The organism is Burkholderia sp. Bp8998 (assembly GCF_003854235.1).
In the GTDB taxonomy this organism is placed as follows: Bacteria; Pseudomonadota; Gammaproteobacteria; order Burkholderiales; family Burkholderiaceae; genus Burkholderia.
On sequence record NZ_QTQF01000011.1, the window covers coordinates 57,387 to 112,710 of the forward strand.

Annotated in this window: 57 protein-coding genes and 1 pseudogene (2 of these 58 only partly in view); 24 read left to right on the forward strand and 34 right to left on the reverse strand. The window is 67.1% G+C overall.

The features are described from left to right. Positions 1–187 carry the beginning of an ATP-NAD kinase family protein gene (locus tag DIE06_RS13660; protein ID WP_124661868.1) on the reverse strand. 872 nt of this gene lie to the left of the window's left edge, so 187 of the gene's 1,059 nt are visible here — the first part of the coding sequence; its start codon is at positions 185–187; its stop codon lies beyond the left edge, outside the window. A gap of 523 nt (positions 188–710) precedes the next feature. On the opposite strand from DIE06_RS13660, the gene DIE06_RS13665 reads away from it, so the two are divergent. Continuing rightward, positions 711–2,642: a sigma-54-dependent Fis family transcriptional regulator gene (locus DIE06_RS13665; protein WP_124661869.1), complete on the forward strand. Its 1,932-nt coding sequence runs from the start codon at positions 711–713 to the stop codon at positions 2,640–2,642. A 20-nt stretch (positions 2,643–2,662) separates the two neighbouring features. On the opposite strand, the gene DIE06_RS13670 is transcribed toward DIE06_RS13665, so the two are convergent. Further along, positions 2,663–3,106 carry a carboxymuconolactone decarboxylase family protein gene (locus tag DIE06_RS13670; RefSeq protein WP_124661870.1) on the reverse strand — a complete coding sequence of 148 codons (444 nt, stop codon included), beginning with the start codon at positions 3,104–3,106 and terminating at the stop codon, positions 2,663–2,665. After that, on the reverse strand, positions 3,090–3,551 hold the full coding sequence (locus tag DIE06_RS13675; protein WP_124661871.1) for a MerR family transcriptional regulator: 462 nt from the start codon (positions 3,549–3,551) through the stop codon (positions 3,090–3,092). Before DIE06_RS13675 ends, DIE06_RS13670 begins: the two co-directional genes overlap by 17 nt. A gap of 275 nt (positions 3,552–3,826) precedes the next feature. Here DIE06_RS13675 and DIE06_RS13680 point away from each other — a divergent pair, with 275 nt between their 5' ends. Together DIE06_RS13680 and DIE06_RS13685 are read left to right on the forward strand one after the other, a co-directional pair. Next, the gene (locus DIE06_RS13680; protein WP_124661872.1) at positions 3,827–4,438 is read left to right on the forward strand and encodes a helix-hairpin-helix domain-containing protein; all 612 of its coding nucleotides are present in this window, start codon (positions 3,827–3,829) and stop codon (positions 4,436–4,438) included. An 86-nt stretch (positions 4,439–4,524) separates the two neighbouring features. Then, positions 4,525–4,956, forward strand: coding sequence for a YidB family protein (locus tag DIE06_RS13685; RefSeq protein ID WP_124614485.1), 432 nt, complete (start codon positions 4,525–4,527; stop codon positions 4,954–4,956). A gap of 109 nt (positions 4,957–5,065) precedes the next feature. Here DIE06_RS13685 and clpB read toward each other — a convergent pair whose 3' ends face one another. Together clpB and DIE06_RS13695 are read right to left on the reverse strand one after the other, a co-directional pair. After that, positions 5,066–7,663 (reverse strand): ATP-dependent chaperone ClpB, encoded by a 2,598-nt coding sequence (gene clpB, locus DIE06_RS13690; RefSeq protein WP_124661873.1) that lies wholly within the window; start codon positions 7,661–7,663, stop codon positions 5,066–5,068. A 156-nt stretch (positions 7,664–7,819) separates the two neighbouring features. Beyond that, complete coding sequence (locus DIE06_RS13695; RefSeq protein WP_124661874.1) at positions 7,820–8,338, reverse strand: Rrf2 family transcriptional regulator; 519 nt, start codon at positions 8,336–8,338, stop codon at positions 7,820–7,822. 265 nt (positions 8,339–8,603) lie between these two features. On the opposite strand from DIE06_RS13695, the gene DIE06_RS13700 reads away from it, so the two are divergent. Further along, entirely contained in the window at positions 8,604–9,164 is a 561-nt protein-coding gene (locus tag DIE06_RS13700; protein WP_124661875.1) for a group III truncated hemoglobin, read from the forward strand. A gap of 69 nt (positions 9,165–9,233) precedes the next feature. On the opposite strand, the gene DIE06_RS13705 is transcribed toward DIE06_RS13700, so the two are convergent. The 6 genes from DIE06_RS13705 to DIE06_RS13730 form a co-directional block, all read right to left on the reverse strand. Further along, entirely contained in the window at positions 9,234–9,710 is a 477-nt protein-coding gene (locus DIE06_RS13705; RefSeq protein ID WP_124661876.1) for a molybdenum cofactor biosynthesis protein MoaE, read from the reverse strand. 59 nt (positions 9,711–9,769) lie between these two features. Then, entirely contained in the window at positions 9,770–10,027 is a 258-nt protein-coding gene (moaD, locus tag DIE06_RS13710) for a molybdopterin converting factor subunit 1 (RefSeq protein ID WP_124661877.1), read from the reverse strand. Positions 10,028–10,046: 19 nt separating this feature from the next. Then, on the reverse strand, positions 10,047–11,294 hold the full coding sequence (gene glp, locus DIE06_RS13715) for a gephyrin-like molybdotransferase Glp (protein WP_124661878.1): 1,248 nt from the start codon (positions 11,292–11,294) through the stop codon (positions 10,047–10,049). A 277-nt stretch (positions 11,295–11,571) separates the two neighbouring features. Continuing rightward, the gene (gene thrC / locus DIE06_RS13720) at positions 11,572–13,023 is read right to left on the reverse strand and encodes a threonine synthase (protein WP_124614492.1); all 1,452 of its coding nucleotides are present in this window, start codon (positions 13,021–13,023) and stop codon (positions 11,572–11,574) included. 14 nt (positions 13,024–13,037) lie between these two features. Beyond that, positions 13,038–14,366 carry a homoserine dehydrogenase gene (locus DIE06_RS13725; RefSeq protein WP_124661879.1) on the reverse strand — a complete coding sequence of 443 codons (1,329 nt, stop codon included), beginning with the start codon at positions 14,364–14,366 and terminating at the stop codon, positions 13,038–13,040. 56 nt (positions 14,367–14,422) lie between these two features. Next, on the reverse strand, positions 14,423–15,661 hold the full coding sequence (locus DIE06_RS13730) for a pyridoxal phosphate-dependent aminotransferase (RefSeq protein WP_124661880.1): 1,239 nt from the start codon (positions 15,659–15,661) through the stop codon (positions 14,423–14,425). Positions 15,662–15,977: 316 nt separating this feature from the next. On the opposite strand from DIE06_RS13730, the gene DIE06_RS13735 reads away from it, so the two are divergent. From DIE06_RS13735 to DIE06_RS13775, 9 genes are all read left to right on the forward strand, one after another. Continuing rightward, positions 15,978–16,352: an Mth938-like domain-containing protein gene (locus DIE06_RS13735; RefSeq protein ID WP_124661881.1), complete on the forward strand. Its 375-nt coding sequence runs from the start codon at positions 15,978–15,980 to the stop codon at positions 16,350–16,352. 135 nt (positions 16,353–16,487) lie between these two features. Beyond that, entirely contained in the window at positions 16,488–18,164 is a 1,677-nt protein-coding gene (locus tag DIE06_RS13740; RefSeq protein ID WP_124661882.1) for a glycosyltransferase family 39 protein, read from the forward strand. 13 nt (positions 18,165–18,177) lie between these two features. Next, positions 18,178–18,549 carry an SMR family transporter gene (locus DIE06_RS13745; protein ID WP_034188675.1) on the forward strand — a complete coding sequence of 124 codons (372 nt, stop codon included), beginning with the start codon at positions 18,178–18,180 and terminating at the stop codon, positions 18,547–18,549. A gap of 131 nt (positions 18,550–18,680) precedes the next feature. Continuing rightward, positions 18,681–19,832 (forward strand): DegT/DnrJ/EryC1/StrS aminotransferase family protein, encoded by a 1,152-nt coding sequence (locus DIE06_RS13750; RefSeq protein WP_124661883.1) that lies wholly within the window; start codon positions 18,681–18,683, stop codon positions 19,830–19,832. A gap of 6 nt (positions 19,833–19,838) precedes the next feature. After that, positions 19,839–20,861 carry a glycosyltransferase gene (locus tag DIE06_RS13755; RefSeq protein WP_124661884.1) on the forward strand — a complete coding sequence of 341 codons (1,023 nt, stop codon included), beginning with the start codon at positions 19,839–19,841 and terminating at the stop codon, positions 20,859–20,861. Beyond that, positions 20,858–21,805: a formyltransferase gene (locus DIE06_RS13760; protein ID WP_124661885.1), complete on the forward strand. Its 948-nt coding sequence runs from the start codon at positions 20,858–20,860 to the stop codon at positions 21,803–21,805. The genes DIE06_RS13755 and DIE06_RS13760 overlap by 4 nt, the downstream gene beginning before the upstream one ends. After that, the gene (locus DIE06_RS13765; protein WP_059680085.1) at positions 21,802–22,857 is read left to right on the forward strand and encodes a bifunctional UDP-4-keto-pentose/UDP-xylose synthase; all 1,056 of its coding nucleotides are present in this window, start codon (positions 21,802–21,804) and stop codon (positions 22,855–22,857) included. The genes DIE06_RS13760 and DIE06_RS13765 overlap by 4 nt, the downstream gene beginning before the upstream one ends. Positions 22,858–22,869: 12 nt before the next feature. Then, entirely contained in the window at positions 22,870–23,766 is an 897-nt protein-coding gene (locus DIE06_RS13770; RefSeq protein ID WP_124661886.1) for a polysaccharide deacetylase family protein, read from the forward strand. Positions 23,767–23,868: 102 nt separating this feature from the next. After that, positions 23,869–24,330, forward strand: coding sequence for a peroxiredoxin (locus DIE06_RS13775; RefSeq protein ID WP_006756046.1), 462 nt, complete (start codon positions 23,869–23,871; stop codon positions 24,328–24,330). Between the two features lie 190 nt (positions 24,331–24,520). Here DIE06_RS13775 and DIE06_RS39445 read toward each other — a convergent pair. Further along, a pseudogene (locus DIE06_RS39445) lies at positions 24,521–24,714 on the reverse strand (hypothetical protein). Here DIE06_RS39445 and DIE06_RS13785 point away from each other — a divergent pair. Continuing rightward, positions 24,664–26,472 (forward strand): PhoH family protein, encoded by a 1,809-nt coding sequence (locus DIE06_RS13785; RefSeq protein ID WP_124661887.1) that lies wholly within the window; start codon positions 24,664–24,666, stop codon positions 26,470–26,472. The pseudogene DIE06_RS39445 and the gene DIE06_RS13785 overlap by 51 nt on opposite strands. A gap of 234 nt (positions 26,473–26,706) precedes the next feature. Next, a complete protein-coding gene (locus DIE06_RS13790) occupies positions 26,707–27,762 on the forward strand; it encodes a C40 family peptidase (RefSeq protein WP_124661888.1) in 1,056 nt (351 codons plus the stop codon). A gap of 118 nt (positions 27,763–27,880) precedes the next feature. Here the strand turns inward: DIE06_RS13790 and DIE06_RS13795 are convergent, their stop codons facing one another. From DIE06_RS13795 to DIE06_RS13845, 10 genes are all read right to left on the reverse strand, one after another. After that, a complete protein-coding gene (locus DIE06_RS13795) occupies positions 27,881–28,891 on the reverse strand; it encodes an inorganic phosphate transporter (RefSeq protein WP_124661889.1) in 1,011 nt (336 codons plus the stop codon). A 10-nt stretch (positions 28,892–28,901) separates the two neighbouring features. Then, complete coding sequence (locus DIE06_RS13800) at positions 28,902–29,528, reverse strand: DUF47 domain-containing protein (RefSeq protein ID WP_096503051.1); 627 nt, start codon at positions 29,526–29,528, stop codon at positions 28,902–28,904. A gap of 146 nt (positions 29,529–29,674) precedes the next feature. Next, entirely contained in the window at positions 29,675–31,057 is a 1,383-nt protein-coding gene (locus tag DIE06_RS13810; protein ID WP_044847233.1) for a replicative DNA helicase, read from the reverse strand. 142 nt (positions 31,058–31,199) lie between these two features. Next, complete coding sequence (gene rplI, locus DIE06_RS13815; protein ID WP_124661891.1) at positions 31,200–31,652, reverse strand: 50S ribosomal protein L9; 453 nt, start codon at positions 31,650–31,652, stop codon at positions 31,200–31,202. A gap of 27 nt (positions 31,653–31,679) precedes the next feature. Next, a complete protein-coding gene (gene rpsR, locus DIE06_RS13820) occupies positions 31,680–31,955 on the reverse strand; it encodes a 30S ribosomal protein S18 (RefSeq protein ID WP_004193360.1) in 276 nt (91 codons plus the stop codon). Positions 31,956–31,959: 4 nt separating this feature from the next. Further along, a complete protein-coding gene (gene priB, locus DIE06_RS13825) occupies positions 31,960–32,259 on the reverse strand; it encodes a primosomal replication protein N (protein ID WP_031399239.1) in 300 nt (99 codons plus the stop codon). A 40-nt stretch (positions 32,260–32,299) separates the two neighbouring features. Then, positions 32,300–32,674: a 30S ribosomal protein S6 gene (gene rpsF / locus DIE06_RS13830; RefSeq protein ID WP_006755436.1), complete on the reverse strand. Its 375-nt coding sequence runs from the start codon at positions 32,672–32,674 to the stop codon at positions 32,300–32,302. Positions 32,675–32,921: 247 nt separating this feature from the next. After that, complete coding sequence (locus DIE06_RS13835; protein ID WP_124661892.1) at positions 32,922–33,821, reverse strand: anti-sigma factor; 900 nt, start codon at positions 33,819–33,821, stop codon at positions 32,922–32,924. After that, on the reverse strand, positions 33,811–34,452 hold the full coding sequence (locus DIE06_RS13840) for an RNA polymerase sigma factor (protein ID WP_124661893.1): 642 nt from the start codon (positions 34,450–34,452) through the stop codon (positions 33,811–33,813). The genes DIE06_RS13835 and DIE06_RS13840 overlap by 11 nt, the downstream gene beginning before the upstream one ends. A gap of 162 nt (positions 34,453–34,614) precedes the next feature. Beyond that, positions 34,615–35,526, reverse strand: a complete 912-nt coding sequence (locus DIE06_RS13845; protein WP_124614508.1) for a LysR family transcriptional regulator — start codon at positions 35,524–35,526, stop codon at positions 34,615–34,617. Between the two features lie 171 nt (positions 35,527–35,697). Between DIE06_RS13845 and gcl the strand changes: the two genes are divergently transcribed. The 4 genes from gcl (at position 35,698) to lysM (ending at position 40,192) form a co-directional block, all read left to right on the forward strand. Then, positions 35,698–37,473, forward strand: a complete 1,776-nt coding sequence (gcl, locus tag DIE06_RS13850) for a glyoxylate carboligase (protein ID WP_124661894.1) — start codon at positions 35,698–35,700, stop codon at positions 37,471–37,473. A gap of 44 nt (positions 37,474–37,517) precedes the next feature. Next, positions 37,518–38,327, forward strand: coding sequence for a hydroxypyruvate isomerase (hyi, locus tag DIE06_RS13855; protein WP_124614510.1), 810 nt, complete (start codon positions 37,518–37,520; stop codon positions 38,325–38,327). A gap of 42 nt (positions 38,328–38,369) precedes the next feature. Then, complete coding sequence (locus tag DIE06_RS13860; RefSeq protein ID WP_014896847.1) at positions 38,370–39,263, forward strand: 2-hydroxy-3-oxopropionate reductase; 894 nt, start codon at positions 38,370–38,372, stop codon at positions 39,261–39,263. A 458-nt stretch (positions 39,264–39,721) separates the two neighbouring features. Next, positions 39,722–40,192 carry a peptidoglycan-binding protein LysM gene (gene lysM / locus DIE06_RS13870; protein ID WP_124661895.1) on the forward strand — a complete coding sequence of 157 codons (471 nt, stop codon included), beginning with the start codon at positions 39,722–39,724 and terminating at the stop codon, positions 40,190–40,192. An 88-nt stretch (positions 40,193–40,280) separates the two neighbouring features. On the opposite strand, the gene DIE06_RS13875 is transcribed toward lysM, so the two are convergent. Next, on the reverse strand, positions 40,281–41,303 hold the full coding sequence (locus DIE06_RS13875; protein WP_124661896.1) for an asparaginase: 1,023 nt from the start codon (positions 41,301–41,303) through the stop codon (positions 40,281–40,283). 263 nt (positions 41,304–41,566) lie between these two features. On the opposite strand from DIE06_RS13875, the gene DIE06_RS13880 reads away from it, so the two are divergent. The 3 genes from DIE06_RS13880 (at position 41,567) to DIE06_RS13890 (ending at position 43,460) form a co-directional block, all read left to right on the forward strand. Beyond that, complete coding sequence (locus tag DIE06_RS13880) at positions 41,567–41,857, forward strand: PsiF family protein (RefSeq protein WP_044843641.1); 291 nt, start codon at positions 41,567–41,569, stop codon at positions 41,855–41,857. A 324-nt stretch (positions 41,858–42,181) separates the two neighbouring features. Continuing rightward, positions 42,182–42,640 carry a hypothetical protein gene (locus tag DIE06_RS13885; protein WP_185733402.1) on the forward strand — a complete coding sequence of 153 codons (459 nt, stop codon included), beginning with the start codon at positions 42,182–42,184 and terminating at the stop codon, positions 42,638–42,640. A gap of 232 nt (positions 42,641–42,872) precedes the next feature. Beyond that, positions 42,873–43,460 (forward strand): YSC84-related protein, encoded by a 588-nt coding sequence (locus DIE06_RS13890; RefSeq protein ID WP_059449922.1) that lies wholly within the window; start codon positions 42,873–42,875, stop codon positions 43,458–43,460. Between the two features lie 99 nt (positions 43,461–43,559). Here DIE06_RS13890 and DIE06_RS13895 read toward each other — a convergent pair whose 3' ends face one another. The 9 genes from DIE06_RS13895 to mltG all read right to left on the reverse strand — a co-directional run bounded on the left by DIE06_RS13895 (position 43,560) and on the right by mltG (position 52,163). Beyond that, positions 43,560–44,624: a glycosyltransferase family 4 protein gene (locus DIE06_RS13895; protein ID WP_124661897.1), complete on the reverse strand. Its 1,065-nt coding sequence runs from the start codon at positions 44,622–44,624 to the stop codon at positions 43,560–43,562. A gap of 275 nt (positions 44,625–44,899) precedes the next feature. Beyond that, positions 44,900–46,075, reverse strand: coding sequence for an AAA family ATPase (locus tag DIE06_RS13900; protein ID WP_124661898.1), 1,176 nt, complete (start codon positions 46,073–46,075; stop codon positions 44,900–44,902). 46 nt (positions 46,076–46,121) lie between these two features. Beyond that, positions 46,122–47,294 (reverse strand): mechanosensitive ion channel family protein, encoded by a 1,173-nt coding sequence (locus DIE06_RS13905; protein WP_124661899.1) that lies wholly within the window; start codon positions 47,292–47,294, stop codon positions 46,122–46,124. Positions 47,295–47,387: 93 nt separating this feature from the next. After that, entirely contained in the window at positions 47,388–47,744 is a 357-nt protein-coding gene (locus DIE06_RS13915; protein WP_006485939.1) for a Rap1a/Tai family immunity protein, read from the reverse strand. A 119-nt stretch (positions 47,745–47,863) separates the two neighbouring features. Beyond that, complete coding sequence (locus DIE06_RS13920) at positions 47,864–48,574, reverse strand: ankyrin repeat domain-containing protein (RefSeq protein WP_124661901.1); 711 nt, start codon at positions 48,572–48,574, stop codon at positions 47,864–47,866. Positions 48,575–48,617: 43 nt separating this feature from the next. Then, positions 48,618–49,397, reverse strand: coding sequence for a TatD family hydrolase (locus tag DIE06_RS13925; RefSeq protein WP_124661902.1), 780 nt, complete (start codon positions 49,395–49,397; stop codon positions 48,618–48,620). A gap of 79 nt (positions 49,398–49,476) precedes the next feature. Beyond that, positions 49,477–50,505, reverse strand: a complete 1,029-nt coding sequence (locus DIE06_RS13930; protein WP_124661903.1) for a DNA polymerase III subunit delta' — start codon at positions 50,503–50,505, stop codon at positions 49,477–49,479. 18 nt (positions 50,506–50,523) lie between these two features. Continuing rightward, entirely contained in the window at positions 50,524–51,144 is a 621-nt protein-coding gene (tmk, locus tag DIE06_RS13935) for a dTMP kinase (protein ID WP_124661904.1), read from the reverse strand. Next, complete coding sequence (gene mltG / locus DIE06_RS13940) at positions 51,144–52,163, reverse strand: endolytic transglycosylase MltG (RefSeq protein WP_124661905.1); 1,020 nt, start codon at positions 52,161–52,163, stop codon at positions 51,144–51,146. Before mltG ends, tmk begins: the two co-directional genes overlap by 1 nt. 77 nt (positions 52,164–52,240) lie before the next feature. Here mltG and DIE06_RS13945 point away from each other — a divergent pair, with 77 nt between their 5' ends. Together DIE06_RS13945 and DIE06_RS13950 are read left to right on the forward strand one after the other, a co-directional pair. Beyond that, the gene (locus DIE06_RS13945) at positions 52,241–53,275 is read left to right on the forward strand and encodes a folate-binding protein YgfZ (protein WP_124661906.1); all 1,035 of its coding nucleotides are present in this window, start codon (positions 52,241–52,243) and stop codon (positions 53,273–53,275) included. 76 nt (positions 53,276–53,351) lie between these two features. Continuing rightward, complete coding sequence (locus tag DIE06_RS13950) at positions 53,352–54,197, forward strand: NRDE family protein (RefSeq protein ID WP_124661907.1); 846 nt, start codon at positions 53,352–53,354, stop codon at positions 54,195–54,197. Between the two features lie 19 nt (positions 54,198–54,216). Here the strand turns inward: DIE06_RS13950 and DIE06_RS13955 are convergent, their stop codons facing one another. Further along, complete coding sequence (locus DIE06_RS13955; protein WP_124661908.1) at positions 54,217–54,657, reverse strand: GNAT family N-acetyltransferase; 441 nt, start codon at positions 54,655–54,657, stop codon at positions 54,217–54,219. Positions 54,658–54,691: 34 nt separating this feature from the next. Then, on the reverse strand, positions 54,692–55,324 hold the 3' portion of the coding sequence (locus tag DIE06_RS13960) for an alpha/beta hydrolase (protein WP_124661909.1). Its footprint extends 327 nt past the window's final position; only the last 633 of its 960 coding nucleotides appear in the window; its start codon lies beyond the right edge, outside the window; it ends in the stop codon at positions 54,692–54,694.

The window sequence follows — 55,324 nt, forward strand, 5'->3', positions numbered from 1 at the left end:
CGATACCCGTCTTGTCGCGCAAGGTCAGCACGCGCTCGACGCCCATCGCGCCGAGACCGGCGAGCAGGCGCACGACCATGTTGGCCTTTTCCGCCGTCGGGAACACGGATGCATGCGTCGTCAGGCGGCGAATGTCGCGCCCCGATGCGGGGTTCGCGATCACGCCGACGGTCACGGGCGTCGTCACGGGCTTGTCTCCATCCAGTGGACCGGCGCTCGCGCGCCGGCCCTGCATGTGTCGTCCGCCGTCATCAAGGGCAGCGGATCGTCGTCGCCGACGCGATCGCGCCGGACTTGCCCGTGACATCTGCAAGCGGCGTGCCATCGTGTGGGCAACGACCGCGAAACCCGCGTACGGACTGGCTCGGCGGGTACCCCTGTCATCGACATCTGCTGCCATGACGGCCCGACGCTGCGCAAAACCGCCGGTGCGTCTCACGCCGCCGATCTCCCGGTGCACCGGCGTCGGCGCCTTCATCCGGGTGGCGATTTCGCCGGCAAGCCGCGCGGATCGCGGCGCGGCGCGCACCACCATGCTCCGGACCACCGTCGCGCGTGGCATGCCCCGCGTCTCATCCGCGCGAGACCGACTGAGATCCCGCTGAGACGAACGTCTCACGCCGCGCGCGTGCTGCGATGCAATGTGATCCGAGCAAGCGAATGTGCTACAAGAACATCGAATTCCCCGCCGTACGGAACCGGAGCCGACCATGCCCTACGCCGTCCCCCAGGCCCAGCACGCCGACCGTGTGCTCGGTGCGCTCGCCGGGCGCCTGCCCGCGCCGGCCGATTCCGCGCGTCTCGTGTCGTCGTGGCAGCGCTCGCTCGAGCGCTACGCGCTCGACCCGGCGTCGTCGATCGGCCCGCGCGTGCTGACCGCGGCCGAGCTGCGCGAGGTGCGCGACAAGGAAGAGGCGTTCCTGCGCGCATCGGGCCAGTGCCTGACACGCCTGCACGACATGATTCGCGTCGCCGACTATTGCGTGATGCTGACCGACGCGCACGGCGTGACGATCGACTACCGGATCGACCGCGAGCGCCGCAACGACTTCCGCCATGCGGGGCTGCACATCGGCTCGTGCTGGTCGGAAAGCGAGGAAGGCACCTGCGGCGTCGCGAGCGTGCTGACCGATCTCGCGCCGATCACCGTGCACAAGACCGACCATTTCCGCGCGGCATTTACCACGCTCACCTGCAGCGCAGCCCCGATCTTCGCGCCGGGCGGCGAACTGATCGGCGTGCTCGATGCGTCGGCCGTCCAGTCGCCGGACGGCCGCGACAGCCAGCGTCTCGTGTACCAGCTCGTGCGACAGAGCGCGGCGCTGATCGAGGACGGCTATTTCGTGCACAGCACCGCGCAGCACTGGATATTGTTCGGGCATCCGAATCGTCACTACGTCGAGGCGCAGCCCGAATGGCTGATCGCGTTCGACGAATGCGGCAATATCGTCGCCGCAAACCGGCAGGCGCGCGACGCGCTGCCGGCGCTGCGCGAACCGCGCCATATCGACGAGATCTTCGATGCGACCGAGATGCCGCTGCGCGACGCTGCGCGGCTCGACGCGATCATCGCGCTGCGGCTGCGCGCGACCGGCGCCCCGCTTTATGCGCGGCTGCGCGCGCCGCTACGACGCGCCGGCCGCGAAACCGGCACGGCACGGGCCGCCCCGGCATCGCGCCGCCCCGGCACCGCGCAGCGCCACGTCGGCGCGCTGACGCCGTTCCTGCAGAGCAGCGACGCACGCGTCGCGCAGCAGGCCGAACTCGCGCTGCGTGTCGTGAGCAAGCGGCTGCCGATCCTCGTGCTCGGCGAAACCGGCGCGGGCAAGGAAGTGTTCGCGCGCGCGATCCACGACGCGGGTGCGCGGCGCGCACGGCCGTTCGTCGCAGTCAACTGCGGCGCGCTGCCCGAGGCGCTGATCGAAAGCGAGCTGTTCGGCTACGCGGCCGGTGCGTTCACCGGTGCACGCAAGCACGGCGCGCGCGGCAAGATCGCGCTCGCCGACGGCGGCACACTGTTCCTCGACGAAATCGGCGACATGCCGCTCACGCTGCAGACGCGGCTGCTGCGCGTGCTCGCCGACGGCGAAGTCGTGCCGCTCGGCAGCGATACGCCCGTGCGCGTCGATCTCGACGTGATTTGCGCGACGCACCGCGATCTCATGCGGATGGTGGCCGACGGCACGTTCCGCGAGGATCTGTACTACCGGCTGAGCGGTGCGACGTTCGAGCTACCTCCGCTGCGCGAGCGCGCGGACGTGCGCGACGTGATCGCCGCGGTGTTCGCCGAAGAGGCGCAGGCGACCGGCCACGTGCTCACGCTCGACGCGACGCTCGCCGAACAGCTTGCCGCCTATCCGTGGCCCGGCAACGTGCGCCAGCTGCGCAACGTGCTGCGTTATGCGTGCGCGGTGTGCGACGCCGCGCGCGTGACGATGCGCGACCTGCCGGCCGAGCTCGCCGCGCAGCTCGGCGCCGGCACCGCCGGCGCGCTGCCGGACGACGAACGCGGCCGCATCGTCGCGGCGCTCACCGCGCATCGCTGGCGGCCCGACGCGACCGCGCAGGCGCTCGGCATCTCGCGCGCGACGCTGTACCGGCGGATCGCGAAACATCGGATCGTCGCGCCGCACCGCGCGTGATGCGCGAGCGCGCCTACCGCTCATGCCCCATGCACGGCCGCTTCGCGCGCGTTCGCGGCGTCACCGGTCTCGCCGGCCGCTTCGTCGCGCCGCGCGAACACCTCGTGTGCGGCGAACAGTGCGTTGAGCGCGGCCGGAAAACCTGCATAGACGGCCATCTGCATGAACACCTCGACGATCTCGTCGCGCGTGCAGCCGACGTTCAGCGCGGCCTCGATATGCACTTTCAACTGCGGCTGCGCGTTGCCGAGCGCGGCCAGCGCCGCGATCGTCGCGATCTCGCGCGCTTTCAGGTCGAGCTGCGGCCGGCTGTAGATATCACCGAAACCGAACTCGACGATCAGCCGCCCGAAGTCCGGCGCGATCGGCGCGAGGGCCGCAATCACGCGCTCACCCGCTTCGCCGTCGATTTCCTTCAGTTTGTTCCAGCCGCGCGTATAGCGGTCTTCAACGCGTCGTTCCATTGGGTCCGTCCTGTTTCGATAGAGAGTGAGAAGGTCTTGCCCGTCGTGCCATATCCCGCTCTTGTGCCTCATAGTTCACGATCTTGTCGCTGATCACGTCGAGGCTCGCTTGCAGTTCCGCGATATGCGCGCGCACCGCGTCGCGATGCGTGACCAGCAGGCTGCGCCGCGCACCGAAGGTCGACTCGCCTTGCGCGCGCAGTGTCGCGAATGCCTGCATCTGCGCGACCGGCATGCCGGTCGCCTTCAGGCGCATCACGAAGGCCAGCCAGTCAAGGTCGGCCGGCGCATAGAGCCGGTGCCCGGCCGCCGTGCGCGAAATCGCGCGCAGCAGGCCGGCCTGCTCGTAGTACCGCAGCGTATGCGTCGACAAGCCGGTCATTTCGGCGACCTGGCCGATCGTCAGCGGGCCGGCGGAGGAAGGTTGGGATACGGTTTTCGACATGGCAGGAACAAGGTTAGGAGTTAGAGTTCACTCTAAGTCAAGCCCTGTCGAACAGCCAGCACGACGAATCTCGGCGACACCGTAAACAATGGTCAAAAGCGCCGCCCGGCGCGGCTTTCTGTCTTTACAGCGACGCAAGCCTTCAGCAAGATTCGGTCAGCCTGTCTTAAAACGGGCACGCGTTTGTCCTATGCTTAACGGCGAGGCCCGGCCGGGCCTCGCCCCGCCGTCCGTTGCAACAGCCATTCATCCATCAGAACCAGGGAGCCTTTGCCATGCTGAGAAAGCTGCTGATGCTGTTCGTCGCGCTATCGCTGTCGCTCGCCGCCGGCCTCGCCGCGGCCGTCGAAGTCAACACGGCCGACCAGGCCGCGCTCGAATCGGTGAAGGGCCTCGGGCCCGTGAAGTCGAAGGCGATCATCGACGAACGCACCAAGAACGGCCCGTTCAAGGACGCGGACGATCTCGCGACCCGCGTGAAGGGTCTCGGCACGAAGTCGGTCGGGCATCTCGAGGAAAACGGCCTGACGATCGGCGGCTCGTCGACACCGCCGAAGGGCGTGAAGCTGTCGAAACCGGCCGCGACGACCTCGGCGCCCCCGTCGACCACGACGTCGGCAGGCACCGCGTCGACGTCGACGACCGCGACGGCCGGCACGACGGCGACGGCACCGGCCGCGAGCGCACCGGACGCGACGACCAAGCCGGCCAAGAGCAAGCGCGCATCGAAGAAGGACAAGGCGGCCGCAGCCGCGGCGGCATCCGCCGACGCGGGCGCGAGTGCGAGCGCGCCGGCCGCAGCGTCGTCCACGAAGGCGACGAAGGGTTCGAAGAAGAAGAGCAAGAAGGACAAGGCAGCCTCCGCCGCCGCGGCGTCGGGCGCCTGATGTGCGCCGCGCGCGATGGCGTGCGCGCGGCATTCGATCAACGGGCGCCGTCGTCACGGCGCCCTTTTCAGTGAAGGTGAAGAATCATGGGTCTCCTCGACATCGTCGGCGGTCTGATCGGCGGCCAGGCCGGCGGCAACTCGCAAAGCGCACTCATCACGACCGCGCTCGAATTCATCAACAACCAGCCGGGCGGCCTGAACGGGCTGATCGAGAAGTTCAAGGCCGGCGGCGCCGGCGACATCATCGGCTCGTGGGTCGGCAACGGCGAAAACCAGCCGATCTCGGCCGACACGCTGCAGAACGTGCTCGGCTCCGACGTCGTCGGCGCACTCGCGAGCAAGGTCGGCATCGATCCGTCCCAGGCATCGTCGATCCTCGCGCAGGTGCTGCCGCACGTCGTCAACGGCGCGACGCCGAACGGCGAAGTGCCGGCCGGCGGCCAGGTCGACACGTCGAACGTGCTCGGCACGCTCACGCAGCTCGCCGGCATGTTCGGCGGCAACAAGCAGGCCTGAGCCCGCACGGCAGCGGTTTCGGCCGCCCCATATGCAAACACCCCGCCTGAGCGGGGTGTTTGTTTTTGTGCGCCCGGCGCGAACCGGGCGTGCGGCCGATCGCCGGCGATCAGTGCACGACGCGGTCGAACACGAACCTGCCGTCGTTGACGTCGACCGGGATCACGTCCTTCGGACCGAAGCGGCCCGCGAGGATCAGCTTCGCGACCGGGTTCTCGATCTCCTGCTGGATCGCGCGCTTGAGCGGCCGCGCGCCGAACAGCGGATCGTAACCGACCTTGCCGATCTGCTCGAGCGCCGCCGGCGACACGTCGAGCGCCATGTCGAGCTTCGCGAGCCGGTCGTGCAGGCGCGCGAGCTGGATCCTCGCGATCGATTCGATATTGCTGCGATCGAGCGCGTGGAACACGACGACGTCGTCGATCCGGTTCAGGAATTCCGGACGGAAGTGCTGCTTCACCTCGAGCCACACGGCGTCCTTGATCTCTTCCTGCGGCGAACCCGTCATTGCCTGGATCACCTGCGAGCCGAGGTTCGACGTCATCACGATAACCGTGTTCTTGAAGTCGACCGTGCGCCCCTGCCCGTCGGTCATGCGACCGTCGTCGAGCACCTGCAGCAACACGTTGAACACGTCCGGATGCGCCTTCTCGATCTCGTCGAGCAGGATCACGCTGTACGGCTTGCGGCGCACGGCTTCCGTCAGGTAGCCGCCTTCCTCGTAGCCGACATAGCCCGGCGGTGCACCGATCAGCCGCGCGACGCTGTGCTTCTCCATGAACTCGCTCATGTCGATGCGGATCAGGTGCTCTTCCGAATCGAACAGGAACGCCGCCAGCGCCTTGCACAGCTCCGTCTTGCCGACCCCCGTCGGGCCGAGGAACAGGAACGAGCCGTACGGACGATTCGGATCGGCGAGACCCGCGCGCGAACGACGGATCGCATCCGCGACCGCGCTGATCGCCTCGTGCTGGCCGACCACGCGCTCGTGCAGCTTCTCCTCGATGTGCAGCAGCTTCTCGCGTTCGCCCTGCATCATCCGCGACACCGGAATCCCGGTTGCGCGCGATACGACTTCCGCGATTTCCTCCGCGCCGACCTGCGTGCGCAGCAGACGCGGACGCGTCGGGTTGTGCTGCTCCTGCTCTTCGGCCTGCGTGACCTGCTTCAGTTGCGACTCGAGTTGCGGCAGCTTGCCGTACTGCAGTTCGGCGACCTTCTCCAGCTTGCCGTCGCGCTGCAGACGCGCGATGTCGGCGCGCACCTTCTCGATCTCTTCCTTGAGCTGCGCACTGCCCTGCACGGCGGCCTTCTCGGCGGTCCAGATCTCTTCCAGGTCCGCATATTCGCGGCCGAGACGCTCGATCTCTTCCTCGATCAGCTGCAGGCGCTTCTGCGACGCTTCGTCCTGCTCCTTCTTGACGGCCTCGCGCTCGATCTTCAGCTGGATCAGCCGACGGTCGAGCTTGTCCATCTCTTCGGGCTTCGAATCGATTTCCATCTTGATCTTCGACGCAGCCTCGTCGATCAGGTCGATCGCCTTGTCCGGCAGGAAGCGGTCGGTGATATAGCGGTGCGACAGCTCGGCCGCGGCGACGATCGCCGGGTCGGTGATGTCGACACCGTGGTGCAGTTCGTACTTCTCCTGCAGCCCACGCAGGATCGCGATCGTCGCCTCGACGCTCGGCTCGTCGACGAGCACCTTCTGGAAGCGGCGCTCGAGCGCGGCGTCCTTCTCGATGTACTTGCGATATTCGTCGAGCGTCGTCGCGCCGATGCAGTGCAGCTCGCCGCGCGACAGCGCCGGCTTCAGCATGTTGCCCGCATCCATCGCGCCTTCGGCCTTGCCGGCACCGACCATCGTGTGGATCTCGTCGATGAACACGATCGTCCGGCCTTCGTCCTTCGCGATGTCGTTGAGCACAGCCTTCAGGCGCTCCTCGAACTCGCCGCGGTACTTCGCGCCGGCGAGCAGCGCAGCCATGTCGAGCGACAGCACGCGCTTGCCCTTCAGCGTCTCCGGCACCTCGCCGTTGACGATCCGCTGCGCGAGCCCTTCGACGATCGCGGTCTTGCCGACGCCCGGCTCGCCGATCAGCACCGGGTTGTTCTTGGTCCGGCGCTGCAGGATCTGGATCGAGCGGCGGATTTCGTCGTCGCGGCCGATCACCGGATCGAGCTTGCCCGCGCGGGCGCGCTCGGTCAGGTCGACCGTATACTTCTTCAGCGCCTCGCGCTGGCTTTCCGCGTCCTGGCTGTGCACCTGCGAGCCGCCGCGCACCGCGGCGATCGCGGCTTCGAGCGCCTTGCGCGTGAGGCCGTGCTGACGGGCGAGCTTGCCGGCTTCGCCCTTGTCGTCGGACACGGCGAGCAGGAACATCTCGCTCGCGATGAACGTGTCGTTGAGCTTCTGCGCTTCCTTGTCGGCCTGGTTCAGCAGCCCGGCCAGCTCACGGCCGATCTGGATGTCGCCGCCCGTGCCCGTCACTTGCGGCAGGCGCGAAATGGCTTCGTTCAGCGCGCCTTGCAGCGCCTGCACGTGAACACCCGCGCGCGACATCAGCGAGCGGGCGGAGCCGTCCTGCTGTGCTACCAGCGCCGCCAGCACGTGAACGGGTTCGATGTATTGATTGTCGCGGCCCGCCGCGAGGCTTTGCGCGTCCGAGAGTGCTTCCTGGAACTTGGTGGTGAGCTTGTCGATTCTCATTTGGTGAGACCTCCAATTTTCGATTAACACCAAGATGTGGATGGTTATACGGGTTTCAAGCGAAATTCGGGTTGATTCAGCGCAAAAATTGCCGGGCGGCAATGCGGCGGCCTGCGGACGGGCTGCCGCCGGATGGCGGGGGGCGGTGCCGGCGTGTCAGCCGGCCTTCGACTGCGATTCGGCGGACGCCGGTACGCCATCTGCGGACGGCTCGGCATGCACCAGCGCGATCGGACGAATGCCCAGCAGCGCGACGAGCGGCGACGCGGGCACGGCCAGCTCGCCGAGCGAATGGCGGTCCAGTTCGGCGAAGAATGCGTCGCGCGCGGCCGCCAGCACACCCTTGAGGCGGCACTGCGGCTCGATCACGCAGCCGCGCGACGCATCGCCGTCGACCGCGAAGCAGCCGACCAGCGCGAAATCGCTCTCGGTCGCGCGAACCACCTGGCCGACCGTCAGCTTCAGCGATTCCGGAAACAGCCGCAGCCCGCCGTTGCGGCCGCGCACGGTATCGACCCAGCCGAGCTCGCCGAGCTGCTGCACGACCTTCATCAGATGGTTCTTCGAGATGCCGTAGGCGTCCGAGATCTCCTGGATCGTCGCGAGCCCCTCGCCGCGCACGGCAAGGTACAGCATGACGCGCAGCGAGTAGTCGGTGTAGTCGGTGAGTCTCATGAGCGAATACGGAAAAATATCAATCGCGCCCCAATCAAGCGAGCCGGGTCAATCGGGACGCGCGCCGGGGTGGCTGTCGAGGCCGCTCGACGCGCCGGGTTGCCGGGACGGCCGGTGCGCAATAAGATGCATGACATCTACGCATTTTTCGGGCATTGGTGGACGCTATTTTGCGTCAAAATTCTGTCGGCGTCCTGCGCGTTGCCCACGCTGCCGTTCCGCCGGCACGGTGCCGATGCCCCGAATTTTCCGGCCCTTTTTTGCCATGACCGCCCTGCCCGCCTCGCCCGATACCGCTCCGGCCCGCCTCCGCGACGCCGAACCGACCGAAGACAACATCCGCGACCTCGTGTACGCGTTCTACGACCGCGTGCGCGCCGATCCACTGCTCGGCCCCGTGTTCGACGCGAAGCTGGACGGCCGCTGGGACGACCATCTGCCGAAGATGGTGAGCTTCTGGTCGAGCCTCGTGCTCGGCACCAAAGGCTATCGCGGCAGCGTGCAGCAGGCGCACCAGCCGCTCGACGGGATCGAGCCCGCGCATTTCAGCCGCTGGCTGTCGCTGTTCCTGAAGACCGTCGAGGGGCGCTACACGCCGCCCGCGGCCATCCGCTTCATGGAGCCCGCGCTGCGGATCGCGCAGAGCCTGCAATTGAGTCGCTTCGGCTGGGATTACCAGATTCCGCCCGAGCAGCAGGCGCTGCTCGACGCGATCGCGCCGCGCCGACGCGACGCGGGCGACGATCCGCACGCGCTGCCGCCACGCGCCCGCGGCGAGCCGTTTCCGACGAAGATCATCGGGCGCGGCGTCGATCCGGACGCCTGACGGGCGATGCTTGAACGCTTGAGCGCTTAATCGCCTGCGGCACATGGCCGCATGACGCGATCGCCGCGCTCAACGCGGCGTGTTGCCCGATTCGACGCCCCAGCGCGCGAGCGCCGCATCGTCGGTGCTGCGGGCATCGACCCAGCGCTCGCCGTCCGGCGTCGTTTCCTTCTTCCAGAACGGCGCCTCGGTCTTCAGGTAGTCCATCACGAATTCGCACGACGCGAACGCATCGCCGCGATGCGACGCGACCGTCGCGACCATCACGATCTGGTCGAGCGGCAGCAGCCGGCCGACGCGATGCACGATCGCGACGTCGATCCCGGGCCAGCGCCGGCCGGCCTCGGCGGCGATCTTCTCGAGCGCCTTCTCGGTCATCCCCGGATAGTGCTCGAGCTCCATCGCGGCGACCGAATCGCCTTCGTTCAGATCGCGCACGGTGCCGACGAAGCACGCGATCGCGCCGATCTTCGGGTTGCGCGCGCGCAGCGCCGCCACTTCGGTGTTGAGGTCGAAATCGTCGCTCTGGACTCGTACCGTAGCCATTGTCTGCCTCTGTCGACCAGAGTTAGCGCTTCAGCGCTTACTCTGATCCCATGCAAAGCTCAACCGCCCGTCACAGGCGGAAAAAACGCGACCTCGCAACCGTCGGTAAGCCGCGTATCGGGGTCGGTCATCTGGTGATTGCACGCCATGCGCAACGCACGCCCCTCGGCGAGCGTCTCGGCCCACGCGCCGCCGCGCAGGCGCAGCCATGCGCGCACGTCGCCGACAGTCGTCACGCCGTCCGGCACGTCGGCCTGCTCGTCGGACACGCCCAGCGCCTCGCGCACGCTGGCAAAGAATTTCAGCTGAATCTTCATAGGTCGGGAAGCCATCGCGTTACGACAGCAGTTCGGAAAACGGAATGAAACGCACGGTCTCGCCCGCGCTGATCGCGTGCTGCGGCGGATTGTCGATCAGGCCGTCGCCCCAGACCGTCGACGTCAGCACCGCCGAACTCTGGTTCGGGAACAGATCGAGGCCGCCGGCCGCGTTGACGCGCGCGCGCAGGAATTCGTTACGCCGGTCGCCCTTGCTTTGCGAGAAGTCCGCGCGCAGCGACACCGCGCGCGGCGCGACGTCGCGCACGCCGGACAGGCGCAGCAGGAACGGCCGCACGAACAGCAGGAACGTGACGAAACTCGACACGGGGTTGCCCGGCAGTCCGATGAAATGCGCGTCGGGACGCTCATCGCCACGGCGCACCGCGCCGAACGCGAGCGGCTTGCCCGGCTTCATCGCGATCTGCCACAACGCGAGCCGCCCTTCGGCCTCAACGGCCGGCTTCACGTGATCCTCGTCGCCGACCGATACACCGCCGCTCGTCAGGATCACGTCGTGATCGCGCGCGGCCTCGCGCAGCGTGTCGCGGGTCGCGGCGAGCGAGTCGGGCACGATCCCGTAGTCGGTCACGTGGCAACCGAGCCGCTCGAGCAGCCCGCGCAACGTGAAGCGGTTCGAGTTGTAGATCGCGCCGGGCTTCAGCGGCTCGCCCGGCATCGTCAGTTCGTCGCCGGTAAAGAACACCGCGACGCGAATCCGCCGCGCGACCGACAGTTGCGCGCAGCCGACCGACGCGGCCAGGCCGAGCGCCTGCGGCGTGAGCCGCGTGCCGGCCGGCAGGATCACCGAACCCAGGCGGATGTCCGCGCCCTGCGCGGTGATCCATTCACCGGCCTTCGGCGTGTGCAGGATCTCGACCGCGTCGCCGTCGGCCGATGTCTGCTCCTGCATCACGACGGCGTCGGCACCGGGCGGCACCGTGGCGCCGGTGAAGATCCGCGCAGCCGTGCCCGCCGCGAGCGGCGCGGCCGGATGGCCGGCCGGAATCCGCTGCGACACCGGCAGGCGCCGCTCGCCGTGCAGCAGGTCGGCGACGCGCACCGCATAGCCGTCCATCGCGCTCGTATGCATCGGCGGCACGTCGAGCGGCGAGCTCACGTCGGTGGCCAGCACGCGGCCGAGCGCATCGAGCGTGGCGACGGTTTCGGCGCCGGGCAGCGGCTTCGCGGCTTCGAGCAGCGCGGCGAGCGCTTCGGCAGTCGACAGCATCGGCGCGCGCGGCGCCGCGGGATTCGGGTTCGACATCGATGGAATCGGGGTTCGTTGGCGTCAATACGTCATTGTAGCGACGCCGTCGCGCGGACGCGCGATATGCCGGACATGCGACAACTGTAATCGGCGCGAACCCGCGGCACTGGCACTTGTTTCATCGTGCACCGGACGGCTCGCCTGCGCACGGCCGCCGCCAAACGAAACGGCCGGAACCCCGATCCGTGCGACGAATCGGCATTCCGGCCGTCCCGCGCCGCCGGGCTTGCGAACCCGCGGCCCGGCGCTACCCCGGTGCTACCCCGGTGCTACATTACGCGCCCGTATGCGCGGCGATGAAGTCCTTCACCTGCTGCGCGTCGGCCTTCACGACCTCGAAACGCTGCGGCAGCGCCTCGAGTCCGTCGAATGCGGCCGGCCGCTCGGCCTCGCGATCGAGCGCTTCGCGGATCGTCTCGCCGAACTTGATCGGCTGGGCCGTCTCGAGCACGACCATCGGCACGCCCGCGTCGAGATGCTCGCGCGCGACCTTCACGCCGTCGGCCGTGTGCGTATCGATCATCGTGTCGTAGCGCGAGAACACGTCGCGGATCGTCGCGATGCGGTCCGTGTGGCTGCTGCGGCCCGACACGAAGCCGAATTCGGCCACGCGCGCGAAATCGCCGCTCGCCGCGAGATCGAACCCGCCCTTCTCCTCGACGTCGCGGAACAGCTGCATCACGCGTGCCGGATCGCGGCCGAGCAGGTCGAACACGAAGCGCTCGAAGTTCGACGCCTTCGAGATGTCCATGCTCGGGCTGCTCGTGTGATACGTGTTTTCCGCGCTGCGCACGCGGTATGCGCCCGTGCGGAAGAACTCGTCGAGCACGTCGTTCTCGTTGGTCGCGACCACGAGCTTCGCGATCGGCAAACCCATCATCCGCGCGATGTGGCCCGCGCAGACGTTGCCGAAGTTGCCCGACGGCACGGTGAACGATACGCGCTCGTCGTTGGACGTCGTCGCCGCGAAATAACCCTTGAAGTAGTACACGACCTGCGCGACGACGCGCGCCCAGTTGATCGAGTTGACCGTGCCGATCTTCTGCTGCGCCTTGAACGCGTGATCGTTCGAAACGGCCTTCACGATGTCCTGGCAGTCGTCGAACACGCCTTCGACCGCGAGGTTGAAGATGTTCGGATCCTGCAGGCTGAACATCTGGGCGGTCTGGAACGCGCTCATCTTCTGGTGCGGCGACAGCATGAACACGCGCACGCCGGCCTTGCCGCGCATCGCGTATTCGGCCGCGCTGCCCGTGTCGCCCGACGTCGCGCCAAGGATGTTCAGCGCCTCGCCGTGCTTCGCGAGCGTGTACTCGAACAGGTTGCCGAGCAGCTGCATCGCCATGTCCTTGAACGCGAGCGTCGGGCCGTTCGACAGTTCGAGCAGCGACAGTGCCGCGCCGTTCTCGGTGCCGAGCGTCTTCAGCGGCGTGATGTCGGACGCGTTCTCGCCGTGGCGCGTGTTGCTGTACACGGCGGCCGTGTACGTGCGGCGCGTGATCGCGCGCAGGTCGTCGGCCGGCACGTCGTCGCAGAACTTCGACAGGATCTCGAACGCGAGATCCGCGTACGGCAGCGTGCGCCAGCGTGCGAGTTCGTCGGCGGACACCTTCGGATACTCGGCCGGCAGGTACAGCCCGCCGTCCTTCGCGAGGCCGCCGAGCAGGATGTCGGAGAACGTGTGGCGCTCGCCGATGCCGGCGCCGCGCGTGGAGATGTAGTTCATGTCGTTCCCGGTCCTCAGTTCAGTGCTTCCATGCGCAGCTTCGTCACCTTCGAGACCACCGTCTCGAGGCTCTCGATCTGCGCGATCGCCGCGTTGACGTGCTTCTCGCGCGTCACATGCGTGATCAGGATGATGTCGGTTTCGCCGTTCGCGTCGTCGACCTGCTCCGACTCCTTCTGCAGCAGCGCGTCGATCGAGATCCCCGATTCGGCGAGGATGCGCGTGATCGCGGCCAGCACGCCGGTCTGGTCGGCGACGCGCAGGCGCAGGTAGTAGCCGCTCGTCACTTCCTCGATCGGCAGGATCGGCGTGTTCGACAGGCTGTCCGGCTGGAACGCGAGATGCGGCACGCGATGCTCGGGGTCGGCCGTATGCAGGCGCGTGACGTCGACGAGATCCGCGACGACCGCCGATGCGGTCGGTTCCGCGCCCGCGCCCTTGCCGTAGTACAGCGTCGTGCCGACTGCGTCACCGTGCACGACGACCGCGTTCATCGCGCCCTCGACGTTCGCGAGCAGGCGCTTTTCCGGGATCAGCGTCGGGTGCACGCGCAGCTCGATGCCGTTTTCGGCGCGGCGCGTGATGCCGAGCAGCTTGATCCGGTAGCCGAGCTCTTCCGCATAGCGGATATCGGTCGCGTCGAGCTTGCTGATGCCTTCGACGTACGCGCGGTCGAACTGGACCGGCACGCCGAACGCGATCGCGCTCATGATGGTCGCCTTGTGCGCGGCGTCGACGCCCTCGATGTCGAAGGTCGGATCGGCTTCCGCGTAGCCGAGCTCCTGCGCGGCCTTCAGCGCGGTCGCGAAGTCGAGGCCGCGGTCGCGCATTTCCGACAGGATGTAGTTCGTCGTGCCGTTGATGATGCCCGCGATGTACTGGATGCGGTTCGCGGTCAGGCCTTCGCGCAGCGCCTTGATGATCGGGATGCCGCCGGCGACGGCCGCCTCGAACGCGACCATCACGCCCTTCTCGCGCGCGGCCTCGAAGATCTCGGTGCCGTGCACCGCGAGCAGCGCCTTGTTCGCGGTCACGACGTGCTTGCCGTTCGCGATCGCGCGCAGCACGAGCTCGCGCGCGATGCCCGTGCCGCCGATCATCTCGGCGATGATCGAGATCGACGGATCGTCGACGACCGCGTTGAAATCGTCGGTGATCTGCGCGGCGCCGGCGTTACCGCCGAGCGCGGCCTGCGCCTTGGCCGGGTTGCGCACTGCAATGCGCGCGACCTCGATGCCGCGCCCCGCGCGTCGCTTGATTTCTTCCTGGTTGCGGTGCAGCACCGTGAAGGTGCCGCTGCCGACGGTGCCGAAGCCCAACAGGCCAACTTTGATCGGTTCCATGCTGCGTGTGATCGATGAGTAAGAGAATGAATGAATGCCGGGGGGACTCGGTCCGCTCAGACCGAATGGCGCTTGCGATAGCCGTCGAGGAAGCGCGCGATCCGGTTGATCGAATCGGTCAGGTCGTCGAGGTTCGGCAGGAAGACCACGCGGAAGTGATCCGGCGCCGCCCAGTTGAAGCCCGTCCCCTGCACGAGCAGCACGCGTTCCTCGAGCAACAGGTCGAGGATGAACTGCTGGTCGTTCTGGATAGGATAGAGCTTCGGATCGAGGCGCGGGAACATGTACAGCGCGGCCTGCGGCTTCACGCAGGTCACGCCGGGAATCGACGTGAGCATGTCGTACGCGAGTTCGCGCTGCTTGTACAGGCGCCCGCTCGGCACGATCAGTTCCTTGATGCTCTGGTAGCCGCCGAGCGCGGTCTGGATCGCGAACTGCCCGGGCACGTTCGCGCACAGGCGCATCGACGACAGGATCCCGAGGCCTTCCAGGTAGTCCTTCGCGCGCCGGCGGTTGTCGCCGCCAAGGCCCGACACGGCCATCCAGCCCGCGCGGTAGCCGCACGAGCGATAGCTCTTCGACAGGCTGTTGAACGTGACGGTGATCACGTCCTCCGACAGCGAACCCAGCGCCGTGTGCTCGAGCCCGTCGTAGACGATCTTGTCGTAGACCTCGTCGGCAAACACGATCAGCCCGTGCTCGCGCGCGATCTCGAGCAGCTCGAGCAGCAATTCGTCGGAATAAAGCGCGCCGGTCGGGTTGTTCGGGTTGATCACGACGATCGCCTTGGTGTTCGGCGTGATCTTGCGGCGGATGTCGTCGGGGTCGGGCATCCACGCGTTCTGCTCGTCGCACACGTAGTGCACGGGCGTGCCGCCTGACAGGCTCACGGCGGCCGTCCACAGCGGGTAGTCGGGCGCCGGGAGCAGCACTTCGTCGCCGTCGTTCAGGAGCGCCTGGGTCGCCATCACGATCAGCTCGGACGCACCGTTGCCGATGTAGATGTCGTCGAGGCCGACGCCGACGACGCCCTTTTGCTGCGTGTAGTGCATCACGGCCTTGCGGGCCGAGAACACGCCCTTCGAATCCGAATAGCCGGACGACGCCGGCAGGTTGCGGATCATGTCCTGGATGATCTCGTCCGGCGCGTCGAAACCGAACGGCGCGAGGTTGCCGATGTTCAGCTTGATGATGCGGTGGCCTTCTTCCTCGAGGCGTTTCGCGTGCTCGAGCACCGGGCCACGGATGTCGTAGCAGACGTTGAGCAGCTTGTTCGACTTCTGAATCGGTTTCACGACGACACGGTTCCTGGGTTGGCCTTGCGGCCGGGGGACGGGATCAAAACTGGAGAGCGGCCGGTCTGTGCGCGCTGTCTAGACTGGGGAAAAAGCGGGCGGTCGGACGCGGCTTGTGGCGACGCACGACGCAAGTGGCGCCCGGGGGCGACCAAAAAGTTATAATTTAGCGGATTTTGGCCAACTTTCGCAATGCACCATGGCCGCTCCGGGCCCGCGCCGTCAAGCGTCCCGCGTGCGCCGGTCGCGAAAACGGCCGCCCGGGCCCGCGCGGCCCTTGCCAGACACTCACTCCACGGAACCGCGGAATACCGATTTGAAACTGCACCAGGACACGAGCGGCGCGCTCAATACCGTCACCGGCTACGGCCCCGATTATGTCGATGTCAACCTCCAACGCCACGAGGGAAGCGTCATCGTGCTGCCCGGCGCGCCGGTGCGGGACTGGCCCGTGTCGTCGTTCGACGCGCTCGCGCCCGAACATTTCGCGATGCTGCTCGACCCGGCGCCCGAACTCGTGATCTTCGGCAGCGGCGCGCGGCTGCGCTTCCCGCACCCGCGCCTCGTGGCCGCGCTGACGGCCAACCGGATCGGCGTCGAGACGATGGATTTCCAGGCCGCCTGCCGCACCTACAACATCCTGATGGCCGAGGGCCGCAAAGTCGCCGCCGCGCTCTTAATTGAACGTTAATCCCCGATGCGGTAAAACTCGGGCCGGCACACCGGGTCGATCCCCGGATCATCACGCGGATCGCCAACCGGCAAGCCGGCCGCCCCCGGCGCGACCCGCCGGTGGCTCCTACAACAACCAACAGGCTGAAAATCCATGAACGATACGCCGGCGAGGCTACCGCTCAATCGCATCACGCTCGTCCTCCTGCTCGTCGCGCTCGCGATCGTGTGGTTCGCGCCGCTCGGGCTGCGCCACCTGATCCCGAGCGACGAAGGCCGCTACGCGGAGATGGCGCGGGAAATGTTCGTCACCGGCGACTGGATCACGCCGCGCTACAACGGCTACAAGTACTTCGAGAAGCCGCCGCTGCAGACCTGGCTGAACGCGCTGACGTTCGCGTGGTTCGGCATCGGCGAATGGCAGGCGCGCCTCTACACGGGCCTCGCCAGCTTCGCCGGCGTGCTGCTGGTCGGCTTCGCGGGCGCGCGCCTGTTCAACCCGTTGTCCGGCTTGCTCGCCGCCGTCGTGCTCGCATGCTCGCCGTACTGGAACCTGATGGGCCACTTCAACGCGCTCGACATGGGGCTCGCGTTCTGGATGACGCTGTCGCTCTGCTCGCTGCTGCTCGCGCAGCGGCCCGGACTGCAGGCGGGCGCGGTGCGCGGCTGGATGTGGGCGTGCTGGGCCGCGATGGCACTCGCCGTGCTGTCCAAGGGACTCGTCGGCCTGATCCTGCCCGGCGCCGTGCTGGTGCTCTATACGCTGATCGCCCGCGACTGGGCGCTGTGGAAGCGGCTGTATCTGGTGAGCGGCCTCGTGATCTTCTTCGCGATCGTCACGCCGTGGTTCGTGCTCGTCCAGCAGCGCAACCCCGAGTTCTTCAACTTCTTCTTCATCGTCCAGCAGTTCCGCCGATACCTGACCCCGGAACAGAACCGCCCGGGCCCGCTGTACTATTTCGTGCCGGTGCTGGTGGTCGGCTTCCTGCCGTGGCTTTCGGTCGCATGGCAGAGCATCCGCCATGCGCTGCGCATGCCGCGCCAGCCGAACGGTTTCTCCCCGATGCTCGTGCTGCTGATCTGGAGCGCGTTCATCTTCCTGTTCTTCAGCGCATCGCATTCGAAGCTGATCTCGTACGTGCTGCCGGTCGCGCCGGCGCTCGCGCTGGTGATCGGCGCGTACCTGCCGCTGATGAGCGCCGACCGGTTCCGCCGCCACCTGCTCGGCTACCTCGTGTTCATCGTCGTCGCGGCGTTCGGGATCATCTTCCTCGCGTATCAGGGCGACGCCCGCACGCCGAACGCGCAGTACCGCGCGTTCCAGGTCTGGCTGTACGCGGGCCTCGCGGTCGCGGGTGCGCTGACGCTCGCGGCCGCCTGGCTGAACCGCCGCGTGGGTGTCGCGGCCGCGATCACCGCGTTCGGCGCCGCGTGGCTCGCGTTCGGCACGATCGGCGGCACCGGTCACGACGAATTCGGCCGCTACAGCTCGGGCGCGCTGCTCGCGCCCGCCGTGCGCGCCGAACTGGCGAAACTGCCGCCCGACACGCCGTTCTACTCGATCGAGATGCTCGATCACACGTTCCCGTTCTATATGGGCCACACGACGATCATGGTCCAGCGCCAGGACGAGCTCGCATTCGGGATCTCGGTCGAGCCGAACAAATGGATCCCGACCGTCGATCAATGGATCGAACGCTGGAAGCAGGAAACCCATGCGCTCGCGATCATGCCGCCCGGCCAGTACGACACGCTGGTCAAGCAAGGCGTGCCGATGCGCGTGATCGCGCGCGACAGCCGCCGCGTGATCGTCGAGAAACCGCAATCGTAAGGACGCCCGCCGCATGAATCCCGTTTCGTTCGTCTGCATCATCACCGGCGTGATGCTCAACGCCTGTGCGCAACTTCTGCTGAAAGCCGGCGTCAACGCCGTTGGACACTTCGAATTCAGCCGTGCGAACATCCTCCCGGTCGGCCTGAAGATCGCGACCCAGTTGCCGATCATCGGCGGCCTGGGCTGCTACGTGCTGAGCGTCGTCGTCTGGATTCTCGGGCTGTCGCGGGTCGACGTGTCGATCGCGTACCCGATGCTGTCGCTCGGCTACGTGGTCAACGCGTTCGCCGCCTGGTACCTGTTCGGCGAGGTGCTGTCGGTCCAGCGACTCGTCGGCATCGGCATCATCCTGATCGGCGTGCTCGTGCTCGCGCGCAGTTGAGCAGGTCCGGCGAGCATTAAGCGTCCGCCTACAAAAAATCACGGTACGAATCCCCCAACCGGTGTTTAATGCCGGTTTCGGGCCGGATCGCCCGACCCCTTTATTACACGCCATTACAGGCTAACGCGTTCATGAGCCAGACTACCGCTCCGTTTCTGCCGTTCACCCGCCCCGAGATCGATGAGGAAACCATCCAGGGCGTCGTCGACGTGCTGCGCTCGGGCTGGATCACCACCGGCCCGCAGTGCCAGAAATTCGAAGCCGCGCTGTCCGAGTATTGCGGCGGCCGTCCGGTCCGTGCGTTCAATTCGGGCACCTGCACGCTCGAGATCGGCCTGCGCATCGCGGGCGTCGGCCCCGGCGACGAGGTGATCACGACGCCGGCGACGTGGGTGTCAACCAGCAACGTGATTCTCGAGACCGGCGCGACGCCCGTGTTCGCCGACATCGATCCCGTCACGCGCAACATCGACCTCGACAAGCTCGAGCAGGCGATCACGCCGCGCACGAAGGCGATCATCCCGGTCTACCTGGCCGGCCTGCCGGTCGACATGGACCGCCTGTATGCGATCGCACGCGCACACAACCTGCGCGTGATCGAGGACGCCGCACAGGCGCTCGGCTCGACGTGGAAAGGCAAGCGCATCGGCGCGCTCGGCGACATCGTGTCGTTCAGCTTCCATGCGAACAAGAACCTGACGACGATCGAAGGCGGCGCACTCGTGCTGAACAACGAGGACGAGGCGACGCTCGCGCAGAAGTACCGGCTGCAGGGCATCACGCGCACCGGCTTCGACGGGATGGACTGCGACGTGCTCGGCGGCAAGTACAACCTGACGGACGTCGCCGCCCGCGTCGGCCTCGGCCAGTTGCCGCATCTCGAGCGCTTCACCGCGCAGCGCCGCGCACTCGTGCGTGCTTATTTCGCCGCGCTCGCCGGCGGCCCGGCCGTGAAGCTCGGGCTCGGCCTGCCCGTCGCCGATTTCGAGAACAGCAACTGGCACATGTTCCAGGCCACGCTGCCGCTCGAGCGGCTGTCGCTCTCGCGCGCCGATTTCATGGCGCAGATGAAGGAACGGGGCATCGGCACGGGCGTCCACTACCCGGCCATCCATCTTTTCAAGCTGTATCGTGCGCGCGGTTTCAAGGAGGGCATGTTCCCCCACGCCGAACGATACGGCGCGTCGACCGTCACGCTGCCGCTCTTCACGCAGATGACGGAAGACGACGTGCGTCGCGTGGCCGACGCCATCAACCAGATTTGCGAACAATACGGAAAATAAGCGTACATGAGTCACCTTGAAGCACGCGCCGGGCATCCGGGCGCCGCGAACCCGGAGGTATCGATCATCATCCCCGTGTACAACGAGGAAGATGGCCTGGCTGCGCTGTTCGCGCGGCTGTACCCGGCACTCGACGCACTCGGCACGTCGTACGAAGTGATCCTGATCAACGACGGCAGCCGCGATCGCTCGGCCGCGATGCTGGCGGACCAGTTCCACGTGCGTCCCGACACGACGCGCGTCGTGCTGCTCAACGGCAACTACGGCCAGCACATGGCGATCCTCGCCGGCTTCGCGCAGTCGCGCGGCGAGATCGTCATCACGCTCGACGCCGACCTGCAGAACCCGCCCGAGGAAATCGGCAAGCTGATCGCGAAGATGCATGAGGGCTACGACTACGTCGGCTCGATCCGCAAGCAGCGTCAGGACAGCCTGTGGCGGCGCAAGGCGTCGCAGATGATGAACCGGCTGCGCGAGCGCATCACGCGGATCAAGATGACCGACCAGGGCTGCATGCTGCGCGCGTACAGCCGCCGCATCATCGACACGATCAACGTGTGCGGCGAAGTCAACACGTTCATCCCCGCGCTGGCCTACACGTTCGCGCAGAAACCGACCGAAATCGAGGTCGCGCACGAGGAACGCTTCGCGGGCGAGTCGAAGTACTCGCTGTACAGCCTGATCCGGCTGAACTTCGACCTCGTGACGGGCTTCTCGGTCGTGCCGCTGCAATGGCTGTCGTTCATCGGCGTGATCCTGTCGCTCGGCTCCGCCGCGCTGTTCGTGCTGCTGCTCGTGCGCCGCTTCATCGTCGGCGCGGAAGTGCAAGGCGTGTTCACGCTGTTCGCGATCACGTTCTTCCTGCTCGGCGTGATCATCTTCGCGCTCGGCCTGCTCGGCGAATACGTCGGCCGCATCTACCAGCAGGTGCGTGCACGGCCGCGCTACCTGATCCAGGCCGTGCTCGAACAGCACGACGGCATGCCGGCGGTGCCGGCTGGCGCGAACCGTACGGGGGCCGTGCAATGAAGCCGCGCGCCGTCGTCTTCGCGTATCACAACGTCGGCGTGCGCTGCCTGCAGGTGCTGCTGGCACGCGGCGTCGACGTCGCGCTCGTCGTCACGCACGAGGACAACCCGAACGAGAACATCTGGTTCGGCAGCGTCGCATCCGTCGCCGCCGAGCACGGCATCCCGGTGGTCACGCCGGCCGACCCCGCCGATCCGGCACTGCGCCGCGCGGTATCCGACGCGCAGCCCGAGTTCATCTTCTCGTTCTACTACCGCCACATGCTGCCGGTGGACCTGCTCGCGATCGCGCCGCGCGGCGCATACAACATGCACGGTTCGCTGCTGCCGAAATACCGGGGTCGGGTACCGACCAACTGGGCCGTGCTGAACGGCGAAACGGAAACCGGCGCGACGCTGCACGAGATGGCCGCGAAACCCGACGCCGGCGCGATCATCGGCCAGACCGCGGTGCCGATCCTGCCGGACGACACGGCCACGCAGGTGTTCGACAAGGTGACGGTCGCCGCCGAGCAGACGCTCTGGCGCGTGCTGCCCGCGCTGCTCGCGGGCGATGCGCCGCACCTGCCGAACGATCTCGCGAGCGGCAGCTACTATGGCGGACGCAAGCCGGAAGACGGCCGCGTCGACTGGTCGAAGCCGGCCGCGCAGGTCTACAACCTGGTGCGCGCGGTCGCGCCCCCGTATCCGGGTGCATTCACCGACGTCGGCGGCACGCGTTTCGTGATCGCCCGCGCGCGCCTCGCGGCCCCCGGCAGCGCGGTCGCCAGCGCAGCAGCGGATTTGCCGCCCGGCCTGCACGTAAGCGATAATGCGCTATTCGGCGTTTGCGGCGACAGCCGCGCCCTATCCATTCTCGAGCTGTGGCAGCAGCGCGACGGCAGCGAAACCGTCGTGATGCCCGCGGAATTCGCGCAGTTCATTCATTCTTCCCGTCATTCATGAAAGCAAAAAAAGTCCTGATCCTGGGTGTGAACGGCTTCATCGGCCATCACCTGTCGAAGCGCATTCTTGAAACCACCGATTGGGAAGTGTTCGGCATGGACATGCAGACCGATCGGCTGGGCGACCTCGTCAACCACGAGCGGATGCATTTCTTCGAAGGCGACATCACGATCAACAAGGAGTGGGTCGAGTATCACGTGAAGAAGTGCGACGTGATCCTGCCACTCGTGGCGATCGCGACGCCGGCCACGTACGTCCAGCAGCCGCTGCGCGTGTTCGAGCTCGACTTCGAGGCGAACCTGCCGATCGTGCGTTCGGCCGTCAAGTACGGCAAGCACCTCGTGTTCCCGTCGACCTCCGAGGTCTACGGCATGTGCTCGGACGAGCAGTTCGACCCGGACGCATCGGCGCTCACCTACGGCCCGATCAACAAGCCGCGCTGGATCTACGCATGCTCGAAGCAGCTGATGGACCGCGTGATCTGGGGCTACGGGATGGAAGGCCTGAACTTCACGCTGTTCCGTCCGTTCAACTGGATCGGCCCGGGCCTCGACTCGATCTACACGCCGAAGGAAGGCAGCTCGCGCGTCGTCACGCAGTTCCTCGGCCACATCGTGCGCGGCGAGAACATCAGCCTCGTCGACGGCGGCTCGCAGAAGCGCGCGTTCACCGACATCGACGACGGCATCAGCGCGCTGATGAAGATCATCGAGAACAAGAACGGCATCGCGTCGGGCAAGATCTACAACATCGGGAATCCGAAGAATAACTTCTCGGTTCGCGAGCTCGCGCACAAGATGCTCGAACTGGCCGCCGAATACCCGGAATACGCCGGCTCCGCGAAGCAGGTGCAGCTCGTCGAAACAACGTCGGGCGCCTACTACGGCAACGGCTACCAGGACGTGCAGAACCGCGTGCCGAAGATCGACAACACGATGCAGGAGCTCGCCTGGGCGCCGCAATCGACGTTCGACGACGCACTGCGCAAGATCTTCGAAGCGTATCGCGGCCATGTCGCCGACGCGCGTGCGCTGGTCGAGCAGCAGAACTGACGGGACGCTCGCTTGGCTCGTATCGTCCTCAAGATCGACGTCGACACGCTGCGCGGCACACGCGAAGGCGTGCCGAACCTCGCGCGCATCTTCGACCGCTTCAGCGCGCGCGCGACCTTCCTCTTCAGCCTCGGGCCCGATCACACGGGCTGGGCGCTGCGGCGCGTGTTCCGCCCCGGCTTCCTGAAGAAGGTGTCGCGCACGTCGGTGGTCGAGCATTACGGCGTGAAGCAGCTGATGTACGGCGTGCTGCTGCCGGGCCCCGACATCGGCCGCCGCGCGATCGCCGACATGCGCGCGATCCACGAGGCCGGCTTCGAATGCGGGATCCATACGTGGGATCACGTGTATTGGCAGGACAACGTGCGCGTGCGCGATCGCGACTGGACCGCGCGTGAAATGCAGAAGAGCCACGCGCGCTTCGTCGACGTCTTCGGCGCGCCGCCCGTCACGCACGGCGCGGCCGGCTGGCAGATGAACGACGCGGCGTTCGAGCAGATCGACGCATGGGGGATTCGCTACGCATCCGACGGTCGCGGCCATTCGCCGTACCTGCCCGTGGTCGGCGGCCGCACGCTGTCGCACGTGCAGATGCCGACCACGCTGCCGACGCTCGACGAATTGCTCGGCATCGACGGCATCGACACGCACAACGTCGCCGCGCATATCCTGAAGTTCACGGAGACCAATCCGCACGACCAGGTGTTCACGCTGCATGCGGAACTGGAAGGCCAGAAGCTCGCGCCGGTGTTCGAGCAATTGCTCGCCGGCTGGCGCGCACAGGGCCATACGTTTGCGACGATGGGCGACTACCACGCGACGCTGGACCGCGACTCGCTGCCATCGTACCCTGTCACATGGGGCGAGATTCCCGGCCGCTCCGGCGAACTGATCGTCCAGCCCGACTGAGTTCGCGCGCGCGGCGCCGCCTGCTCCGCCCTTGCGGCGGGCCGCCGCGACGCCGCACCGCGCCGCCCGAGCGGCGCCTTTCCATAACAACAGGAGAAACACGTGTCCGTCGAAGTTGACCGTCAAGTTCCCGATTTCACCGCACCGGCTACGGGCGGCGACATTTCGCTGTCCGACCTGAAGGGCAAGAAGCTCGTCCTGTATTTCTATCCGAAGGACAACACGCCGGGCTGCACGACCGAAGGCCTGCAGTTCCGCGATCTCTATCCGAAGTTCAAGAAAGCCGGCGCCGAAGTCATCGGCGTGTCGCGCGACAGCCTGCGCTCGCATGACAATTTCAAGGCAAAGCTCGAACTGCCGTTCCCGCTGATTTCCGATGCCGACGAAGCGCTGTGCGCGCTGTTCGATGTCATCAAGATGAAGAAGATGTATGGCAAGGAAGTGCGCGGAATCGAGCGTTCGACCTTCCTGATCGACGCCGACGGCGTGCTTCGCCAGGCATGGCGCGGCATCAAGGTGCCTGGCCACGTGGACGACGTGCTAAGTGCTGTACAAGCGCTTTGAGGCGCGTTATATTGGGCCGCAATGAATGCCAGTTCGCCCCATATTTCTCGTAGCTGCGCCGGTGCCCGCGATGCTTCCCGGCACCTGACGCGCATCACGACGGTATCAGCCGAGCCGCATGTCCCTGTCGACGGGGCAGCGGCTTTTTTTATGGACTGCGCGCCGGCTCTCGGTCCGGCCCCTCACCCCGTCAAGGAGCTGATCGACACTTAGGCGAACCGGCTAGACGAAATTCCTGTGCGCCACCGCGCGCAAACTGCATGCGTTTTCCACGTCACGCAGGATGCGATCAGCGGCGCACGCCATGCGACACGATTCCTCCCGAGGGACACCATGCCTTTGCCTACTGCCCCCAGCAAGCTCGGCAGCCTGCTGCCGCCCGATGAATACAAGGCGAAAGCGCGGCCCGCGAAAGCCGCGAAGAAATCCGCCGAAGGGGACGCATCCACAGCCGGTGACTATGGCCCGGCCAGCGTGGCCCAACCGATGACCGAAGCCGCGAACACGGCCGCGCCGCTGCGCGCCGTCGCGGCGTCGGCGCAAGAAGCCGCGAGCGCACCCGCACGCGGCCGCAAGACCAAACAGACCGCAGCGCTGCTGCAGCCGATGCAGCCGCCCGCCGAAGCGGCGCCCGCCGCGCCGGTCGTCGCGCGTCACGACAAGCCCGCCGCCGGGAAGCCGGCCGCAGCACCCGCGGGCGATGCCGGCGCCGCGACGAAGTCGCGCAACCGCAAGCCCGCCGAAGCCGAACTGCAGAAGCTGTTCGTACTCGACACCAACGTGCTGATGCACGACCCGAGCAGCCTCTTCCGCTTCGAGGAACACGACGTCTATCTGCCGATGATGACGCTCGAGGAACTCGACAACCACAAGAAGGGGATGTCCGAAGTCGCACGCAACGCGCGCCAGGTGAGCCGCACGCTCGACGCACTGGTCGCCGACGGCGGCCCGATCTCGGCAGGCATTCCGCTGTCGCGCCTCGGTAGCCGCGAGGCGCTCGGCCGCCTGTACTTCCAGACGAAGCTCACCGACATCGCGCCGGTCGAGGGCCTGCCGGAAGGCAAGGCCGACAACCAAATCCTCGGCGTCGTGCGTGCGCTGCAGCGCGACCGGCCGGACCGCCAGGTCGTGCTGGTGTCGAAAGACATCAACATGCGGATCAAGGCGCATGCGCTCGGCCTGCCCGCTGAAGACTACTTCAACGACCAGGTACTCGAGGACAAGGACCTCCTGTATTCCGGCGTGCGCGAACTGCCGCAGGACTTCTGGACCAAGCACGCGAAGGGCATGGAGAGCTGGCAGGACACGAAGACGGGCACCACGTACTACCGCGTGACGGGCCCGCTCGTCGCGTCGATGCTCGTCAACGAGTTCGTCTATCTCGAGCCGCAGAACGGTGAACCGACGTTCCACGCGATCGTCCGCGAGCTGAACGGCAAGACGGCGCTGCTGCAGACGCTGCGCGACTACAGCCACCACAAGAACAACGTGTGGGGCATCACCGCGCGCAACCGCGAGCAGAACTTCGCGCTGAACCTGCTGATGAACCCCGAGATCGACTTCGTCACGCTGCTCGGCCAGGCCGGCACCGGCAAGACGCTCGTCGCGCTCGCGGCCGGCCTCGCCCAGGTGCTCGACGACAAGCGCTACAACGAGATCATCGTGACGCGCGCGACCGTGCCCGTCGGCGAGGACATCGGTTTCCTGCCCGGCACCGAGGAAGAGAAGATGCAACCGTGGATGGGGGCATTCGACGACAACCTCGAAGTGCTGCAGAAGACCGACGACGCAGCCGGCGAATGGGGCCGTGCGGCGACGCAGGAGTTGATCCGCTCACGTCTGAAGGTGAAGAGCATGAACTTCATGCGCGGCCGCACGTTCGTCGACAAGTACCTGATCATCGACGAAGCGCAGAACCTGACGCCGAAACAGATGAAGACGCTCGTGACGCGTGCGGGCCCCGGCACGAAGATCGTGTGCCTCGGCAACATCGCGCAGATCGACACGCCTTACCTGACCGAAGGCAGCTCGGGCCTGACCTACGTCGTCGACCGCTTCAAGGGCTGGGGCCACAGCGGCCACGTCACGCTCGCGCGCGGCGAACGCTCGCGGCTCGCCGACTACGCGTCGGACATCCTGTAACGCGCGACCGGCTGCCCGCCGGCCTACGACGCCATGCGGCGCTCCATTTCCGGAGCGCCGTTTTTATTTTTGGGGTCGAAAACATTGGTCATGCTTCGTTACGCAACAGCCTCACTTACACGCGAAACTTCAAGTAAATTCTCAGGAATGGTTGCCTAAGCCCCGCCGGAACGTCTACCATCGGGTCTGTCTGTCGTCATACGAATCGCGCGCGCCGCGCTCGTCCGCCTTGTCATGCTTCGAATCTGGGTTCCCGTCGCCGTCGTTTCTCTGCTCTCGGCCTGCTCCAGCATGCCGCCGCAGTCAGCCTCGCGCACCTCCGGCATGACGATCACGACGCCGCGCGCATTCCCGGCGCCCGCCAATTTCCCGAAATTCGTCGACCACAGCGTCGGCCAGGAAGAAATCTCGATCCAGGCGATGAGCCTCGTCGGCGTGCCGTACCGCTGGGGCGGCAATACGCCGACGAGCGGCTTCGACTGCAGCGGCCTGGTGCGCTACGTGATCGGCCGCGCGGCCGACGTGAACCTGCCGCGCACGACCGCCGACATGAGCAGCCGCGGCGTGTCGATCGACCCCGACCAGGTCGCGCCGGGCGACCTGATCTTCTTCAATACGACCGGACGCCCGCATTCGCACGTCGGCATCTATGTCGGCAAGCTGCGCTTCGTCAACGCGCCGTCGACCGGCGGCACCGTTCGGCTCGACTACCTGACGAACCCGTACTGGGCCAAGCGCTTCGACGGCATTCGCCGCGTCGCGCCGCCGCGCGGCACGCCGGCGCCGTTCGATGCGCCGACCTACGAGGCACGGCGCGATGCGCCGGCGGCCGCACCGGCCGCGGTCGTCGCTGCCGCAGCGCCGCGGCAGCCTGCCTACGCATCGTCACAAGCCGGCGCGACCCCGTCGCCGGCGTCAGTCGTGGAAGCGGCACCGGTCGTATCGACCGCGGCGGTTGCCCCGGCAGCCGCCGCAGTCGCCGATCCGTACGAACCGCCGCCACCGCGCGTGCCGGCAGCCCGGCAGCAGGCACCTTCCGCGCATCACGACATGACCGCCATGACGGCGAACGCAGCCCCGACAGAAACCGGCACGCAGATTCCGACAACGGCACTGACGGCCGCCCAGGCTGCCGCGTTCGACGCGGAACCGCCGCCCGCGGCCGCCACGTCGCCGCGCATCATCGAGCCCGTGCAGGTGCTGCGTGCATCGACGCAATCCGCGCCCGTCAGCCCGCGGACCGGCACCGCGGACGATCCTATCGCCCACTTCGCGAACGGCAATTACTGACCCGGCTCGTCCCCGGCGGCGGCCCCGCCATTCGCCGCCCCTTTCCCGACCGCCAAAGAAAATGCGCCGCAACCTTTCGGTTGGCGGCGCATGTCGTGTCGATCCGGCAGCGGCGGAATCAGAAGATCCGGTGCCCGAGCCACCAGCCGCCGGCCGCGAACAGTGCGGACGCCGGCAGTGTCAGCACCCACGCCCACACGATGTTGCCGGCGACGCCCCAACGCACGGCCGACAGCTTCTGCGTCGCGCCGACGCCGACGATCGCACCCGTGATCGTGTGCGTGGTCGAGACCGGAATGCCGAGGAACGATGCGAGGAACAGTGTCATCGCGCCGCCGGTTTCCGCACAGAAACCACCGACCGGCTTGAGCTTCGTGATCTTCTGGCCCATCGTGCGCACGATGCGCCAGCCGCCGAACAACGTGCCGAGGCCCATCGACAGATAGCACGCGCCGATCACCCACACAGGAGGCGCATCGGACGTCGCCGACGCATAGCCCGACGCGATCAGCAGCATCCAGATGATGCCGATCGTCTTCTGCGCGTCGTTGCCGCCGTGGCCCAGGCTGTACAGGCCGGCCGACAGCAGCTGGAGCCGCCGGAAGCGCCGGTCGACCTTGCTGGGCGCGGTACGGAAATACAGCCAGGACACGCCGAGCATGAACAGCGAGCCGAGGATGAAGCCGAGCAGCGGCGAGATGAAGATGAACGCGACGGTCTTCATCAGGCCGTCGATATTCAGCGAGCTCCAGCCCGACTTCGCGAGCGCCGAGCCGACGAGGCCGCCGATCAGCGCATGCGACGAGCTCGACGGAATGCCGTAGTACCACGTGATCACGTTCCAGCCGATCGCGCCGACCAGCGCGCCGAACACGACATAGTGGTCGACGATCTCGGGATCGATCGTGCCTTTACCGACGGTTTGCGCGACTTTCAGGTGGAAGATGAAATACGCGATGACGTTGAACGCAGCCGCGAACACCACGGCTTGCTGGGGCTTCAGGACCCCGGTCGACACGACGGTGGCGATCGAGTTCGCCGCGTCGTGGAAGCCGTTCATGAAGTCGAATACGAGCGCGACCAGCACCAGCGTCGCGACCATCCATAGGGCGAGTTGTATCGAATGCATCGTGGTCCGCTCAGGCGTTTTCCAGCACGATGCCTTCGATGATGTTCGCGACGTCCTCGCACTTGTCGGTGATCTCTTCCAGCAGTTCGTAGATCGCCTTCAGCTTGATGAGCGTCTTCACGTCGTCTTCCTCGCGGAACAGTTTCGACATCGCCGCGCGCAGCACGCGATCGGCCTCCGATTCCCAGCGGTCGATCTCCTCGCACTGCTTGAGGATCTGCGCCGACTGCTTCATGTCGGACAGCAATCCAACGGCCTGCTGCACGTGTTGTGCCGACTGCGTGACGATGTGCGCGAGCTGGCTCGCCTCGGACGTGACGGCGCGCACGTCGTACAGCGACACGGCCGTCGCGACGTCTTCCATCAGGTCGAGGATGTCGTCCATCGTCGTGATCAGCTTGTGGATCTCGTCGCGATCGAGCGGCGTGATGAAGGTCTTGTGCAGCAGATCGATCGCTTCATGCGTCAGCTTGTCAGCGGCCTTCTCGGCGGTCTGCACGTTTTGCTTGTGAATCTCGGCGTCGGCGAGATTGTCGATCAGCAGTTCGAGTTCGCGGCCACCGGAAACGATGTGCTTCGCGTGCGCGTTGAAGAGTTCAAAGAACTTGCCCTCGGTGGGCATGAATCGACCGAACATGGGATTCCTGAGAGATTGTCAAACGACTGTCACGAAAACGGGCGATATTGTACCGTTTTCGGTTGCGCCGCGACGCGCGCATATGCGCGCGCCGGGATTGGATACAACGCTCGGTGAAATAAGGGTTTACATCTGGCGAAGAAGTGTTATTCGCCGTAGAAGTTCTGCGCCCCCGCAAAGTTGTCGAACTTCGTGTATTGACCCAGGAACGTGAGCCGAACAGGTCCGATCGGGCCGTTACGCTGCTTGCCGATGATGATTTCGGCCGTGCCCTTGTCCGGGCTGTCCGGGTTGTAGACCTCGTCACGATAGATGAACAGGATCACGTCCGCGTCCTGTTCGATTGCGCCCGATTCACGCAGATCGGACATCACCGGACGCTTGTTCGGACGCTGCTCGAGCCCGCGGTTCAGCTGCGACAGCGCGATCACCGGCACGTCCAGTTCCTTTGCCAGACTCTTCAGCGATCGCGAGATTTCCGAGATTTCGGTCGCGCGGTTCTCGCCCTGCGATGAACCCGACATCAGCTGCAGGTAGTCGACGATGATCAGGCCGAGCTTGCCGCACTGGCGTGCGAGACGCCGCGCGCGCGAGCGCAATTCCATCGGGTTCAGGCCGCCCGTCTCGTCGATGAAGAGCTGCGCCTCGCTCATCTTCTGCACCGCATGCGTCAGCTTCGGCCAGTCCTCGTCCGTCAGCCGGCCGGTACGCATCCGGTGCTGGTCGAGCCGGCCGATCGAGCCGAGCATACGCATCACGAGCTGGGTGCCCGGCATTTCCATCGAGAACACCGCCACCGGCAGCCCGTACTCGACCGCGACGTATTCGCCGATGTTCATGGAAAAGGCCGTTTTCCCCATTGACGGTCTTCCGGCCACGATGATCAGTTCGCCGCCGTGCATCCCGGACGTCATCCGGTCGAGATCGACGAAGCCTGTCGGCGTGCCCGTGACGTCGCTCGGGTTCGCGGTGTGATACAGCGTGTCGATGCGCTCGACGACCTGCGTGAGCAGCGGACCGATCTCGAGGAAGCCCTGGTTGCCGCGCGCGCCCTCTTCGGCGATCGAGAACACCTTCGACTCGGCCTCGTCGAGCAGTTGGCGAACTTCCTTACCCTGCGGATTGAATGCGTCGGCCGAGATTTCGTCGGCGACCGACACGAGCCGGCGCAGCACCGCGCGGTCGCGCACGATTTCCGCGTAGCGGCGGATGTTCGCGGCGCTCGGCGTGTTCTGCGCGAGGGCGTTCAGGTAGGCGAGGCCGCCGACGTCGTCGGCCTTGCCGGACGTGGTCAGCGCTTCGTACACGGTCACGACGTCGGCCGGACGCGTCGACGCGATCAGCCGGCCGATGTGCTCGTAGATGATCCGGTGGTCGTAGCGATAGAAATCACCCTGCGACAAGAAGTCGGCAATCCGGTCCCATGCCGCGTTGTCGAGCAACAGGCCGCCGAGCACCGACTGCTCGGCTTCGACCGAATGCGGCGGGACTTTCAGCGATTCGATTTGAGGATCTTGCGGCGCGTTCATGGGTTGGGATTATCGCGAATAACCTACGACGATGCTAGAGAGACGGCCACCGGCGAACAGGCAATAAAAAAGGCAGGCCCCGGTTGCCCGGGCGCCTGCCCTTGTCCGGACGGCGGAAGCCGTCCGGAAAGCTTGCGTACGCTTACGCGTGGTCGCCGATCACGTTGATCGTGACGTCGACGACGACGTCCGTATGCAGCGCGACCTGAACGACGTGCTCGCCGATCATCTTCAGCGGGCCTTCCGGCATGCGAACTTGCAGCTTCTCGACTTCGAAACCTGCCTTCTTCAGCAGTTCCGCGACGTCGCCGTTCGTGACCGAGCCGAACAGACGGCCGTCGACACCCGACTTCTGCGTGATTTCGAACGACTGGCCGTTCAGCTTCTCGCCGACTGCCTGCGATGCCGCCAGCTTTTCAGCGGCGATCTTTTCGAGTTCAGCGCGGCGAACTTCGAATTCGGCGATCGCTTCCTTCGTTGCACGGCGAGCCTTGCGGTTCGGGATCAGGAAGTTGCGAGCGTAACCGTCCTTGACCTTGACGATATCGCCGAGGTTGCCCAGATTGGCGACTTTTTCCAACAGAATGATTTGCATTCGAATTCTCCTTATTGCGTCGCCTGATTACGCCTTGTGCTGATCGGTGTACGGCAGCAGCGCGAGGAAACGCGCACGCTTGATTGCCGTATCCAGCTGACGCTGATAGTGCGCCTTCGTACCCGTCAGACGAGCCGGCGTGATCTTGCCGTTTTCGCCGATGAAGTCCTTCAGCGTTTCCGTGTCCTTGTAGTCGATCTGCTCGACGCCGGCAGCCGTGAAACGGCAGAACTTCTTGCGCTTGAAGAGCGGGTTTTGTTGCTGACGACGCTTGTCGAATTTCTTACCAGTCGGGCGGGCCATGATTTCAGTCCTTTCCTATGTCCTGCAATGCAGTGATGTGAAACACCAAGGTTCTCGCGTTGCGGCTCTTCTTTGCCAGGAAGCCCGTGAACAGCGTTTCGACGCCCATTTCACGACGCTCCAGCTTGCCGCTCGCCTCACCGGCCGCCACCGCCTCGATCGTCATTTCGACCTGACGGGGAATGCCTGCTTCGACGACTTCCGTGCGGTGATGCAACGTGGCGCTTGCGATCGGAACACCCGCCGGCGTATATCGCACCGGTGCGCGTTCGACGACGCTTGCCGTCAATTGCAACCTGTTCACGTGAGTGACGCGCTCCTTGATGGCTTAATGAGTGACGAACTTAAGCCTGCGCTTCGGTCGGCTGAGCTGCAGCCGCCTTCTTGGCTTCTTCGCGCTGAACTTCCTTCATCATCGGCGACGGGCCGGTCTCGGCCTTTTTCATCTTGACGATGAGGTGGCGCAGCACGGCGTCGTTGAACTTGAACGCGTGTTCGAGTTCGTCGAGCGTCGTCTGGTCGCACTCGATGTTCATGCAGACGTAGTGAGCCTTCGCGAGTTTCTCGATCATGTAGGCCAGCTGGCGACGGCCCCAGTCTTCGACACGGTGGATCTGGCCGCCGTGCGTCGTGATCGTGGTCTTGTAACGCTCGATCATCGCGGGCACTTGCTCGCTTTGATCGGGGTGCACGATGAATACGATTTCGTAATGACGCATTACACACTCCTTGTGGATTAAAGCCACCCGGGCGTCTGAACCGGTGTGGCAAGTGAGAAGCCGAAGATTCTAACCCGGATACGAGGCGCACGCAACACCGATCGACGATTTCCGACCGGATTCGGCCATGTTTTCAACGACTTGAATGGGAATGGCGCCGACGGCCGGAACGACTGTCGGCGCGCCCGCTCAGGAATCGGGGGCGGAGCATCGCGCAGGGGTTACCGGCCGGCGACGCGGCCTGCCGTCACTCGCTGCGCGCCCCGCCCAGCCGCGCGTCGAGCGCCGTCCTGAACGCGGCCAGCGCCGACGGCTCGGCGTCGGTCACGGCCCACCACGTCATCCCGGCCGCCTCCCAGCGGTCGAGCGCATAGCCCTGCGACACGGTCGCGTACGGCGCGGTCTCCCGCCCACCGCCTGCCGGCCGCACATACACGTCGATCACGTGCTGCCGGTATCGGTAGACGAGCACCGCGACGCGGCGCCGCCCGACGTAATCGAGCCGGCCGCCCGCGAGCGGGAAGCCGCTCGCCGACAGGTCCTCGACCGGCGGCGCATAGTCGAGCCGGCCGTTGAACCAGGGCTTGACCGTATGCCGGTCGGTCGAGATCACGTCGATGTCGCGCGCCGACAGGCCCGCACGCACGTGGCTCGAGACCAGTTCGTCGACCGTCTGGCCGGTTTCCGCATGGCGGGCGGACAGCGCCATCCCGGCCGCCGCCGCGAGCGCGACCATCAGCGCCACACCCCAGCCAAGCCCGGGCAGCGCCGGGGCACGCGGCCCCGGCCCGGCAGGCACCGGGCGAGCCGATACGCCGCGGCCGGCCGGCCATGAGAACCAGCGGCGGCCGTTCGGTCGAGGCCGCGCCCGTGCCGGCGCGTCAGGTTCCGGCTCCGGGCGGGCTTGTCCGTGCTCCCACGTGCCGCCTGCCGCCGGCAGCGCCGCGAGGATGCTCGCCCGCAGCGCATCGGGCGCGCGGTGATAGTCGGCCTGCCGCACGGCCCGCCCCAGCGCGACGATCCGCTCGCGTTCGCGGCGGCACGCGTCGCACCCTTCGACATGCCGCTGGACGCGCAACGCATCGGGCGCCGACAGCTCGCGGTCGACGTCCGCGTCCAGCAACGCTCGCGTTTCGTTACAGTCCATCGATCGCCTCCGATGCGGTTCCGCTTGCCGACGCACGTCCCGGCGCGGGTTCGGACGCCGGCGCCTGCGTGCCGCCCAGCAGCGCGGCGAGCCGGCGCCGGCCGCGCGCAAGCCGCGACATCACGGTGCCGACCGGCACGTCGGCAATCGCCGCGATCTCGCGGTAACTCAAATCCTCCATCTCGCGCAGCACCAGCACCTCGCGATATTCGGGCGGCAGCTTCGCGAGCGCCGCGTTCACCAGTCGCACGCTCTCGCCGCGCAGCAGGTGCGCGAGCGGATCCTCCGCCGCCGGCTGCCAGTCATCGGGCACCGCCGTGTCGTCGAGCGTGTCGGGCAATTCGACCTCGTGCGCGTGGGTGCGGCGGCGCCACTCCGTGTACCAGGTGTGGCGCACGATCGTCAGCAGCCACGGCCGCGCGTTGTTGCCGCGGCACGAATCGACGAAGCGCAGCGCGCGCATGCACGCGTCCTGCACGACGTCGTCCGCATCGCCCGCATTGCCGCTCAGCCAGCGCGCGAGGTTGTACGCGGCGTCGAGATGCGGCAGCACGAGCGCGCGGAACCGCTCGCCGCGCGCGACCGCGTCGTCCTCTGCCCGTTCGTCGACCGCCTGTCCGGCTTGCCCCACATGACCTCCCTGGTCCCGGCGGCCGATGCCGCGCCCGTTCCGCGCCCGGTGCCCGGACAGACCGGCAGCATGCGCACTCGATGACCTTACCGCCGCTGCGTCGAGTTTATTCCCGCACGAAGCCGACGATGCGCAAAAAATTGCCGGGATGTGCCGCACCGGTCACGGCGTGCTGCTCCAGTATCCGGGGCGCGCATACGCTTCGCGCAGGTAATCGATGAAGTAGCGCACGCGCGCGGGCACGTAGCGCTGCTGCGGATAGACCGCGAGGATGTCGTAGTCCGGCAGCGCGTATTCGTCGAGCACCGTCTCGAGTTCGCCCGTTTCGAGCTGCGCGGCGATTTCCCAGGTCGAACGCCAGCCGAGCCCGAGGCTTTCCGCCACCCAGCGATGCAGCAGCTCGCCATCGTTGCAGTCGAGGTTGCCCGCCACCCGCATCGTCACGATCTTGCCGTGGCGCTGGAAATACCAGCCGCGGTTCTGGCCGCCCTGCAGGTTGAACGCGAGACAGTTGTGCCTGAGGAGGTCGTCGAGCGACTTTGGCCGGCCGTGGCGGCGGAAATAGTCGGGCGTGCCGCATACGACGCGCCGGTTCGACGCGAGCTTCACCGCGACGAAGTTCGGGTCGACCGAGCCGCCGATCCGGATCGACAGGTCGTAGCCTTCGCGCACGAGATCGACGACACGATCGGTCAGGTTGAACGACAGCTGCATTTCCGGCTTGTCGACGAGGAAACCGGGTGCATGCGGCGCGACGTGCTTGCGCCCGAACGCGGCCGGCGCGGACACGATCAGGTGCCCGCTGACCGCGCGCCGGCCGGCGGCCAGTTCGTTCTCGGCCTGGTCCCATTCGGACAGCAGCCCGCGACAGCGCTCGAGGAACGCCGCACCCTCCTCGCTGACCACCAGCCGCCGTGTCGAGCGGTACATCAGCTTCACGCCGAGGCGCTTCTCCAGCGCATCGATGCGCCGCCCGAGCACCACCGGCGACACGCCCTCCTCGAGCGCGGCCGCCGCGAGGCTGCCCGCATCCGCGACCCGCACGAACGTCTCGATCTGCTTGAAACGATCCATCTCCCGTCTCCGTCCCGGCTCCGACACCGGCGGGAAGCCCCATCCGGCCGTCATTCCATACTTTTAGTTTCGAAATAAGCGACTTCGGCTGATCTTATCAAACCTTTCCTGCGTCCCTAAAGTGTTCCCAACAGACCGATTCGCAAGATCCGCACATTCAAGGAGACATTCATGGCCAAGATGAGAGCCGTCGACGCAGCCGTACTCGTGCTCGAGAAGGAAGGCATCCAGACCGCGTTCGGCGTGCCGGGCGCAGCAATCAACCCGTTCTATTCCGCGATGCGCAAGTCGGGCGGCATCAGCCACGTGCTGGCCCGCCACGTCGAGGGTGCATCGCACATGGCCGAAGGCTTCACGCGTGCCGCACCGGGCAACATCGGCGTGTGTATCGGCACGTCGGGCCCCGCCGGCACCGACATGATCACCGGCCTGTACTCCGCGTCGGCCGACTCGATTCCGATCCTCGCGATCACGGGCCAGGCACCGCGTGCGCGCCTGTACAAGGAAGACTTCCAGGCCGTCGACATCGAGTCGATCGCGAAGCCCGTCACCAAATGGGCCGTCACCGTGCGCGAGCCGGCGCTCGTGCCGCGCGTGTTCCAGCAGGCCTTCCACCTGATGCGCTCGGGCCGTCCGGGCCCGGTGCTGGTCGACCTGCCGATCGACGTGCAGCTCGCCGAAATCGAATTCGACATCGACACGTACGAACCGCTGCCGGTCTACAAGCCCGCGGCGACCCGCGCACAGATCGAGAAGGCGCTCGCGATGCTCAACGACGCGGACAAGCCGCTGATCGTGTCGGGCGGCGGCGTGCTCAACGCGGCGGCCGAAGACCTGCTCGTCCAGTTCGCCGAAACGATCGGCGTGCCGGTGATCCCGACGCTGATGTCGTGGGGCGCGATTCCGGACGACCACCCGCTGATGGCCGGCATGGTCGGCCTGCAGACGTCGCACCGCTACGGCAACGCGACGATGCTCGCGTCCGACTTCGTGCTCGGCATCGGCAACCGCTGGGCGAACCGCCACACGGGCAGCGTCGAGGTCTACACGAAGGGCCGCAAGTTCGTGCACGTCGACATCGAGCCGACCCAGATCGGCCGCGTGTTCGGCCCGGATCTCGGCATCGTGTCCGACGCGAAGGCCGCACTCGAGCTGTTCGTCGCGGTCGCGCAGGAATGGAAGGCCGCCGGCAAGCTGAAGGACCGCAGCGCATGGGTGTCCGAGTGCCAGGCGCGCAAGCGCACGCTGCAGCGCAAGACCCACTTCGACAACGTGCCGGTCAAGCCGCAGCGCGTGTACGAAGAGATGAACAAGGTGTTCGGCCGCGATACGTGCTACGTCAGCACGATCGGCCTGTCGCAGATCGCCGCCGCACAGTTCCTGCACGTGTTCAAGGCACGCAACTGGATCAACTGCGGCCAGGCCGGCCCGCTCGGCTGGACGATCCCCGCCGCGCTCGGCGTGCGTGCCGCCGACCCGACCCGCCCTATCGTCGCGCTGTCCGGCGACTACGACTTCCAGTTCATGATCGAGGAGCTGGCCGCCGGCGCGCAATTCAAGCTGCCGTACGTGCACGTCGTCGTGAACAACTCGTACCTCGGGCTGATCCGCCAGGCCCAGCGTGCGTTCGACATGGACTACTGCGTGCAGCTCGCGTTCGACAACGTCAACGCACCGGAGCTGAACGGCTATGGCGTCGATCACGTGGCGGTGGCCGAAGGCCTCGGCTGCAAGGCGCTGCGCGTGTTCAAGCCGGAAGAGATCGAGCCGGCGCTGAAGCAGGCGCAAGCGCTCGCGGAAGAGTTCAGCGTGCCGGTGGTCGTCGAAGTGATCCTCGAGCGCGTGACGAACATCTCGATGGGCACCGAAATCGACGCGATCAACGAGTTCGAGGAACTCGCCGAAAAGGCCGAGCACGCGCCGACCGCGATCTCGATGCTCGACTGATCCGCACGACATTTTTTGACTGACCGACCGAAGAGGCTTAGCTCATGCCGAAGTTTGCTGCAAACCTGACCATGCTGTTCAACGAAGTGCCGTTCCTCGATCGCTTCAAGGCGGCCGCGGACGCGGGCTTCGACGCCGTCGAGTTCCTGTTCCCGTACCCGTACGCGAAAGAGGAACTCGCCGAGCGGCTCGAGACGCATCGCCTGCGCCTCGTGCTGCACAACCTGCCCGCCGGCAACTGGGACCAGGGCGAGCGCGGCATCGCGTGCCTGCCCGATCGCGTCGGCGAGTTCCAGGAAGGTGTGGGCCGTGCGATCGAGTACGCGAAAGCGCTGAAGGTGCCGCAGCTGAACTGCCTCGTCGGCATCCCGTCGGCGAGCACGGCGCGCGACAAGACCTTCGTCACGATCGTCGACAACCTGCGCTTCGCCGCCGACGCGTTGAAGCGCGAAGGCATCCGCCTGCTGGTCGAGCCGTGCAACAGCTTCGACATCCCGGGCTTCGCGCTGAACCGCTCGTCCGAAGGGCTCGACGTGATCCGCGCGGTCGGCTCGGACAACCTGTTCCTGCAGTACGACATCTATCACATGCAGCGCATGGAAGGCGAACTGGCCGCGACGATCGAACGCAATCTCGCATCGATCGGCCACGTCCAGCTCGCGGACAACCCGGGCCGCAACGAGCCGGGTACGGGCGAGATCAACTACGCGTTCCTGTTCGCGCTGCTCGACCGGCTCGGCTATGCCGGCTACGTCGGCTGCGAATACAAGCCGCGCACCACCACGACCGAAGGGCTCGGCTGGCTGCAGGACGTCGCCGGCTGCGCACCGGGCTCGGCGCGTCGCGCCGCCTGAGATCCGCCCTTCCCGCATACGCCCCTACAAGGAGACTTTCACATGGCAACCATCGGTTTCATCGGCCTCGGCATCATGGGCGCGCACATGGCGCGCAACCTGCTCAAGGGGGATCATCAGCTCGTCGTGAACGGTGCGTTCCCGATCCCGGACGACCTGCGCGCGAGCGCGAAGGTCGTCGCGAACTCGACCGAAGTCGCGCAGAACGCCGACATCATCATCTCGATGGTGCCGGACACGCCCGACGTGCGTAACGTGCTGTTCGCCGATGACGGCGTAGCGAAGGGCCTGACGGCCGGCAAGCTCGTGATCGACATGAGCTCGATCTCGCCGCTCGACACGCAGGAATTCGCGAAGCAGATCAACGCGCTCGGCTGCGACTACCTCGACGCGCCGGTGTCCGGCGGCGAAGTCGGCGCCCGCGAAGCGACGCTGACGATCATGGTCGGCGGCCCGGAGCAGGCGTTCGAGCGCGCGAAGCCGCTGTTCGAGAAGATGGGCAAGAACATCACGCTCGTCGGCGACAACGGCGCGGGCCAGACCTGCAAGGTCGCGAACCAGATCATCGTCGCGCTGAACATCGAGGCGGTCGGCGAAGCGCTGCTGTTCGCCGCCCGCTCGGGCGCCGATCCGGAGCGCGTGCGCCAGGCGCTGATGGGCGGCTTCGCGGCCTCGCGCATCCTCGAAGTGCACGGCGCGCGCATGACGAAGCGCACGTTCGATCCGGGCTTCCGCATCGAGCTGCATCAGAAGGACCTGAACCTCGCGCTCGACGGCGCACGCAAGCTCGGCCTCGCGCTGCCGCACACGGCGAGCGCGCAGCAACTGTTCAGCGTGTGCGCATCGCACGGCGGCAAGGCATGGGATCACTCGGCACTCGTGCGTGCGCTCGAGATCATGTCGAACTTCGAGATCGGCCAGACGCCGGCCGCGTAACACGGACGCAACGGCGCGCGTTTCGCTGCAACGGCGAACGCGCGCGACGAACACACGCGATCCGGCCGTGGCCGGTCGCATCGATGCGCGCCGATGCGCGCATCACGGTGGGGCGCCCCGCCGCGTATCGCTGAAACGCGTGCGCGACGAGGCGAAAAACGCCGCTCTGGGCTGAGAGCGGCGTGGTGGGGTCCGCAGCGGCACCCGGCGGCGCCGGGGAAGCCTTGGTCGGTCAGACGTCGTCGTCGGGTGTCCGCCTGTCGGATTTCGCGTATAACATTTCTTTACGTTCACGCGTGCGATTTTTCATGCAATCGTCGTGATGAACGCCTACACTTTCGCCACGCCTTTCGAGAAATCCGCCGCGCTTGCGCTCACTCCGGTGACCGCGCCCAGCGCGGTGTTTTTTTCGCCACTTCACGGCGCGTTTTCTTTTCAACCACCTAGGGAGTGCAGCGATGGGTCTTCTTTCGTTTATCAAAGAGGCGGGTGAAAAACTGCTGGGTCATGCCGATGCGCAAGCAGCGGAAGATCCGAATGCCGCGAACCAGACCGCGGCCGATGCGATCAAGAACTACATCAACACGCAAGGTCTCGACACGTCGAACCTGACCGTCGCGTTCGACGGCGCATCGCGCACCGTCACGCTGTCGGGCAGCGTCGCGGATCTCGACGCGAAGGCGAAGGTCAAGGTCGCGGCCGGCAACGTGCAAGGCGTCGCGGGCGTCAACGACGACGATCTGCAGCCGGACGATGCGGAAATTCAGTACCACGACGTCAAGCCGGGCGACACGCTGTCGGCGATCGCCAAGGAAGTGTATGGCGACGCGAACAAGTACCCGGCGATCTTCGAGGCGAACAAGCCGATGCTGTCGAGCCCGGACCGGATCTATCCCGGCCAGAAGCTCGTGATTCCGCCGCAGTCCTGAGCAATCGCGCAGCACTGACGCAAAAATGGCAGGCCATCGGCCTGCCATTTTTATGCGCGCCGCGTGCCGCCCGGTCGGCGGCCATCGGTCACAGCGTGTCAAATGCGCGTTGCAACGCATCGCGCGCGTGAATGCCGTTCGCGAGCGCGAGCATCAGCAGCACGCGTGCCTTGAACGGACTCAGCGACCCGGCACTCACGAAACCGAGCGCATCGTCGTTCGCGGCGCCATTGCGCATCACGTGCCCCGAGCCGACGCGCGACGCGCGCACCACGGCAACACCCGCGTTCACCGCATCAATGAGCGCCGCCTGAAGCGTCACATGGATCGACCCGTTGCCGGTGCCCGCGACGACGAGGCCGCGCACGCCGGCCGCGACGAGCGCGTCGACGGCCGTGCGCGTCACGCCCGCATAGCTCGCGACGACTTCGACCGGCGGCCACGCCGCGGCGATCGCCAGTTGCACATCACGCGAGCGCGTCACGCGGCGCGCGAATTCGACGCGGCCGTCCTGCACCCAGCCGAGCGCGCCCAGCTCCGGCGACTGGAATGCGTCGACCGCGTAGGTGCTCGTCTTCACGACGTCGCGCGCGCCATGGATCCGGTTGTTGAACGCGACGAGCACGCCCTGCCCGCGCGCGGCCGGGTGAGCGGCGACCGTCACCGCATTCAGCAGGTTCAGCGGGCCGTCGGACGACAGCGCGGTGGCCGGCCGCATCGCGGCCGTCAGCACGACCGGCTTGTCGCCGGTCACGACCAGATGCAGCGCGTACGCGGTTTCCTCGAGCGTGTCGGTACCGTGGGTGATCACGATGCCGTCGATCGCCGGATCGGCCATCAGCACGTCGATGCGCGCGGCGAGCGTATTCCACAGCGGGAGCGCGAGATCCTTGCTGTCGATGCTGGCGACCTGCTCGGCGTCGATGCGCGCGACCGACGCGAGCGCCGGCACCGCATCGACCAGGAAATTGACGCCGAGCGCGCCGGCCTGATAGCCGGCCGTGCTGGCGGCGTCCGGCGCGGCGCCGGCGATCGTGCCGCCGGTGGCGAGTACGGCAATGCGCGGCAGGGCCGGCGCGAACGAAGGAGATGCAAGATTCGGAGTATTCATGGCCGCGATTGTAATGGTTCGCGGCCGGCGGCCGGTAGGTACGGCCGGAGCCGGACACCTGGCGTCATGGTTTGTCCCGATCGCCGCCGGGCGCGCGCCGTCAACGGCCACGCCGCCCGCCGCGTTATAGGAATGCCGTTTTGGTGTTTTCACATTGATTTGCCATAATCGGAGCGCGCGGCGCGATGTGGCCCTGTTCCCGTTGCGCCGGGCTTCGTGGCGGCGTCGATATAAAACGCAATTCACCCCATGGGAGTGTCGAAATGAAAATCCAATCGCTCGTAGCCGCGGTGCTTCTCGGCGGCATGCTGGCTTCCCCCGCTTTCGCGGCGAACAGCCAGCAGGACAAGATGAAGGCCTGCAACACCCAGGCCGCAGGCAAGACGGGCGACGAACGCAAGGCGTTCATGAAGGACTGCCTGTCGGCCAAGCCCGCGAAGAAGATGTCGCAGCAGGAAAAGATGAAGGCCTGTAACACCCAGGCCGCCGACAAGAAGGGCGACGACCGCAAGGCGTTCATGAAGAGCTGCCTGAGCAGCCAGCCGGCCGCCTGAGTTCCGGCGCTCCCGCACGAATGCCGCGCTCCGCTTCAGCGGGCGCGGCATTTTTGTTTTCGTTGCATGCGCATCGACGCGTGCGATGACACCGGATGCGTTGCCGTACCATCCGGCTGCCGGCACCGTCGCTGCCGCCGTCGCGACACGCGCCGCCGCCTTCCCGCCCCGCTTCCCCCGCACGCCGTATAAATGCCGCCACATGGTGCGGCAATTCGCCGCGATTTCTTCTATGATGGCTGCAACGCGGCCCATCCAAGTACAAGAAGCGCCATCGGGCCGCCCTCGAGACGGACGCGCACGCCGCGTCAAACGGAGGCATGGATGGCATGGAGACAACACCGCTGGTTCCGCCGCTGGCTGATCGTGATCGTGTTCTGGGCCGTGCCCGTCGCGATCGTCGCCGTGCGCGAAATCCGCGAGGAAATGGCGTACAACAAAGCCGACCTGCAACTCGCGCTGACCACCTGGCAGCTCACCGATGCGCAGCAGGCGGCCGGCGCCGCCGCGAAGTGCCACGGGGATCCTGACGCGGCGCGCGCGGCCGGCTGCCCGGCCGACGTGCTGGCCGCCAACGCGGCACGCCAGCAGGCGGCCCGCGACGAATACGTGGTGCGCCGCAATACGCTCGCCGGTTATCTGTGGCACGCGTTCGTCGGCTACTGGGTCGTGCCGGCCGCGTTCCTGTTCGCGTGCGGGGTCGTGATCGCGCTGATCCGGCGCGCGCTGCGGCGCCCGCCGATCAAGCCACCCGCCCCGCCGGTGCCGCCCGTCACGCATTGACGCACGCCGTCCCGCGCCTGGTTTCCGTTTTTCCTGCCCGCCGTCGGCCGCGCGCGATGCGCCGGCGTGCGCGCGCCGATTTTTCCGTTGGCACGCCGCGACATTCTCCCGACGATTTGACGCTTTTTCACGCGGCAACGAAATGAGGCTGTAATCCGCTGTGATATAACTGCCGACGTGATCCGCTCCTTGAGCGAAGCTCACTCCGAACATCACCCGATGGAGAAGAACGATGCAAAAACGGAATCTTGTGCTGAAAGCCGCCGCGGCGCTGATCGTCGGCAGCCTTGCGCTCACCGGTTGCACCACCACCCCCGACAAGCCCGACAATGCGGCGACCAACGCGTCGAAGCGTCAGGCGATCGACTCGAGCGTCGATGCAACGCTGTCGCGCATGTATTCCACGGTCAAGGGTTCGCGTGAACTCGTCGCGAAATCGCGCGGCGTGCTGGTCTTCCCCGACGTGATCCAGGCCGGCTTCATCGTCGGCGGCCAGACCGGCAACGGCGCGCTGCGCGTCGGCGGCAGCACGGTCGGCTACTACAACACGTCGTCGCTGTCGGTCGGCCTGCAGGCCGGCGCGCAGTCGAAGGCGATCGTGTTCCTGTTCATGACGCAGGAAGCGCTCGACGAATTCCGCGGCTCGGACGGCTGGGCAGCCGGCGCCGGCGCATCGGTCGCGCTCGTGAAGATGGGCGCGAACGGCGCGGTCGACACGACCACGGCCACCGCGCCGGTCCAGGTCATCGTGCTGACCAATGCCGGCCTGATGGGCGACGTGTCGATCAACGGCACGAAGGTCACGAAGCTGAAGATCTGACGCGGCGGCGTCCTCGCCCGTGCGCACCGCGCGCGGGCGACATGCAAACGGCGATGTCCTTGCGGGCATCGCCGTTTTTTCATCCGTGCACACCGCGCGTCAGGTCGTCGAATCGATCACCTTGAAGCGCGAGCGCTTCTGCGCACGAATCAGCGACTGGTACACGTCGACGTACTGCTGCGCCATCCGCCGCGACGTGAAGCGCTCCTCGAAGCGCTGCCGCACGCGTGCGCGCGGCAACAGGTGCAGCCGGTTCACGGCGGCCACCGCGCTGATCTCGTCCTCGACGATGAAGCCCGACACGCCCTCGTCCACCACTTCCGGCACCGCGCCGCGATTGAACGCGATCACCGGCGTGCCGCACGACATCGCCTCGATCATCACCAGCCCGAATGGCTCCGGCCAGTCGATCGGAAACAGCAGCGCATGCGCGCCCGACAGGAATTCGGCCTTCTGGTGGTCAGCGATCTCGCCGATGTATTCGACGTGCGGCAGCGCGAACAGCGGCTCGATCTCCCGTTCGAAGTATTCCTGGTCAGCCGCGTCGATCTTCGCGGCGATCCGGATCGGCAGCCCGCACTGGCGCGCGATGCGGATCGCGGTGTCGACCCGTTTCTCCGGGGAGATGCGGCCGAGGAACGCGAGATAGCGCGGCTCGACGGGCTGCGGCAGATACAGCGTGTCGGGCAGCCCGTGGTACACGGTCGTCAGCCATTTCGCCTGCGGCAGCGGCTGGCGCTGCGAATTCGAGATCGAGATCACCGGCGCGGTGTTGAACGTATCGAACACCGGCTGCTGCTCGGGCAGGTCGAGCCGGCCGTGCAGCGTCGTCACGAATGGCGTCTCCTGCCGGTTGAAGACCGAAAACGAGTAGTAGTCCATGTGGAAATGGAGCACGTCGAAGTCCTTCGCACGGCGCGCGACCGTCTCCATCAGCAGCATGTGCGGCGCGACGCGGTCGCGGATCGACGAGTCGAGCCGCAGCGCGCGCGGCCACACCGGTTCGAGCCTGGCCCGGGTTGTCGAATCGCCGCTGGCGAACAGCGTCACGTCATGGCCGAGGTCGACGAGCGCCTCGGTGATGTAGGACACGACGCGCTCCGTGCCGCCGTACAGCTTCGGCGGCACGGATTCGGTCAGCGGGGCGATCTGGGCAATTCTCATGGTCCACGTCTCCTGTGTCCTCGGTCGGCCGGCACCGGGGCCGTGCGCACCTGCGGCTCCGTGCAGCGCGCGGCCGGCATCGCGCCGGCCGAATATCTCATTATTATTCGCGATTCCGATGCCCGTCAGCACCGGCCTTTCATTTTATGGGGGTTGTTACAGACCGGATACATTCGCGCTCAGGGCCGCCAGAACCGCATCGGCACAGCCGGACCGGCGCCGCGGGCTACCGGCGGCTTGCCGCCGACGCGGCCGCACGCACACCGCCACGCCCGTCAGCGTGACGGCCACTTCCACGGCGGCAGGTCGCGCGTGTCCGCATCGACGAGCACGGTCGCGCCGAGCTGCTTGTCGAGCACGAGCGACTCGCAGCCGGCCTCGCGTTCGAGCGTCGCGATGAGCCGCGCCGCGTGCGACACGACCAGCACCTGCGAACGCCGCGCGGCCTGGGCGATCAGGCGGCCGAGCGCCGGCAGCAGATCGGGATGCAGGCTCGTCTCCGGTTCGTTCAGCACCATCAGCGCGGGCGGCCGCGCCGTCAGCAGCGCGGCCGCGAGCAGCAGGTAGCGCAGCGTCCCGTCCGACAGCTCGGCGGCCGACAGCGGCCGCAGCAGCCCCGGCTGGCGCATCAGCACGTCGAAGCGGCCGCGGCCGCCCGGGTTGTCGATGTCGATCGACGCGCCGGGGAACGCGTCGTCGATCGCCGCATCGAGCGCGGCGGCGTCGCCAATCTCGCGGATCGTCTGCAGCGCGGCGGCCAGGTCGGCACCGTCGTCCGCCAGCACCGGCGTGTGGGTGCCGATGTGCGACTGCCGGGCCGGCGCCTGAGCATCGGTCCGGAAATGATCATAGAAGCGCCACGACCGGATCCGCTCGCGCACCGCGATCATCTCCGGCGCGCCGACCGGATCGGCGAACTCGGTCATCATGCTGTCGAAGCTCGCGACCGGCTGCGGCACCGTGTGCCAGTCGCCCGATCCGGTGCGCGTGCGAATCTGCGCACCCTGCCGGTCGACCAGCAGCGTCGACGGGCGCAGCAGCGCGCCGCCCCAGATGCATTCGCGCTTCACGACGGGGTCGAGCGCGAACTGTGAACGGCTCGGGACCGGCAGGCCGAGATCGATCGCATAGCCGAAATCGTCGCAAGCGAAGCCGAGCTTGAGGCTCACCGGCCCGTTGCGCACCGTGCCGGTCACCGGCGCGTCGCCGCTCAGCATCGAACGCGAAAAGCGTTCGGGGCCGGCCCACAGCGTCGACGGCAGCCCACCCTCGCGCGCGAGCGACGGGATCACGCGGCCCTGCGCGGTGTCGGCAAGCAGCCGCAGCGCACGGTACACGCTCGACTTGCCGCTGCCGTTCGGCCCCGTGACGACGGTGAGCGCCGCGAGCGGCACGAACAGCTCGCGCAGCGAGCGGTAGTTAGCGATGGCGAGCGTCTTCAGCGCGGTCATGGCGTCAATGGCAGCACGTAACGGGTAATGGGGTAACGGCGCGCGTTCAGCGGCCTTCGGCGGCCCTCGGATCGGCCGCGGTGTTGGCCGCCGTGCTGGCGGCGGGCGCCCGCGCATGCGGCCGTTCGGGACTCGGCTCGCCCGGCGCCGAATCGTGCGGATACAGCTCCATCCGGCTGCGCGGCAGGCATTGCGGAAAACGCGCCTGCAGGTACGCGATCAGGCCCTCGCGCACGCGGCAGCGCAGGTCCCAGCAAGCCGACGAGTCGACCGCGCTGACGAGCGCGCGCAGCTGCATCGTGCGCTCGGTCGCGTCGGTCACCTGCAGCACCTGCACGCGGCCGTCCCACTCGGGCGCCGCGTGGACGAGCCGCGCGAGCTCCTCGCGCAGCGGCGCGAGCGGCGTGCGGTAGTCGACCGACAGGTACACCGTGCCGATGATCTCCGAGCTGCTGCGCGTCCAGTTCGTGAACGGGTTTTCGATGATCCACTGCAGCGGGACGACGAGCCGGCGCTGGTCCCACAGCCGCACCGACACGAACGAGCCAGTGATTTCCTCGATGCGGCCCCATTCGCCCTGGATCACGACGACGTCGTCGAGCCGGATCGGCTGGGTGAGCGCGATCTGCAGCCCGGCGATCAGGTTGCCGAGCACCGGCCGCGCGGCGATACCGGCAACCAGCCCCGCGACGCCCGCCGACGCCAGCAGGCTCGCACCGATCTGCCGCACGTTCGGGAACGTCATCAACGCGGCACCCGTGCCGATGATCACGATGAGTACCATCACGGTGCGCACGAGCACCTTGGCCTGCGTGTGGACGCGCCGCGCGTGGAGGTTGTCGGCCGCATCCATCGGATGGGCCCGGACGATCGCATCGCCGACCCCGGCCACGAGCCGCACCAGCAGCCAGGTCAGCGACACGATGGAGCCGACCGCGGCTGCGGTACGCATTCCGCGTACGAACGACATGCCGTCGTCCGCCTGGACCCACAGGAATTCCAGCGCCAGCAGTCCGAGCGTGACGAGCGACGATTTGTCGATGTAGCGCAGGATCACGGTCATCAGCGGATACGGCTGCGCGATCCGCTTGACGATGCGCGCACCGAGACGATGCACGATCACGACGACGAGTACGACGATGACCGACACGCACAGCGTGCCGAGCCACGTATGCAGCGGCGCATCGGCGATGCGCCGCACTTCCTCGATTGAAATCATCGGCGCCCGGGATACTTCGGTTGTGAGACGCAGCGGCCTCGTCCAGGATGCGTCGGCGACGTCCGGGCGACGCGCGCCCGGACCGGCATCAGATCAGTTGCCGCTCCTGCACGGAAACGCCTTGCCGAGACCGAGCGACACCGCGGTGCTCGCGTTGTAGTCGGCCAGCTTCGGGTTCTCCGCGATGTACTTGCGCACCGCGTCGGTCATCTGCTGCGCCCGGATGTCGGGCGGCAGGCAGAAATACTGCCCGACGCGCGGCCCTGTGGTGCCGCCGATCGCGTCGATCGTGTTGTAGACGCCATCGGCGGCGCCCTCGATGTAGGCCGCGCACGACGCCCGCGACTTGACGTCCGTCTTCGCGCACAGCCGGTCGAGATCCGCGCCCGTGAAAGCCGCCGCCGACAACGGCACGGCAAACGCCGCGGCACAAAACATAGCCCGCAACATGGTGTTCCTTATGTCAATGCGGCCTCGGGCCGCTTGCTGCGCTGACCGGCGCGGCGGCCGGACGCCCGCTGCCGGCCGGAATCCGGCCGGCCGGGCGCTGCGCCGCCGCGCCGAAACCCTCATTTTGCACTCTTTTGCGCATCTGCCGGCGCCGACGCGCCGACCCGCACCGTCCGCTTGCTCAGGATGTCGATCGCGTCCGGCGCCTTGTAGTGCTTCGCGAACTCGAGCGCGGTGATGCCGAGCTGGTTCTTCACCTGCGGATCGGCACCCTGGTCGAGCAGCAGGTTGACCGTCGTCGCGTGGTTGCCGCGCGCGGCCATCATCAGCGGCGTCGTGCCGTTCGGCGACGCGGTGTCGATATACGCGTCGTGGTCGAGCAGGATCCTGACGACCTCGTCCTGGCCGTTGGTGGCCGCGTAGTGCAGCGGCGCCCAGCCCTTCTTGCTGACTTCCGCGCCCTTGTCGATCAGCAGCTTGACGAGCCCGACGTCGCCGTTCAGCGACGCGAGCATCAGCGCGTTCTCGCCGGCCTTGTCTTCCTTCTCGAGGTCGACGTTCGGCGTCGTGGCGATCGCCGCGGCAACCTTGTCGGACTTTTCGCGCGCGGCGATCACCAGGATCGGGTCGCCGTTCGGCGCGAGCGTGTTCGGATCGAGCTTGCCGCTCTTGAGCTGCTTGCCGATGTCGGCGATGTCGTCGAACTTGACCGCCTTGACGATCGCGTCGAGCGACTCGGCATGCGCGCCGGCGGCGGCAAACAGGCCGCTCGCGACGAGCGCGGCGGCGACGAGTGCGCGCTTGGGCAGGTATGTGGTCGGCTTCGTCATTGTTGTGGGCTCCTTCCCTGGGTTGTCGGCTGGCCGCGCGTCGTTAGCGGGCGATCTTGAACAGCCGGAAAAAGTTCTGTGTCGTCGCATCGGCGAGTGCCTCGACGGCGATGCCGCGCTCGGATGCGATAAAGCGTCCGACATGGCTGACGTACGCAGGTTCATTCGGCTTGCCGCGATACGGCACCGGCGCGAGGTACGGCGAGTCGGTTTCGATCAGCAGCCGCTCGAGCGGCACGCGCCGCGCGACGTCCTGCACGTCGGTCGCGTTCTTGAACGTGACGATGCCCGACAGCGAGATATGGAAGTTCTGCGCGAGCGCCTGTTCGGCGACGGGCCACGGCTCGGTAAAGCAGTGCATCACGCCGCCCGGCACGTCCGCGCGCTCCTCGGCCATGATCCGCAGCGTGTCGTCCGACGACGAGCGCGTATGGATGATCAGCGGCTTCATCGTCGCGGTCGCCGCGCGGATGTGCGTGCGAAAGCGTTCGCGCTGCCATTCCATGTCGGCGATCGAGCGGCCTTCGAGGCGGTAGTAGTCGAGGCCCGTCTCGCCGATCGCGACGACCTTCGGGTGCGCGGCCAGCTCGATCAGTTCCGCGAGCGTCGGCTCCCGTGCGTCCTCGTGATCCGGATGCACGCCGACCGACGCGTACACGTTGTCGTGCGCCTGCGCGATCGCGAGCACGTCGGGCAACGTCTCGAAGTCGACCGACACGCACAGCGCGTGCGTGACGTCGTGCTCGCGCATGTTCTCCAGCACGGCCGGCAGGCGGTCGGCGAGACCCTTGAAATTGATGTGGCAGTGAGAATCGACGAACATCGTGTTTCCTGAATTCGTAAGACGGGCGCTCATGCGCTCGCCGGCAATCGTTTCTCCACTACGAGGAAACGATACGCGCTCACGCGAACATTTCCCGATAACCGAGAAACAGTTCCTCGAATACGAGCCGGGCATTGAGCGGATGGTTCTCGACCGTCCGCTGGCGCGTCACGGCCTTCATGAAGCGCGCGAATGCATTCGCGTCGACGGCTTGCGCGCAACGCGCGAGCGCGGCCGCCTGCATCGGGAAGTAGCGCGGCGCACCCGCCATCCGCTGTGCGAGCAGATCGTAGAGCCAGCGCTGCAGCCAGCCGAGCACCAGCGGCACCGGCAGCTTCTGCAGCGTCTCGCCACAGGCGAACGGATCGCACGCGGCGCCGGCCGCGAGCTGGCCGAGCGTGAAATCGCGCAGCGGGCGGTTCTCGTCGCTCGCCAGCGCCAGCGCGGCGAGCGGCGCGCCGCCGGCCTCCGCGAGCAGCGCGCGCGCATCGTCGACGCCCTGCCCCGCGAGCCACGCCGCGGCCGCGTCGGGCGCCGGCACGGTCATCGGCCACTGCCGGCAGCGGCTGATGATGGTCGGCAGCAGCCGGTCGATGCGTGCCGACACCAGCAGGAACACGACGCCGGACGGCGGCTCCTCCAGCGTCTTCAGCAGCGCGTTCGACGCGGCGACGTTCAGCGCCTCGGCCGGATACAGCACGACGACGCGCGCACCGCCGCGGTGCGATCCGACCCCGCAGAAGTCGAGCAGCGCACGCACCTGCTCGATCTTGATCTCCTTGCTCGGCGCGCGCGTCTTCTTGCCGCCTTCGTCCGCGTCGGTCGGCTTCGCGTCGTCGGCCGCACCCGGCGCTTCGCCCGCGAGCGCCTCGGGCAGCACGATCCGGTAGTCCGGATGGTTGCCCTGCGCGAACCACGTGCAGGCCGCGCAGGTGCCGCACGGCTCGCCGTTCGGCCGCGGCGCTTCGCACAGGAAGCCCTGCGCGAGATGCTGCGCGAACTGCAGCTTGCCGATCCCGGCCTGGCCGTGCAGCAGCAGCGCATGCGGCCACTGCGCGCGCAATTGCTGCAGGCGGTTCCAGTCGTCGGTCTGCCACGGATAGATCATGTGGTGCGTTCCTTCGTGTTACAGCGCGGCGAGCACGCGTTCGAGCTGCTGGCGGATCTCGGGAATCGTCTGCGTCGCGTCGACGATCGCAAAGCGATGCGGCGCCTCTTCCGCGCGCCGCAGGTATTCGCCGCGGGTGCGCGAGAAAAACGCGTCCGACTCGCTTTCGAACTTGTCGGGCATGCGCGCGGCGCCGCGGCGCTCGCTCGCCACCTGCGGCGCGACGTCGAACAGCACCGTCAGGTCGGGCTGGAAACCGCCCTGCACCCACCGCTCGAGCGTCTCGAGCTTGTCGCGCGGCAGCCCGCGGCCGCCGCCCTGGTAGGCGAAGGTCGCGTCGGTGAAGCGATCGGACACGACCCAGTCGCCGCGAGCGAGCGCGGGCTCGATCACGAGCGCGAGGTGCTCGCGGCGCGCGGCGAACATCAGCAGCGCTTCGGTCTCGAGATCCATCGGCTGGTTCAGCAGGATCTCGCGAAGCTTCTCGCCGAGTTGCGTGCCGCCCGGCTCGCGGGTAACGACGACCTGCCGGCCGCTCGCGGCCAGCCTGGTTTGGAGGCGTTCGCAGAACCATTGCAGGTGGGTGGTCTTCCCGGCCCCGTCGATGCCTTCGAACGTGATGAATTTACCGCTCGCCATTATTGACCTCGTATGTACTTGTCCACGGCCTTGTTGTGATCGCCGAGCGTGTCCGAGAACACGCTCGTGCCGTCGCCCTTCGCGACGAAATAGAGCGCGCTCGTCTGGGCCGGATTGATCGCCGCCTGCAGCGAGGCGACGCCCGGCAGGGCGATCGGCGTCGGCGGCAGCCCGCGGCGCGTATAGGTATTGTAAGGAGTGTCGGCCTGCAGGTCGCGCTTGCGCAGGCGGCCGTCGTACGCGTCGCCGAGGCCGTAGATCACCGACGGATCGGTCTGCAGCGGCATTCCGATGCGCAGCCGGTTCGCGAACACGGCCGCGACGAACGCGCGATCGGCCGCGTGGCCCGTTTCCTTTTCGACGATCGACGCGATCGTCAACGCTTCGTAAGGCGTCTTGTACGGCAGCCCCGGCACGCGCGCGGCCCACGCTTCGTCGAGGCGCGTCTGCATCAGGTGGTATGCACGCCGGTAAATGTTCAGGTCGCTCGTGCCTTTGTCGAACAGGTAGGTGTCGGGGAAGAACAGCCCCTCGCCGCTGCCGCGCTGGATCGCGTTGTCCGGTGCGCCGATCGCGCGCAGCAGTTCGGCATCGCTCATGCCGGCCGTCGCGTGCGCGAGATCGGGATTGCCGTCGAGTTCCGCGCGCATCCGCTTGAAGGTCCAGCCCTCGATCACCGTCGCGACGTACTCGTTCACGTCGCCGCGCGCGATCTTCTGCAGCACGTCGTACGGCGTGACGCCGGTCTTGAATTCGTAGTTGCCTGACTTGAGCCGGCTCGACAGCCCGAGCAGGCGCGTCATCGCGACGAAGCCGAGCGGCTCGACCGGCACGCCGCCGCGCTTGAGCTGCAGCGCGACGCTCTTCACGCTGCTGCGCGGCTTGATCGTGACGTCGAGCGATGCGGCGCCCAGCAGCAGCGGCCGGGTCGCCCAGTAATACCCGCCGCCCGCGCCGGCAGCGGCCACAACGACGGCCAGCGCCACGACCGTCGCGGCGCATTTCTTCAGTAGGGACATGGAAACGTGACTCAGGTAAGACCCATATAATACTTGCTCGCCTTCGTCAAAGTCAGGGTTGACTGTTCCCTCATTCCATGAGCACACCGTTCGCTTCACCGGCTGCCCAGGTCGCATCCGTCTCGCTCCCCGTTTTCCCCCGCCCGTCCGCCGCCGATTTCGACGCGCCGGGCGCCTGCATGCCGCTTGCGCAGTTCGGCGTGATCGACGTGGCCGGCGACGACGCCGCGACGTTCCTGCACAGCCAGCTCACCAACGACATCGAACATCTCGATGCCGCGAGTGCGCGCCTGTCCGGCTATTGCTCGCCGAAGGGCCGCCTGCTCGCGTCGTTCCTCGCGTGGCGCGCCGGTCACGGCGTGCGGCTGCTGGTCTCGAAGGACGTCCAGGCCGCCGTGCAGAAACGGCTGTCGATGTTCGTGCTGCGCGCGAAGGCGAAGCTGACGGACGCGAGCGACGCGCTCGCGGTGATCGGCTTCGCGGGCGACGTGCGCGATGCGCTGTCGGGCATTTTCGACGCGCTGCCGGACGGCGTGCACGTGAAGGTCGACGGCCCGGCCGGGGCGCTGATCCGCGTGCCGGATGCAGCCGGACGCAAGCGCTACCTGTGGATCGGGCCTCGCGCGGAAGTCGACGCGCGTCTCGCCGCGCTCGCCGGCACGCTGCCGGTCGTGTCGCCGGCTGTATGGGACTGGCTCGACGTGCGCGCGGGCGAGCCGCGCATCACGCAGCCGGCCGTCGAACAGTTCGTGCCGCAGATGGTCAACTTCGACGTGATCGGCGCCGTTAACTTCCGGAAGGGGTGCTACCCGGGCCAGGAAATCGTCGCGCGCAGCCAGTATCGCGGCACGATCAAGCGCCGTACCGCGCTCGCGCACATTGCCGGCGAGACCGACACCGTGCATGCCGGCGTCGAGCTGTTCCACAGCGACGACCCGGGCCAGCCGTGCGGGATGATCGTCAACGCGGCGGCCGCGCCTGCGGGCGGCGTCGACACGCTCGTCGAGATCAAGCTGGCCGCGCTCGACAGCGGCACGGTGCACCTCGGTTCGGCCGACGGTCCGGCGCTCGCATTCGACGCGCTGCCATACGCGTGGCCGACGGAAGCGTGATGCACTGACAACCCGTTCGCACGCCGGTTCGCAGATGGCGGCCGGTGCGCGATGTTTCCTGCGAGAGATTCGCCCGATGTGTCTGATTGCCTTCGACTGGCAGCCTGATGCCGCCGCCGGTCCCGTCTTTACCCTGATCGCCAACCGCGACGAATTCTTTCGCCGTACGAGTGCGCCGCTTTCGTGGTGGGAGGATGTGCCGGGCGTGCTCGCCGGCCGCGATCTCGAAGCGGGCGGCACGTGGCTCGGCGTGTCGCGCGACGGCCGCTTCGCGGCCCTGACCAATTACCGTGCGCCGTTCGACATTCGCGCGGGCGCGCCGACCCGCGGCAAGCTCGTGTCCGATTTCCTCCGCAGCCCGTCCGTCGCGCCACTCGATTACCTCGGCGAACTGGCCGAGCACTCGGCCGTGTACAACGGCTTCAACCTGCTGGTCGGCGACTGGAAGCGGCGCGAGCTCGCGTGGTTCTGCAACCGCGCGGCCGAAGGCGAAACCGGCGTGGCCGCGCCGGTCGCGATCGACGCCGGCGTGCATGCGCTGTCGAATGCGCGGCTCGATACGCCCTGGCCTAAAGTCGTGCGCAAGCGCGCGGAACTCGGCACGCTGCTGACCGACAACCCGACCCCGTCGCTCGACGAGCTGATCGAGCTGATGCGCGATCCGCATGTCGCGGACGACGACGCGCTGCCGCATACCGGCATTCCGATCGAGCGCGAGCGTGCGCTGTCGGCCGCGTTCATCGAGACGCCCGAATACGGCACGCGCGGCACGACCGCGCTGCGCGTGACGATGAAGGAAGGCGTGCGATTGACGGTCGACATCAAGGAACGCTGCGACGACGACGGCTCGCACCGCACCGTTCGCCCGGGTAGTTTCGAGCGCGCGTTCACGTTCGACATCGACGCGACGCGACCGCGCTGAGCCTGCCGCGCGTGCGGCGCTAGGGCGCGCGCGCCATTTCGACGTGCGGCACGCCGATTTCGACGAACGGTTCGCCGATCGCCGTGAAGCCGTGCCGCACATAGAACGACACCGCGGCATCCTGCGCGTAGAGCCGCACGACCGGCTCGCCGCGATGCCGCGCCGCGTCCAGCAGCGCATGCAGTACGGCCGATCCGGCGCCCTGCCCGCGCGCGTCGGCCAGCACCGCGACGCGGCCGATCGTGCCGGTGCGCAGCAACCGCCCCGTCGCGACCGCGCGGCGTGCGCCGGTCGCCGCATCGACCCGGTAGGCAACCGCGTGCAGCGACAGCGGATCCTCGTCGTCGAGCTCCCATTCCGGCGGAATCCGCTGCTCGCGCACGAACACCGCATCGCGAATCCGTGCGGCATCGCCGCCCAGCACCGCCCAGTCGCCCGTTTCCACCCAGCCGTCGGTCATCGCTCCCTCCGCGCGGCGCCGGGCGCCGCCGCCGTCAAACGTCGTCGAATGCGGCCCTGAGCGCCGCCACCGCGTCGGCATGCGCGGCCCGCACCTCGGGCACGTAGCCGCCCATCTTGAAGAACTCGTGGATCATCCCCGGATAGCAGACCAGCGTGACCGTATTGCCGGCCGCACGCAGCTTGTCCGCGTACGCGGCGCCCTCGTCGCTCAGCGGATCGTATTCGGCGGTCGCGATCCAGGCCGGCGCGACCCCGCCGAACGACGGCGCATCGCGCGTGCCGTCGAGCGGCGCGAAGCGCCAGTCGTCGCGGTCGGACCGATCGCGCACGTATTGCGTGAAGAACCACTGGATCGTGTCCTGCGTCAACAGGTAGCCGTTCGCGAGCCGTCCATGCGATTCGGTGTCCTGGTAGCCCGTCACGCCCGGATAGATCAGCATCTGCAGCGCAAGGTCGATGCCCGCGTCGCGCGCGAGCACCGCGCAGACGGTCGCGAGCGTGCCGCCCGCGCTGTCGCCGCCCACCGCGAGCCGCGTGGCGTCGATGCCGAATGCGGCCGCTTCGCGATGCAGCCAGCGCAATGCGTCGTCGGCGTCGTTCACCGCGGTCGGGAACCGGTGTTCGGGCGCGAGCCGGTAGTCGACCGACAGCACTGCGCACTGCGC

What these genes read in the sequence shown, in the direction of transcription:
- DIE06_RS13665 (WP_124661869.1), top strand. Translation starts at nt 711, where the DNA reads ATGCCCTACGCCGTCCCCCAGGCCCAGCACGCCGACCGTGTGCTCGGT.
- DIE06_RS13670 (WP_124661870.1), bottom strand. Translation starts at nt 3,106, where the DNA reads ATGGAACGACGCGTTGAAGACCGCTATACGCGCGGCTGGAACAAACTG.
- DIE06_RS13675 (WP_124661871.1), bottom strand. Translation starts at nt 3,551, where the DNA reads ATGTCGAAAACCGTATCCCAACCTTCCTCCGCCGGCCCGCTGACGATC.
- DIE06_RS13680 (WP_124661872.1), top strand. Translation starts at nt 3,827, where the DNA reads ATGCTGAGAAAGCTGCTGATGCTGTTCGTCGCGCTATCGCTGTCGCTC.
- DIE06_RS13685 (WP_124614485.1), top strand. Translation starts at nt 4,525, where the DNA reads ATGGGTCTCCTCGACATCGTCGGCGGTCTGATCGGCGGCCAGGCCGGC.
- clpB (WP_124661873.1), bottom strand. Translation starts at nt 7,663, where the DNA reads ATGAGAATCGACAAGCTCACCACCAAGTTCCAGGAAGCACTCTCGGAC.
- DIE06_RS13695 (WP_124661874.1), bottom strand. Translation starts at nt 8,338, where the DNA reads ATGAGACTCACCGACTACACCGACTACTCGCTGCGCGTCATGCTGTAC.
- DIE06_RS13700 (WP_124661875.1), top strand. Translation starts at nt 8,604, where the DNA reads ATGACCGCCCTGCCCGCCTCGCCCGATACCGCTCCGGCCCGCCTCCGC.
- DIE06_RS13705 (WP_124661876.1), bottom strand. Translation starts at nt 9,710, where the DNA reads ATGGCTACGGTACGAGTCCAGAGCGACGATTTCGACCTCAACACCGAA.
- moaD (WP_124661877.1), bottom strand. Translation starts at nt 10,027, where the DNA reads ATGAAGATTCAGCTGAAATTCTTTGCCAGCGTGCGCGAGGCGCTGGGC.
- glp (WP_124661878.1), bottom strand. Translation starts at nt 11,294, where the DNA reads ATGTCGAACCCGAATCCCGCGGCGCCGCGCGCGCCGATGCTGTCGACT.
- thrC (WP_124614492.1), bottom strand. Translation starts at nt 13,023, where the DNA reads ATGAACTACATCTCCACGCGCGGCGCCGGCATCGGCGAGCGCCACACG.
- DIE06_RS13725 (WP_124661879.1), bottom strand. Translation starts at nt 14,366, where the DNA reads ATGGAACCGATCAAAGTTGGCCTGTTGGGCTTCGGCACCGTCGGCAGC.
- DIE06_RS13740 (WP_124661882.1), top strand. Translation starts at nt 16,488, where the DNA reads ATGAACGATACGCCGGCGAGGCTACCGCTCAATCGCATCACGCTCGTC.
- DIE06_RS13745 (WP_034188675.1), top strand. Translation starts at nt 18,178, where the DNA reads ATGAATCCCGTTTCGTTCGTCTGCATCATCACCGGCGTGATGCTCAAC.
- DIE06_RS13750 (WP_124661883.1), top strand. Translation starts at nt 18,681, where the DNA reads ATGAGCCAGACTACCGCTCCGTTTCTGCCGTTCACCCGCCCCGAGATC.
- DIE06_RS13755 (WP_124661884.1), top strand. Translation starts at nt 19,839, where the DNA reads ATGAGTCACCTTGAAGCACGCGCCGGGCATCCGGGCGCCGCGAACCCG.
- DIE06_RS13760 (WP_124661885.1), top strand. Translation starts at nt 20,858, where the DNA reads ATGAAGCCGCGCGCCGTCGTCTTCGCGTATCACAACGTCGGCGTGCGC.
- DIE06_RS13765 (WP_059680085.1), top strand. Translation starts at nt 21,802, where the DNA reads ATGAAAGCAAAAAAAGTCCTGATCCTGGGTGTGAACGGCTTCATCGGC.
- DIE06_RS13785 (WP_124661887.1), top strand. Translation starts at nt 24,664, where the DNA reads ATGCCTTTGCCTACTGCCCCCAGCAAGCTCGGCAGCCTGCTGCCGCCC.
- DIE06_RS13790 (WP_124661888.1), top strand. Translation starts at nt 26,707, where the DNA reads ATGCTTCGAATCTGGGTTCCCGTCGCCGTCGTTTCTCTGCTCTCGGCC.
- DIE06_RS13795 (WP_124661889.1), bottom strand. Translation starts at nt 28,891, where the DNA reads ATGCATTCGATACAACTCGCCCTATGGATGGTCGCGACGCTGGTGCTG.
- DIE06_RS13800 (WP_096503051.1), bottom strand. Translation starts at nt 29,528, where the DNA reads ATGTTCGGTCGATTCATGCCCACCGAGGGCAAGTTCTTTGAACTCTTC.
- DIE06_RS13810 (WP_044847233.1), bottom strand. Translation starts at nt 31,057, where the DNA reads ATGAACGCGCCGCAAGATCCTCAAATCGAATCGCTGAAAGTCCCGCCG.
- rplI (WP_124661891.1), bottom strand. Translation starts at nt 31,652, where the DNA reads ATGCAAATCATTCTGTTGGAAAAAGTCGCCAATCTGGGCAACCTCGGC.
- rpsR (WP_004193360.1), bottom strand. Translation starts at nt 31,955, where the DNA reads ATGGCCCGCCCGACTGGTAAGAAATTCGACAAGCGTCGTCAGCAACAA.
- rpsF (WP_006755436.1), bottom strand. Translation starts at nt 32,674, where the DNA reads ATGCGTCATTACGAAATCGTATTCATCGTGCACCCCGATCAAAGCGAG.
- DIE06_RS13835 (WP_124661892.1), bottom strand. Translation starts at nt 33,821, where the DNA reads ATGGACTGTAACGAAACGCGAGCGTTGCTGGACGCGGACGTCGACCGC.
- DIE06_RS13845 (WP_124614508.1), bottom strand. Translation starts at nt 35,526, where the DNA reads ATGGATCGTTTCAAGCAGATCGAGACGTTCGTGCGGGTCGCGGATGCG.
- gcl (WP_124661894.1), top strand. Translation starts at nt 35,698, where the DNA reads ATGGCCAAGATGAGAGCCGTCGACGCAGCCGTACTCGTGCTCGAGAAG.
- hyi (WP_124614510.1), top strand. Translation starts at nt 37,518, where the DNA reads ATGCCGAAGTTTGCTGCAAACCTGACCATGCTGTTCAACGAAGTGCCG.
- DIE06_RS13860 (WP_014896847.1), top strand. Translation starts at nt 38,370, where the DNA reads ATGGCAACCATCGGTTTCATCGGCCTCGGCATCATGGGCGCGCACATG.
- lysM (WP_124661895.1), top strand. Translation starts at nt 39,722, where the DNA reads ATGGGTCTTCTTTCGTTTATCAAAGAGGCGGGTGAAAAACTGCTGGGT.
- DIE06_RS13875 (WP_124661896.1), bottom strand. Translation starts at nt 41,303, where the DNA reads ATGAATACTCCGAATCTTGCATCTCCTTCGTTCGCGCCGGCCCTGCCG.
- DIE06_RS13880 (WP_044843641.1), top strand. Translation starts at nt 41,567, where the DNA reads ATGAAAATCCAATCGCTCGTAGCCGCGGTGCTTCTCGGCGGCATGCTG.
- DIE06_RS13885 (WP_185733402.1), top strand. Translation starts at nt 42,182, where the DNA reads ATGGCATGGAGACAACACCGCTGGTTCCGCCGCTGGCTGATCGTGATC.
- DIE06_RS13890 (WP_059449922.1), top strand. Translation starts at nt 42,873, where the DNA reads ATGCAAAAACGGAATCTTGTGCTGAAAGCCGCCGCGGCGCTGATCGTC.
- DIE06_RS13895 (WP_124661897.1), bottom strand. Translation starts at nt 44,624, where the DNA reads ATGAGAATTGCCCAGATCGCCCCGCTGACCGAATCCGTGCCGCCGAAG.
- DIE06_RS13900 (WP_124661898.1), bottom strand. Translation starts at nt 46,075, where the DNA reads ATGACCGCGCTGAAGACGCTCGCCATCGCTAACTACCGCTCGCTGCGC.
- DIE06_RS13905 (WP_124661899.1), bottom strand. Translation starts at nt 47,294, where the DNA reads ATGATTTCAATCGAGGAAGTGCGGCGCATCGCCGATGCGCCGCTGCAT.
- DIE06_RS13915 (WP_006485939.1), bottom strand. Translation starts at nt 47,744, where the DNA reads ATGTTGCGGGCTATGTTTTGTGCCGCGGCGTTTGCCGTGCCGTTGTCG.
- DIE06_RS13920 (WP_124661901.1), bottom strand. Translation starts at nt 48,574, where the DNA reads ATGACGAAGCCGACCACATACCTGCCCAAGCGCGCACTCGTCGCCGCC.
- DIE06_RS13925 (WP_124661902.1), bottom strand. Translation starts at nt 49,397, where the DNA reads ATGTTCGTCGATTCTCACTGCCACATCAATTTCAAGGGTCTCGCCGAC.
- DIE06_RS13930 (WP_124661903.1), bottom strand. Translation starts at nt 50,505, where the DNA reads ATGATCTATCCGTGGCAGACCGACGACTGGAACCGCCTGCAGCAATTG.
- tmk (WP_124661904.1), bottom strand. Translation starts at nt 51,144, where the DNA reads ATGGCGAGCGGTAAATTCATCACGTTCGAAGGCATCGACGGGGCCGGG.
- mltG (WP_124661905.1), bottom strand. Translation starts at nt 52,163, where the DNA reads ATGTCCCTACTGAAGAAATGCGCCGCGACGGTCGTGGCGCTGGCCGTC.
- DIE06_RS13945 (WP_124661906.1), top strand. Translation starts at nt 52,241, where the DNA reads ATGAGCACACCGTTCGCTTCACCGGCTGCCCAGGTCGCATCCGTCTCG.
- DIE06_RS13950 (WP_124661907.1), top strand. Translation starts at nt 53,352, where the DNA reads ATGTGTCTGATTGCCTTCGACTGGCAGCCTGATGCCGCCGCCGGTCCC.
- DIE06_RS13955 (WP_124661908.1), bottom strand. Translation starts at nt 54,657, where the DNA reads ATGACCGACGGCTGGGTGGAAACGGGCGACTGGGCGGTGCTGGGCGGC.